General features: G+C 41.7%; 37 protein-coding genes, 1 tRNA gene and 1 other annotated feature (1 of these 39 cut by a window edge). Of the genes, 28 read left to right on the top strand and 10 right to left on the bottom strand.

Going from position 1 to position 57671, the window contains the following annotated elements:
* Positions 1-326, top strand: partial view of an autonomous glycyl radical cofactor GrcA gene (gene grcA, locus BTN98_RS00690; RefSeq protein WP_060997628.1) — the 3' portion only. 52 nt of this gene lie to the left of the window's left edge; only the last 326 of its 378 coding nucleotides appear in the window; its start codon lies beyond the left edge, outside the window; it ends in the stop codon at positions 324-326.
* Positions 327-422: 96 nt separating this feature from the next.
* Here grcA and thrC read toward each other — a convergent pair whose 3' ends face one another.
* Genes thrC through thrA form a run of 3 tightly spaced genes read right to left on the bottom strand, consistent with a single transcriptional unit; the run spans position 423 to position 5138 of the window.
* The gene (thrC, locus tag BTN98_RS00685) at positions 423-1718 is read right to left on the bottom strand and encodes a threonine synthase (protein WP_060997627.1); all 1296 of its coding nucleotides are present in this window, start codon (positions 1716-1718) and stop codon (positions 423-425) included.
* 2 nt (positions 1719-1720) lie between these two features.
* On the bottom strand, positions 1721-2677 hold the full coding sequence (thrB, locus tag BTN98_RS00680) for a homoserine kinase (RefSeq protein WP_060997626.1): 957 nt from the start codon (positions 2675-2677) through the stop codon (positions 1721-1723).
* Between the two features lies 1 nt (position 2678).
* The gene (gene thrA / locus BTN98_RS00675; protein WP_060997625.1) at positions 2679-5138 is read right to left on the bottom strand and encodes a bifunctional aspartate kinase/homoserine dehydrogenase I; all 2460 of its coding nucleotides are present in this window, start codon (positions 5136-5138) and stop codon (positions 2679-2681) included.
* A gap of 74 nt (positions 5139-5212) precedes the next feature.
* Positions 5213-5336, bottom strand: a sequence feature (Thr leader region).
* Positions 5337-5568: 232 nt separating this feature from the next.
* Between thrA and aceK the strand changes: the two genes are divergently transcribed.
* Positions 5569-7296 (top strand): bifunctional isocitrate dehydrogenase kinase/phosphatase, encoded by a 1728-nt coding sequence (gene aceK, locus BTN98_RS00670; RefSeq protein WP_060997624.1) that lies wholly within the window; start codon positions 5569-5571, stop codon positions 7294-7296.
* A 156-nt stretch (positions 7297-7452) separates the two neighbouring features.
* The gene (locus tag BTN98_RS00665) at positions 7453-7932 is read left to right on the top strand and encodes a hypothetical protein (protein WP_082732127.1); all 480 of its coding nucleotides are present in this window, start codon (positions 7453-7455) and stop codon (positions 7930-7932) included.
* Here the strand turns inward: BTN98_RS00665 and BTN98_RS00660 are convergent.
* The gene (locus BTN98_RS00660; protein ID WP_060997622.1) at positions 7915-8418 is read right to left on the bottom strand and encodes a putative 4-hydroxy-4-methyl-2-oxoglutarate aldolase; all 504 of its coding nucleotides are present in this window, start codon (positions 8416-8418) and stop codon (positions 7915-7917) included. The genes BTN98_RS00665 and BTN98_RS00660 overlap by 18 nt on opposite strands.
* A gap of 608 nt (positions 8419-9026) precedes the next feature.
* Between BTN98_RS00660 and arcA the strand changes: the two genes are divergently transcribed.
* A complete protein-coding gene (gene arcA / locus BTN98_RS00655; protein WP_060997621.1) occupies positions 9027-9746 on the top strand; it encodes a two-component system response regulator ArcA in 720 nt (239 codons plus the stop codon).
* A 62-nt stretch (positions 9747-9808) separates the two neighbouring features.
* On the opposite strand, the gene arcB is transcribed toward arcA, so the two are convergent.
* Both arcB and mnmL read right to left on the bottom strand, forming a co-directional pair.
* Entirely contained in the window at positions 9809-12172 is a 2364-nt protein-coding gene (gene arcB, locus BTN98_RS00650; protein WP_060997620.1) for an aerobic respiration two-component sensor histidine kinase ArcB, read from the bottom strand.
* A 142-nt stretch (positions 12173-12314) separates the two neighbouring features.
* Positions 12315-13262, bottom strand: a complete 948-nt coding sequence (gene mnmL, locus BTN98_RS00645; RefSeq protein ID WP_060997619.1) for a tRNA modification radical SAM protein MnmL/YtqA — start codon at positions 13260-13262, stop codon at positions 12315-12317.
* A gap of 484 nt (positions 13263-13746) precedes the next feature.
* Here mnmL and gltB (BTN98_RS00640) point away from each other — a divergent pair, with 484 nt between their 5' ends.
* From gltB (BTN98_RS00640) to BTN98_RS00605, 8 genes are all read left to right on the top strand, one after another.
* Positions 13747-18294 carry a glutamate synthase large subunit gene (gltB, locus tag BTN98_RS00640; RefSeq protein WP_060997618.1) on the top strand — a complete coding sequence of 1516 codons (4548 nt, stop codon included), beginning with the start codon at positions 13747-13749 and terminating at the stop codon, positions 18292-18294.
* Entirely contained in the window at positions 18287-19753 is a 1467-nt protein-coding gene (locus BTN98_RS00635; RefSeq protein ID WP_060997617.1) for a glutamate synthase subunit beta, read from the top strand. The genes gltB (BTN98_RS00640) and BTN98_RS00635 overlap by 8 nt, the downstream gene beginning before the upstream one ends.
* A 397-nt stretch (positions 19754-20150) precedes the next feature.
* Positions 20151-24614: a glutamate synthase large subunit gene (gene gltB, locus BTN98_RS00630; protein WP_065190229.1), complete on the top strand. Its 4464-nt coding sequence runs from the start codon at positions 20151-20153 to the stop codon at positions 24612-24614.
* Between the two features lie 14 nt (positions 24615-24628).
* A complete protein-coding gene (locus BTN98_RS00625; protein WP_060997615.1) occupies positions 24629-26038 on the top strand; it encodes an FAD-dependent oxidoreductase in 1410 nt (469 codons plus the stop codon).
* Between the two features lie 175 nt (positions 26039-26213).
* Positions 26214-26912 carry a 5'-methylthioadenosine/S-adenosylhomocysteine nucleosidase gene (mtnN, locus tag BTN98_RS00620; RefSeq protein WP_060997701.1) on the top strand — a complete coding sequence of 233 codons (699 nt, stop codon included), beginning with the start codon at positions 26214-26216 and terminating at the stop codon, positions 26910-26912.
* Between the two features lie 26 nt (positions 26913-26938).
* The gene (locus tag BTN98_RS00615) at positions 26939-27901 is read left to right on the top strand and encodes a cobalamin biosynthesis family protein (RefSeq protein WP_060997614.1); all 963 of its coding nucleotides are present in this window, start codon (positions 26939-26941) and stop codon (positions 27899-27901) included.
* Positions 27901-28737 carry a vitamin B12 ABC transporter substrate-binding protein BtuF gene (btuF, locus tag BTN98_RS00610; protein ID WP_328585768.1) on the top strand — a complete coding sequence of 279 codons (837 nt, stop codon included), beginning with the start codon at positions 27901-27903 and terminating at the stop codon, positions 28735-28737. Before BTN98_RS00615 ends, btuF begins: the two co-directional genes overlap by 1 nt.
* Before the next feature lie 125 nt (positions 28738-28862).
* Positions 28863-29474, top strand: a complete 612-nt coding sequence (locus BTN98_RS00605; protein WP_060997613.1) for a TRIC cation channel family protein — start codon at positions 28863-28865, stop codon at positions 29472-29474.
* A 92-nt stretch (positions 29475-29566) separates the two neighbouring features.
* Here the strand turns inward: BTN98_RS00605 and BTN98_RS00600 are convergent, their stop codons facing one another.
* On the bottom strand, positions 29567-30187 hold the full coding sequence (locus tag BTN98_RS00600; RefSeq protein WP_060997612.1) for a DedA family protein: 621 nt from the start codon (positions 30185-30187) through the stop codon (positions 29567-29569).
* A gap of 301 nt (positions 30188-30488) precedes the next feature.
* Here BTN98_RS00600 and BTN98_RS00595 point away from each other — a divergent pair, with 301 nt between their 5' ends.
* Complete coding sequence (locus tag BTN98_RS00595) at positions 30489-31808, top strand: peptidoglycan DD-metalloendopeptidase family protein (protein ID WP_060997611.1); 1320 nt, start codon at positions 30489-30491, stop codon at positions 31806-31808.
* A gap of 73 nt (positions 31809-31881) precedes the next feature.
* Here the strand turns inward: BTN98_RS00595 and erpA are convergent, their stop codons facing one another.
* Entirely contained in the window at positions 31882-32223 is a 342-nt protein-coding gene (gene erpA, locus BTN98_RS00590; protein ID WP_060997610.1) for an iron-sulfur cluster insertion protein ErpA, read from the bottom strand.
* A 63-nt stretch (positions 32224-32286) separates the two neighbouring features.
* Positions 32287-33675 (bottom strand): H(+)/Cl(-) exchange transporter ClcA, encoded by a 1389-nt coding sequence (gene clcA / locus BTN98_RS00585; protein WP_412779399.1) that lies wholly within the window; start codon positions 33673-33675, stop codon positions 32287-32289.
* 346 nt (positions 33676-34021) lie between these two features.
* Between clcA and hemL the strand changes: the two genes are divergently transcribed.
* The 15 genes from hemL to BTN98_RS00510 all read left to right on the top strand — a co-directional run bounded on the left by hemL (position 34022) and on the right by BTN98_RS00510 (position 57500).
* Positions 34022-35326: a glutamate-1-semialdehyde 2,1-aminomutase gene (gene hemL / locus BTN98_RS00580; RefSeq protein WP_060997608.1), complete on the top strand. Its 1305-nt coding sequence runs from the start codon at positions 34022-34024 to the stop codon at positions 35324-35326.
* A gap of 381 nt (positions 35327-35707) precedes the next feature.
* Positions 35708-36793, top strand: a complete 1086-nt coding sequence (locus BTN98_RS00575) for an AI-2E family transporter (RefSeq protein WP_060997607.1) — start codon at positions 35708-35710, stop codon at positions 36791-36793.
* Positions 36794-36951: 158 nt separating this feature from the next.
* On the top strand, positions 36952-37971 hold the full coding sequence (gene rsmC, locus BTN98_RS00570) for a 16S rRNA (guanine(1207)-N(2))-methyltransferase RsmC (protein WP_060997606.1): 1020 nt from the start codon (positions 36952-36954) through the stop codon (positions 37969-37971).
* Positions 37972-38240: 269 nt separating this feature from the next.
* Positions 38241-41618 carry a response regulator gene (locus tag BTN98_RS00565; protein WP_060997605.1) on the top strand — a complete coding sequence of 1126 codons (3378 nt, stop codon included), beginning with the start codon at positions 38241-38243 and terminating at the stop codon, positions 41616-41618.
* Positions 41619-42357: 739 nt separating this feature from the next.
* Complete coding sequence (locus tag BTN98_RS00560; RefSeq protein WP_060997604.1) at positions 42358-44034, top strand: ABC transporter substrate-binding protein; 1677 nt, start codon at positions 42358-42360, stop codon at positions 44032-44034.
* Positions 44035-44180: 146 nt separating this feature from the next.
* On the top strand, positions 44181-45167 hold the full coding sequence (locus BTN98_RS00555; protein WP_060997603.1) for an ABC transporter permease: 987 nt from the start codon (positions 44181-44183) through the stop codon (positions 45165-45167).
* 2 nt (positions 45168-45169) lie between these two features.
* Positions 45170-46198, top strand: coding sequence for an ABC transporter permease (locus tag BTN98_RS00550; RefSeq protein WP_060997602.1), 1029 nt, complete (start codon positions 45170-45172; stop codon positions 46196-46198).
* Positions 46198-47172, top strand: a complete 975-nt coding sequence (locus BTN98_RS00545; RefSeq protein WP_060997601.1) for an ABC transporter ATP-binding protein — start codon at positions 46198-46200, stop codon at positions 47170-47172. Before BTN98_RS00550 ends, BTN98_RS00545 begins: the two co-directional genes overlap by 1 nt.
* Positions 47173-47214: 42 nt before the next feature.
* Entirely contained in the window at positions 47215-48210 is a 996-nt protein-coding gene (locus tag BTN98_RS00540; RefSeq protein ID WP_060997600.1) for an ABC transporter ATP-binding protein, read from the top strand.
* 133 nt (positions 48211-48343) lie between these two features.
* A complete protein-coding gene (locus BTN98_RS00535; protein WP_060997599.1) occupies positions 48344-50080 on the top strand; it encodes a glycoside hydrolase family 9 protein in 1737 nt (578 codons plus the stop codon).
* On the top strand, positions 50073-50963 hold the full coding sequence (locus BTN98_RS00530; RefSeq protein ID WP_060997598.1) for a glucosamine kinase nucleotide-binding domain-containing protein: 891 nt from the start codon (positions 50073-50075) through the stop codon (positions 50961-50963). Before BTN98_RS00535 ends, BTN98_RS00530 begins: the two co-directional genes overlap by 8 nt.
* A gap of 10 nt (positions 50964-50973) precedes the next feature.
* Positions 50974-52902 carry a beta-N-acetylhexosaminidase gene (locus tag BTN98_RS00525; protein WP_060997597.1) on the top strand — a complete coding sequence of 643 codons (1929 nt, stop codon included), beginning with the start codon at positions 50974-50976 and terminating at the stop codon, positions 52900-52902.
* Positions 52903-52943: 41 nt separating this feature from the next.
* Positions 52944-55349 carry a glycoside hydrolase family 94 protein gene (locus BTN98_RS00520; protein ID WP_060997596.1) on the top strand — a complete coding sequence of 802 codons (2406 nt, stop codon included), beginning with the start codon at positions 52944-52946 and terminating at the stop codon, positions 55347-55349.
* Positions 55350-55411: 62 nt separating this feature from the next.
* The gene (locus BTN98_RS00515; protein ID WP_060997595.1) at positions 55412-56824 is read left to right on the top strand and encodes a phosphoglucomutase/phosphomannomutase family protein; all 1413 of its coding nucleotides are present in this window, start codon (positions 55412-55414) and stop codon (positions 56822-56824) included.
* Positions 56825-57110: 286 nt separating this feature from the next.
* Positions 57111-57500 (top strand): hypothetical protein, encoded by a 390-nt coding sequence (locus BTN98_RS00510; protein ID WP_060997594.1) that lies wholly within the window; start codon positions 57111-57113, stop codon positions 57498-57500.
* A 53-nt stretch (positions 57501-57553) separates the two neighbouring features.
* Here the strand turns inward: BTN98_RS00510 and BTN98_RS00505 are convergent.
* A tRNA-Asp gene (locus BTN98_RS00505) sits at positions 57554-57630 on the bottom strand.
* Between the last annotated feature and the right edge of the window lie 41 nt (positions 57631-57671).

Genomic DNA, 57671 nt, shown 5'->3' with positions numbered 1-57671 from the left:
CAATCTGGATCCTAGATAGCGAGTCTAACGAAGCGCGTTGTGTTTGTGCGTCTGGCAACTACGAAGCTGACCAAGTTATCGCACAAGCAGATCTTGGTGACATTGAGTACCGTGAACTAGCTATCGAAGCTCCAGCAAAAATCGAAGGTGGTCAACACTTGAACGTTAACGTTCTTAAGCGTGAAACACTAGTAGATGCTGCTGCACACCCAGAGAAATACCCACAGCTAACGATTCGTGTATCAGGTTATGCTGTACGCTTTAACTCACTAACAACAGAACAGCAGCAAGACGTTATCGCTCGTACTTTCACTAACAGCCTATAATTTAGGCCTTAGTGCAAGTGTCTTGATTAGAGCAAGATGCTGCAATAAAAAAGGAGCCTTATGGCTCCTTTTTGTCATTCATGCTACGAGCAGACCTTATTTAGTCGGTTGTACCGAATATAAAATGTCCTTAATCGCAGTAAAATCATTATTAGCCTCTAATGAAAGTAACGGCATCGCATTATGTTTTGCGAGTGGCGCTGGTAACTCAATATCAGTCGCTAAAATATCATCAACCACATCTTTAAACTTCGCAGGATGTGCTGTACACAAGAACAGGCCTGTTTCATCCGCTGCTAATTGTTGCTCAAGTACATTGTAAGCAATCGCACCATGTGGCTCACACAAATAACCATCAGCATACATTTGCTTTAATGTTACCGCAGTTTGCTGATCATCAACCGCACCATAGCCCAATTGGTTTAATCCCCATCCTTTGAGCTGGCATAATTCTTCGATACGTGGCCAGTTATTAGGTTGACTAACATCCATTGCATTTGAAATCGTGGCAACGGTCGCTTTAGGGGCCCAGTCACCGGTTTTTAAATAACGCGGAACGGTATCATTAACATTGGTTGCAGCAATAAAACGTTTTACGGGTAAACCTAATGATTTAGCCAATAAACCCGCGGTTAAATTACCAAAGTTACCACTAGGTACTGAAATGACTAATTGTTCACGTTCCGCTTTAGGTAGTTGAGCAACGGCTTCAAAGTAGTAACAAATCTGCGCCATTAAGCGGCTAATATTAATTGAGTTTGCTGAATTTAAGCCAATATCTTCACGTAATTTAGCATCATCAAATGCTTGCTTGACTAACGCCTGACAGTCATCAAAAGTACCATTAATCGCAACCGTGGTAATGTTATTACCTAGTGTACAGAACATCTTTTCCTGTAATGGACTGATCTTACCTTTAGGATATAAAATCACGACCTTGATATTATCCATACCATAAAAAGCATGGGCAACCGCAGCTCCTGTATCACCAGAGGTGGCGGTTAAAATCGTGATATCAGTTTCACTATCTGCTGTTACTGCAGCTAGTGATTGCGCCATAAAACGGCCACCAAAATCTTTAAACGCCAATGTAGGGCCATGAAACAACTCTAACGCATACACACCGTCTTTTACTTTATTGATAGGTGCTGGGAATTGAAAAGCACTATCAACCATTTGACTAACGGTTTCTTCACTTAATTCATCACCGATAAAAGCAGAAAGGATCTTGCTACTACGAGTGACAAAATCCATCTCTAACAATGCATCAATATCGCTAAATTGAGGGAGTTCTGCTGGAAAGAATAGTCCTTGATTACGTCCTAGTCCTTGACGTACAGCCTGACCAAATGAAACCTGCTGTTGATGTTGTTTTAGATTATACAATTTCATGGTTATAACTCACTCCCTGTGACTTTTGCGCCTTGTTTATCAAGCTGACAAACATGAACAAAACCTTCATCATTTTGGACATAATTAGTGGTTAGCCACTTTGCTAACCGTTGTGCAACCTCAAGATTGGTACAGATGCTAAACATCGTCGGTCCAGAACCAGAAATACCGCTCGCAATAGCCCCAGCTTCAAGGGCATATTTTCGCGCTTGATTAAATTTAGGTAATAACTTTTCACGGTAAGGTTCAGCAACAACATCATGGATCATTTTTGCGGCAAGTAATGGCTGCTGAGAATGGCAAGCATGAATAAAACCTCCCAGATAACGTCCATGAGCAATCACATCTTGACGCCGATATTGCGCCGGTAAAATCGCGCGCGCTTCTGCTGTTGGCACTTTAATGCCTGGATAAGCCATTACCCAATACCAATCATCAAAACAAGGTACTGGTTGGCTAATAATGTCCATTTCTTGCACCATAAATTGCAGCCCGCCTAAGAAACAAGGGGCGACATTATCGTAATGAACACTACCAGACACTTCACCTTCCATCTCTCCCATTAAGGCCAATAATTCATTACTGGTTAACGGCTGTTGATGGTATTGGTTCAAAGCATCAAGCGCCGCCACAATCGAACAGGCACTTGAACCTAAACCAGAGCCAATCGGCATGTTTTTTTCTAGCGTTATGGCAACTGGTAGTAAAGTGATCCCCTTACGGTCAAGCTCACGTGCAAACACCTGCCAACAGCGATAAACAATATTTTGTTCAGCTTGTTGGGGTAACTTATCAACAAAAGCACCAACACATTGCAAACTAAATGCAGCCTTACCAGCGGCAACCTCAACTCGATCGCCCAGTAATGAACCATCAATAGGAGACACTGCGGCGCCTAAAACATCAAAGCCAACACTGACATTACCAATCGAGGCAGGAGCATAAACAACAACACTCATGTTAGATACCTCGCTTCCAGCCTAATGTACGCATCAGATCAGCAAACACACCTGCAGCAGTTACTTCAGTACCTGCACCATAACCACGTAACACTAATGGAAGCGGCTGGTAATAACGGCTGTAGAAAGCCAATGCATTTTCACCATCTTTAATTTTAAACATTGGATCATCAGGGTTAACCGCCACAATTTTGACATTGCAATTACCGTTATCAATTTCACCAACATAACGTAAGACTTTATCTTCTTTAGCCGCTTCAGCCGCTAATTCAGCAAAATAAGCATCTGCTTGTGGCAGTCGTGCCATAAATTCATCCACCGAACCAGAAGCATCAAAACCAGGCGGTAGCGCTTGTTCTACAACCACATCTTCAAGTTCTAATTCTAATCCGGCTTCACGGGCTAAGATCAGAAGTTTACGGGCAACGTCCATTCCAGACAGATCATCACGCGCATCAGGTTCAGTAAAGCCATTATTACGTGCAACTGTTGTCGCCTCACTAAAGCTCATACCTTCATCTAACTTACCAAAAATATAAGAAAGAGAGCCTGATAAAATACCTGAGAACCGCACTAATTCATCACCGGCTGCAAGTAAATTCTGCAGGTTTTCAATAACTGGTAGACCAGCACCGACGGTAGTGTCATACATAAACTTACGGTGACCAACACGCGCTGCTTGGCGTAATTGTTGGTAGTACGCCATGCTAGCAGTATTGGCTTTCTTATTTGGGGTAATGACATGGAAGCCCGCAGCTAAATAATCAGCATATTGTTCTGCAATGGTTTGATCAGAGGTACAATCAATAATAACCGGATTAATGATATGGTTATTTCGCACTAACTCAACCATACGCTGAAGCTGTAACGGCTCACTTACAGATCCCATCAGATCGCGCCAGCTATCAAGAACAAAGCCATTACTATCAAGCAATAAACCTTTACTGTTCGCCATACCACAGACGCGAATCACTATCCCTTTTTGAGACAGTTTTGGTTGTTGACGGTGAATTTGATCAATTAGCTCACCGCCAACGCCACCGACACCGACCACAAATACATCCAGTGTATGCTGGCTATTAAATAAGTTTTCATGACAGGCTTTAACCGCCTCTGAGACTTTATTTTGTGGAATAACCGCTGAAATAGCACGCTCAGAAGAGCCTTGAGCAATCGCCACAATATTGACATCAACTTCAGCTAGCGCAGTAAAGAAACGCGATGCTACGCCATGTGAGGTACGCATACCGTCACCGACTAAAGTTACAATCGATAAATCATCACTAAATTCTACTGGCTCTAATAAACCTTCTTTTAGTTCCAGTTCAAAACTAGCAATTAATGCTTTCTTAGCTGCAAGCTTATCGGCGGTTTCAATACAGAAACTAATGCTGTATTCAGAAGATGATTGCGTAATTAATACTACCGATACTCCAGCGGTAGACATTGCACCAAATACGCGTGCCGCCATACCGACCATGCCTTTCATTCCTGGACCAGAAACGTTAACCATGGTTAAATCTTTTAAGGTTGTAATTCCTTTGATATCCAGCTGATCTTCACCCGTATCTTGGCCAATCAGAGTGCCCGCACCTTGCGGATTAAAGCTATTTTTGATTAAGCAAGGAATATGGAATTGAGCAATCGGAGCAATGGTTTTGGGGTGCAATACTGATGCGCCAAAATAAGACAATTCCATCGCTTCTTGATAGCTTAATGATTTCAATAAACGCGCATCGGGAACTAAACGCGGATCACAGCTATAAACACCATCAACATCTGTCCAGATTTCACAACAATCAGCCCGTAAACAAGCCGCTAATACTGCAGCTGAATAATCTGAGCCATTACGACCTAATGTGACTAATTCGCCTTGACGATTACCAGCAGTAAAGCCAGGCATAATACAAACATGGTTAGCAGGTAAAGGGTTATTGCGGAAATTTTGAGTTGAAATTTCAATATCAACATGTGCTTCAAGGTAATCGCCTTCAGCATATAAATACTGAACCGGATCAATCAAACTTGCTGGTTGGCCTTTGGCTTCTAATAATGACTTCATTGCCAAAATCGATAACCGCTCACCTTTACTGATCACCTTAGCGTAAACATTATCAGGACATAATCCTAATAATTGAATGCCATGGACATATTGTTGTAATTGCTTGATCGTTGCAGCTAATTTGGTGGTTAATAGTTGTTGTTCAAAATGAGGTTCAAGAGCTTTAAGGCCATCAAAAAGATCATTAAAAACTGTTTCTAATGTCGTGATTTGTTGCGTCGCACTTCCTGTCTTTACCGCACTGTCAATCACCGCAACTAAGTTATTAGTGATTTTACCGGGTGCCGATAACACCACTGCAACTTCACCTTGTTTGGCATTACTGGCAATAATATCTGCCGCTCTTAAAAACCGTTCTGCATTTGCTAATGACGAACCGCCAAATTTAAATACTCGCATTCCCTAACTCCCGAGTGACTATCCTGAACTACTTGCTGTAAACAAGCATTACTCAATACTGATGAATTTAAATTGAAAAAAAAGCCCGCAGCTCTTTTATGAGTTGCGGGCTTGTTGTAATTCTTGCGCATATCAGCCCGCACCAACACCGTTAATGGTAATGGTCATAATAATGGTGATGATAGTAATACGGGATATATTTGCCATCGTTGCAATTTCTCTTTCACACGCTGTTACCTTACGATTACATGAATCGTAATATAGAGTCAATAAAGTTTTTACAATTATCACACCATAGCTACTTTTGAATTGTGCGTAACAGAGTGAATTAATCGTTTAAAAAAACAACAATAATATTTGCAGTCCGTTAACGAGCATTGCATAGTAATAAACAATAGAAGATAAAATTATCATTATTAAGGACGCGTCGATGAGTGCAGCCATGGAGTCACTGATAGCACATACTATTTTACAAGGCTCTGATGCAATGTTTGGCCGCTTTCTTGACGTCACAGCCGAAGCACAACAACGGTTTGAACATCAACAATGGGCACAGGTCCATCAAGCATTAAAAAAGCGAATAAGTTTTTATGATCATCATGTTGAATTAGTTACTAACCAAATTCAGATCATGCTTGGCGGGCAATATGCCAATCAAATCTGCCTTACTGCGGTTAAACATGCTTATCAAAATTTATTGGTTGACTACCCACGCTATGATATTGCAGAAAGTTTTTTTAACTCGGTATACTGCCGTATTTTCAAACATCGCAATATTAACCGTGATAATATCTTTGTTCATAGCTCGCAACAGCACCGAATTCCTACCTATCCCTGTACCTTAACCCGTCACTATCGCGTCCAAACAACTATTGCGGCGATGCTTGAAAGAATGTTGGATGATCAACCATTTACACTTGATTGGAGTGATAAAAAAGGCGATATTCAATTGTTGGTTTCTCACTTACAAACAGAGCTTAGTAATAAACTCGATCAACAACTCACCTTAGAGCAAATTCGTGAACCTTTTTATCGAAATAAAGCGGCTTATTTGGTTGGAAAACTGACACTTTCAAACGGTGAATCATTTCCTTTAGTACTACCTGTACTCAATCATGATGGGCTATTAGTGTTAGATGCGGGTATTTGTAACGTTAATGATGTCAGTGTTATTTTTGGATTTGCTCGCTCATATTTCATGGTTTACAGCCCCGCTCCTGCTTCCTTAGTGCGCTTTTTAGCCCAGCTATTACCCAATAAAAACTTAGCTGAACTCTACACCGCTATTGGTTGCCAAAAGCACGGTAAGACTGAATTTTATCGTCAATTTCTCGATCATTTAGAGCACTCAAACGATAAGTTTATTATTGCTCCAGGTATCAAAGGTATGGTGATGTCAGTTTTCACCCTGCCATCCTATGATTTTGTTTTTAAAATAATTAAAGATAAATTTGCGCCACAAAAAGACATTAGTCATCAAGCGGTAAAACAAAAATATCAATTAGTAAAAGAGCATGATCGTGTTGGTAGAATGGCTGATACGCAAGAATACCGTCATTTTAGTTTTCCACGGCAACGATTTAGTGACGAGTTAATTAATGAGCTACTCACAATTGCACCTTCGATTGTTACGGTCACTGACGATAACGTTATTATTGAACATTTGTATATGGAACGACGAATGATTCCATTTAACATTTATATTGAAACCGCTAACGATACTGACTTACGTCACGCAGTCAATGAGTATGGTTACGCTATTAAGCAGTTAGCTGCCGCCAATATATTTCCAGGAGATATGCTATTTAAAAACTTTGGTGTGACACGTCACAAACGAGTGGTTTTTTATGATTATGATGAAATTACTTATATGACTGAAATGAATTTTCGTACCATTCCAGCAGCGCGTTATCCTGAAGATGAAATGGCAGCAGAGCCTTGGTATAGCGTTGGCATCAATGATGTATTTCCTGAAGAGTTTCGTACTTTCTTACTTATTAATCCCAAAGTAAGAGCATTGTTTAATGAATTACATCAAGACCTTTTTGAGGCAAGTTATTGGCAGCATTTACAAGCCAATATCAAACAAGAGTTATACCCAGATGTTTTCCCTTATCAAAACAGTCATCGATTACACCTAACAATGGCTAAAGAATAATTTTATCGCTATTGCAATGGCTGATCATATTACGCTTAAATTGTATCAATCATCACATAATAAGCATCATCGCTCATATTTATCACTTATAACACTTTCTATTAGTACAGCATCACCTACTATTTAAAATAACGTCGTTATTAAAAAGGAGTAGGTATGACTAAATATTATTTAAGGATGATCGGCTTACTTACTTTTTTAGCTTTTTCTACCACGGTACAAGCAACGACCGCCATCAAGACCAGTCTAACTTATAATGGCGGTCAAAAATTAACATCCGGGTGGTTTCTATCATCACAATCACGCCAGCAACAAAGTTTTGATGTTTGGCAAATCGACAGTGGTTATGCTTATTCTGTCACTGACAATACCCAACTTTATGTCAGCACTCACCTAACAACCAGTACCGATTATCGACCAACATCAAGTGGCTTGACCTCTGGGGTTAAATATACCGTCTCACCACGCATCAGCATAAACAGTGCTATTACCTCAGAAACAATGAATAATAAAACCACATTAGGGTTAGAATTCGGCAGTCAATATGATGTATCCCAAAAGGTCAATGTACGTGCAACCGTCGACTATGCAGAACTGGAGCAAATTATTGAACTCGGATTAGGGTTCAGTTTTTAATACATTCAAGTCTAATGCCGCACTCGCTAAGATAACGCCATTCAAATCAGCATAAAGATAATCATTAGGATAAATTAGCGTTTCAGCAATATTTAATACTACATTGATCTCACCCATTTGACGCTTATCGGTTTTTATTGGACACGCAGCTAATGCTTTAACCCCAAGAGGTAATTGTGCCAACGTTGCTACATCGCGAATAGCACCATTAACAATAATACCTTGCCAGTTATTTTTTACTGCTAATAATGCCAATTGATCACCCAGTAATGCGCGACGACAACTACCATGACCATCAATAAACAAAACCCTACCATCACCTGCTGTTGATAATATATCGCGTACCAAACTATTATCTTCAAAACAGCGAAGTGTAACGATTCGCCCTCCAAATGGAGTATGACAACCATAATCAAGTAAGGTTAGCGGTAAAAAACGAATATCTTGTGGATAGTAATCACATAGATCAGGTAATAAATCCTTCATTAGCTTTTCCTCTATCACGAAAAAAATCAAAAAACAGACATATTTGACCGTATTTCTTAACAACAATAATAATATTGATTATTAGCTCTTTTTTATAAAAATCCATTTGCCTTAATCAGTGCCAACCTCAATTGATACTGTTACAATATTTAGATAAAGATGAACTATATGTTGTGTTTTTTATTATCATTAAGCTTAAATATTAGCCGCAGGTATCGAGTTTTGTATATTCTTATTACTATCACGACACTTTTTGTCTACTCTGATATAAAGGTTAACTAAACTTAGAAACATAACAACTGTTCTTCTCACTGTTTGATATAAATCAAAAAACATCCAACTAATAGGCATCAACTAAGCTCTCCACATTGTTAGCGAGCTGTTAAGTGAATACAATTGTCGCATTATCAGGGAGATTGTAGCCAGCACCCCAAGTTTTATGGGGGATTTCAACATCATTACGTTGTTGAATGAAAGGATGGTGTACCACATAGGTTGTAACAATAAAGTGTTTATTTAAAACATTTGTCCTATATGTGAATTTTTTTATAGAATTTAACTATTCTGTGGTTAACCAGATTTAGTTTCTGATATTAGGTACTGCCAAAATGCAAACCCCTCACATTCTGATTGTAGAAGACGAGCACGTAACGCGTAACACCCTAAAAAGTATTTTTGAAGCAGAGGGTTATACTGTTTTTGAAGCAAATGATGGCGCAGAAATGCACCAAATGCTTTCTGAAAACCCTGTGCATCTTGTTATCATGGATATCAATCTTCCTGGCAAGAACGGCCTTCTACTTGCACGTGAACTTCGCGAACAAGGTGATATGGCATTAATGTTCCTAACCGGTCGTGATAACGAAGTTGATAAGATTTTAGGTCTTGAGATTGGTGCTGATGATTACATCACAAAACCATTCAACCCACGTGAATTAACAATTCGTGCACGTAATCTATTAACTCGTGCAATGAACCAAGGTCTTCCAACTGAAGATAAAAAACTGGTTGAGCGTTATGAGTTCAATGATTGGTCATTAGAAATCAATAGCCGTTCTTTAGTAAGCCCTAGTGGTGAGCAATTTAAATTACCTCGTTCTGAATTCCGTGCATTACTGCACTTCTGTGAGAACCCAGGTAAGATTCAAACTCGTGCTGATTTACTAAAGAAAATGACTGGCCGTGAATTAAAACCACATGATCGTACTGTAGATGTAACTATTCGTCGCATTCGTAAGCACTTTGAATCAGTTGCAGATACACCAGAAATCATCGCTACTATCCATGGTGAAGGTTACCGCTTTTGTGGTGATTTAGGCGAAGAATAATTTCTTCTCCAATCAAACAGTGAAATAAAAGGCGACCATCAGGTCGCCTTTTTTATTATTCATTACTGTTGCTTTAACCACGTTTTTAGCACGTTAATATCATCTTGATAGCTGTATTTAATTTCATCAACCCAATCATTAATATTTTCCCACCACGCAGGTAATTCTGGTGATTGTGCTTTTTGGGCGACTTGCTGAATATGTTTAAGGCCAATAGAGCCTGCTGCCCCTTTTATTTTATGTGCTTCAAACTTAATCCCATCTTGATCCTTAGCCGTCATATTTGAATCTAAAATAGCAAGGTAATCAGGCATCATTTTTTCAAACATCTCAATACTGGTATAAACAGGTTCAGTTCCAACAATTTCAACGTACGAGGTTAGCATTTCCAAATCTAATAATGTATCAATCATGCTAACACTGGTGGTATCAACCTGATCGGTTTCATTATCAATTAAACCATCATCATCAAGCTCATGGCTGCAACTTAAAACCAAATTATCAATCACACTGGTAATCGCTTTTACCGTCAATGGTTTATTTAATACTTCATCCATGCCTTTATCGAAGTATTCTGTTTTGTCATTAACCAGATTGGCAGTTAATGCCACTAAAGCAGGAAGATCTTGATATTTTTTACGTAGTTGTTGAGCAATATCAAATCCTGTCATATCAGGCAATTGAATATCCAATAACACTAAATCGTAATCTTCTGGTCTAAACATTGCTAGCGCCTCATCACCACGCATAGCCACCGTCACTTCATGGCCTAATCGCTCAAGCAATGATTTCGCGACAACAATATTAAGTTCAATATCTTCTACCATGAAAATACTAAGTCCTGTCATTTCAGGACGCACTTCAGTAACTATGTGCTCTTCAACAACGGCATCAACCAAGGGCACGCGAATTTTAATAGTAAAGGTACTGCCGATGCCTATTTCAGAATGTACCGTGATATTACCGCCCATCAGCTGAATTAATTGTTGTGAAACAGCTAAACCAATCCCAGTACCAACTGCATGTAAATTATCATCCCCTTGTTGAACCTGATAATACATCGCAAAAATATTCTCAATTTCAGCCTTAGGAATACCAATACCGCTGTCTTCGACTTCAAAAATGATTTCAGCATCATGCTGATGAATTTCACTACTGACCGATAATATCACTCCACCCTGCTTAGTGAACTTGGTCGCGTTACCAATTAAATTCCACAACACTTGGCGTAGACGAGTACTATCGACCTCAATATTTTTTGGTAATGCCGTTAAATATTCCAGGTCAAATCGTAGCCCTTTTTGCTCAGCCATTAATTGTGAAATATTGCCAATATCTTCAATAAACTCATGGAAATCTAATGGCTGAGGCAATAGCTCTAACCGACGACGATCTGATTTATCTAAATCAATAATATCGTTGAAAATATTACCTAAAGTGATCGCACTAACATGGACAGTACGTAAATAACCACGCTGCTCATCAGTCAGTTCTGTTTCTAATAGCATTCGGCTTAAGCCAACAATACCATTAAGTGGTGTACGTAATTCATGACTAATGGTTGAAATAAATGCCGTTTTATCACTGCTGGCTTTTTCTAGCGCGTCTTCATATTTTTTACGCTCAGTAATATCACGCCCAAAGCCCATCAATCCTAAACGTTTGCCATTGCGGTCATAAAGAGGCACTTTACGAAGTTCAAATAATGCTTTTTTACCATTGGGATAATCAAGCCACTGCTCATCAGTCATCGCAGTATTAATATCAAATAATTCTTGGTCAGTTTGAATAATACGTTTAGCAACTTCCGCAGGATAAACATCCCATGGTGTTAGTCCAACCAACTGTTGTTCACTTTTACCCACCAACTCTGCCATCGCGCGGTTACAGCCTGAAAATTGATTCTTTTCATTACGATAATAAATTAAATCAGGCGACGCATCTAAGAACGACTTCAATAAAGCACTTTTTTCAGCAACCGCAACTTGCGCATTTTCACGGTGATAAACTTCATTTTCTAAATCTTGTATTGCTTCTTCAAGCGCTTCTTCCGCTTTTTCGCGTTCTTCAATCTCAGAGTTTAAGCGAGCAATATTGGCTTGTAACTGTTGATTGAGTTCCATGTCGCGGGCGCGCATTTGTTCTAATTTAGTCACTAACTTAGCTAAGCGTTGGCGCGAGTCTTCTAATTGATCAACGACTACCGACAGAAAATAAACTGCCCAAGGAGTAATAAATAAACCAAAGGTTACTGAGCGAATAATTTCAACATCGCGCATACTGCCTTGCAGCAAAAAGGTGACACCAATCTGTACCACCATAGCTAGCGCAACTAACGCAGCTGCTAATAATAAACTAAAACGAAAAATACCTAATTTGACTAAAAGATCGACATAAAACTGGGCTAAAATTTTGACTTGTTTCATCAATGAATACCAATAAAAAAACCACCTCGCCACTATGGCGAACACTACTGCTTATCATAATCTCTCTCACGGCTTGTGCCTAAACTAAAGCTGTAAAGTTTTATTGCGGCGCACAAAAAAGCCTACTTCACGTAGGCTTCATTTAAGCATGACTATTTAATATCGGTAATTGATAAATAAATGGATTACCTAAGGCACTGCCTTGCGCACCTTGTTTATCTAAAATTCGTCCAATTTCAGTCATCGCTAACCAGCGATTTTCACACCACATCGGTGCCAATAACGTTGGTCGGCGAGCACTTGCAGCAACGCGATGATAAACTACCTCAGGCGGTGTTAATTGAATCATTTCACTAGCGATATCCGCATAATTTTCCAGACTAATAGCCTCTAATCTTCCAGCTTTAAATGCCTGTCCCATTTTGCTGCCTTCAACAATATGCAACGGATGCAATTTAATTCCATCAACACCGACTGCGACCACTTTATTTAATGTTTGTAGATTATCAGCCTTAGTATCGCCTGGCAGTCCTACTATTAAGTGGGTACAAATCTTAATGCCTAATGCTCGAGCACGTTGGGTAATCTCAGCATAACACGCAAAATCATGACCACGATTAATACGCTTGAGGGTTTTATCATTAGCCGTTTGTAAGCCTAATTCTAACCAAATCTCATAGCCTTGCTCAACATATCCAGCCAGTAAATCTAATACTGCATCTGGTACACAATCAGGGCGAGTACCAACACAAAGACCAACAATATCAGCCGTTGTCAGTGCTTGCTCGTACATTTTTTTTAGCGTTTGAACTTCAGCATAAGTACTAGTATATGCCTGAAAGTAGGCAAAATAACGCTTAGCGCGATGCACCTCTCCAGCACGAGCAGCTAATTGTTGTTGAATCGGCACGAACTGATTCTTTTCGTCAGCAAATGAAGCAACATTACAAAATGTACAGCCACCACGGCCAATAGTGCCATCTCGATTGGGACAACTAAAGCCACCGTGTAAGGTAAGTTTATGGACTTTTTCACCATAACGGTGTTGTAAATCTTGCCCAAAAGTATTGACGAGTTGATGCAATTGCATGGTATTACCTAGCGTTTAAAACAATGAATAATCTACGTCAGCGCAGATCAATGTGACAAAGGAGCCGCAACATAGCATTAATCATCATTATGAAGGTTGTGCTAAAACAAAAACCCATAATTAACCGTAATCTTAGTCGTTAAATATGCTTCATTTATGCACCATAATTGTTAATTTTTATTGGTAATTAATGTATCAAAATTGTAGGATGGTTACACTTGTGTGCAATTTATAAACAAAAAAAGCCCTGTAATTACGTTGTTTTGCGGTGATTTCTATGGCTTTTACATCATTAATAATGTGTTTTGTAACTATTAATCGTAATACAACAGAATTAAGTTTGTGAATGGCGGGTGTCATTATCATAAACACACCATCAGTGATGCAGGACAGGAGTCCATCTCAATGCTAATTGGTAGTGATAATAAATTAGGGATAACCAAGTCTTAGGAATATGGCTTGATGTAACTGGAAGGATGTATCTATGACAGCTCAAGAGCTTAATGCTCAGGGACTTTATGTGCCTGAATTAGAGCACGATGCCTGTGGTATCGGCTTTGTTGCCCACCTTAAAAACCGTAAATCTCACCAAATTGTCACTCAGGCTCTCGATATGCTGGCACGTATGGAGCACCGAGGTGGTCAAGGCTGTGATCCTAGCAGTGGCGATGGTGCCGGTATTTTACTGCAAAAACCCCACGAATTTTTATTAGAAGAAACCGTTAAACTTGGCATTAAATTGCCTACGTTTACCCAATACGGTGTTGGAGTAGTATTATTTCCAAAAGATGAACACAAACGTCAACAATGTCGCGATATTCTCGAGCGTAATGCTAAACGCCTCGATCTAGACGTTATTGGCTACCGTGTATTGCCCGTTGATAATTCAATGATTGGCGAAGATCCTCTTAGCACCGAACCTCAGTTTGAGCATGTTTTCATTACCGGTGGTGCCAACTTAGATCCTGCTGTATTAGAACGTAAACTGTATGTATTACGTAATTATACTGTGCGCGTTTGTTTAGAAAGCGTGTCGAATATTGGTGATGATTTCTACATCAACTCATTATCATATAAAACCTTAGTCTATAAAGGTCAGTTAACCACAGCGCAAGTACCACAGTACTTTCTTGATTTACAAAACCCAGCAATGGTAACTGCGTTAGCATTAGTCCATTCACGTTTTTCGACCAATACCTTTCCACGCTGGCGCTTAGCGCAACCTTTCCGTTATATCGCCCATAATGGTGAAATTAATACCGTTCGTGGCAACCTTAATTGGATGAAAGCTCGCGAAGCTATTCTTGAATCTGATTTATTCAGCCAACAAGAGCTCGATATGCTACTGCCTATTTGTCAGGAAGGCAGTTCAGATTCTTCTAATTTTGATATGGCACTAGAGTTATTGGTACTTTCAGGACGTAGCTTACCGCATGCACTAATGATGTTGATCCCTGAAGCATGGCAAGAAAATACCAGCATGGATCCTAAGCGTCGTGCTTTCTACCAATATCATGCCAATATTATGGAGCCGTGGGATGGCCCAGCATCCGTCTGTTTTACTGATGGTGTGCAAGTCGGTGCTACCCTTGACCGTAATGGTCTCCGCCCATCGCGCTATACGGTAACTAAAGATGATTTTCTGATCATGGCATCAGAATCAGGGGTGGTAAAAATTGAACCTGAAAATGTTCAGTTCCGTGGTCGTTTGCAACCGGGACGTATTTTTGTCGCCGACCTTGAGCAAGGGCGTATTATTTCAGATGAAGAAGTCAAAGATAGCATTGCGACCTCACAACCTTATGAGCAATGGATCAAAGACAACCTACTGACGCTTAAAACACTGCCTGACGCTGATAACATGTACCACCAGCCAACGCCAGAACGTTTATTGCATCATCAACAAGCCTTTGGTGTCAGCTCAGAAGAAGTCAACGATATTATTGTGCCATTAGCCAATACTGGTTATGAACCACTAAGTGCAATGGGTGCCGATTGGCCATTAGCCGTGTTGTCACACCAATCACAGCATCTATCTAATTACTTTAAGCAGCTTTTTGCGCAGGTGACCAATCCACCAATCGATCCTATTCGTGAACGGATGGTGATGTCACTTAATACCTACTTAGGTAAAGATCAAAACCTGCTCACAGAAACGCCAGAGCACTGTCATAAAGTAGAGCTTGAATCACCTGTTCTTTCCAATGCTGAATTAGAAAAAATTCGCGCGATCGATAATGAACATCTGCAATCAAAAACATTGGATATTGTGTTTCGAGCCAGTGGCGAACAAGGCAAACTTGATCGGGCGCTAAAACGTATTTGTCAGTATTCAGAAGATGCGGTTATTGATGGCTACTCGATCATTATTTTGACTGATCGCGCGGTTAACTCTAACCATGCAGCTATTCCTGCAATGCTTGCTGTCGGCGCGGTTCATCACCATTTGATCCGTAAAGGTCTACGTGCCAAGTGTGACATCGTGGTTGAAACTGGTGACGCACGTGAAACTCATCACTTTGCTACCCTTATCGGTTATGGTGCTAACGCCATCAACCCTTATTTGGTCACTGAAACACTGGTTGATCTGCAACATAAACGTAAGCTTGATCCACAACTACCGACTGATACCTTATTTGATAACTACCGCAAAGGGGTTAACGGTGGACTGCTGAAAATATTCTCTAAGATGGGTATTTCAACACTGCAGTCTTACCATGGTGCGCAAATTTTTGAAGCACTTGGTATCAGTAAAGCGGTGGTTGATAAATACTTCACAGGTACTGTGACTCGAATTCAAGGTCTGACTATCGATGATATTGCTCAAGAAGTGTTAGTCCGTCACCGTGTCGGTTACCCTACTCGTGAAATTCCAGTACAAATCCTCGATGTCGGTGGGGTTTATCAGTGGAAACAACGTGGTGAAAAACACCTGTTTAACCCTGAAACGATCTCATTACTACAACAATCAACCCGTGAAAAAGATTACGCGCAGTTTAAGCAATACGCTAAAGCGGTTGATGATCAAGGTGACAACGCCGCCACGCTTCGTAGTCAATTAGATTTTGTCAGTAATCCAGCAGGTGCAATTACACTTGATGAAGTAGAGCCGATTGAAAATATTCTAAAACGTTTCGCAACTGGAGCCATGAGCTTTGGTTCGATTTCTTATGAAGCTCACTCTACCCTCGCGGTTGCCATGAACCGAATTGGCGCTAAATCTAACTCCGGCGAAGGCGGTGAAGATCCAATTCGTTTTGATAAAAAAGACAACGGTGATTGGGAACGCTCGGCAATCAAACAAGTTGCATCTGGTCGTTTTGGGGTTACCTCTTACTACCTTACCAATGCGGCTGAACTGCAAATTAAAATGGCCCAAGGCGCAAAACCCGGTGAAGGTGGTCAGCTACCCGGTGATAAAGTTGATGATTGGATCGGTGCGACCCGTCACTCAACCCCTGGCGTTGGTTTAATTTCACCGCCGCCTCACCACGACATTTATTCCATCGAAGATTTAGCCCAGCTAATCTATGATTTAAAAAATGCTAACCGTGCTGGCCGTGTTAACGTCAAACTCGTTTCAGAAGCAGGTGTCGGTACCATTGCTTCAGGTGTTGCCAAAGCCAAAGCCGATGTGGTGCTAATTGCAGGCTTTGATGGCGGTACAGGTGCATCACCAATGTCATCGATTCGTCATACTGGTTTACCATGGGAACTTGGCTTAGCCGAAACTCACCAGACGCTACTAAAAAATGGTTTACGTAACCGAATTGTGGTGCAGTCTGACGGCCAGATGAAAACACCACGCGATCTTGCGATTGCAACCTTACTCGGTGCAGAAGAATGGGGTGTCGCTACCGCGGCATTGGTTGTTGAAGGCTGCATCATGATGCGTAAGTGTCATAAAAATACCTGTCCTGTTGGTATCGCAACTCAAAACAAAACTCTACGTGAGCGTTTTGATGGTCGCGTAGAAGACGTAGTAACTTTCTTCCAATACATGGCACAAGGTTTACGTGAAGTGATGGCTGAGCTTGGTTTCCGTACCATTGATGAAATGGTTGGCCAAGCGCAGAAACTAAAACTACGTGATGATATCGGTCACTGGAAATACAAAAATCTCGATCTTAGCCCGGTACTACACATTCAACCGCCACGTGCTGAAGATGGTATTTATAACCAGCGTCAGCAAGATCACGGTCTAGAGCAGGTGCTTGATCGCACCCTGATCCAACTGGCGCAACCAGCACTCACCAAAGGTGAAGCAATTACAGCACAACTACCGATCATCAACACTGATCGTAGTGTCGGTACCATGTTATCCAATGAAATATCTAAAGTGTATAAAGATCAAGGCTTACCACTGCCAATGACGGTTAAGTTTAACGGCTCTGCAGGTCAAAGCTTTGGCGCATTCTTAGCTAAAGGGGTGCAATTTACCGTTGAAGGCGATGCTAATGACTACTGGGGTAAAGGACTTTCAGGTGGAACATTAGTGCTTTACCCTGATAGCCACTCAGACATTATTGCCGAAGATAATATTGTGGTTGGTAATGTGTGTTTCTATGGTGCAACCTCGGGTGAGTCTTATATTCGCGGCCTTGCTGGTGAGCGTTTCTGTGTCCGTAACTCTGGTGCTAAAGTGGTTGTCGAAGGTGTTGGCGATCATGGCTGTGAATACATGACCGGCGGTATCGCAATCATTCTCGGTCAAACTGGACGTAACTTTGCAGCTGGTATGAGTGGTGGTGTTGCCTACGTGTGGGATCAATTTGGTGACTTTGAAACCAAACTCAATGCTGAATTAGTCGACCTCGACCCTATCGAAACTGAAGATAAAGCACTGCTACTTGATATGTTAACCAAACATATTGAATTAACGGGTAGTACGGTTGCAGAGCTGTTCTTATCTAACTTTGAGTCTAACCTCAGTCAGATGAGAAAAGTGATGCCAAGGGATTACAAAGCCGTATTACAACAGCGTCAAGCTGCCGCTCAAAACAAGGAAACGTTGGAGGCCATCAATGGGTAAGCCTACGGGATTTTTAGAATTTGGCCGCGAACTGCCAAGTAAGTTAGATCCAAGTGTTCGTATTCAGGATAACAAAGAGTTTGTTCTTAACGAGGAATTTGGTGAAAAAATCCAAGAACAATCATCACGTTGTATGGATTGTGGTGTACCGTTTTGTCATAACGCTTGTCCAATCGGTAACATCATTCCTGAATTTAATGATGCGGTTTACCGTGATAGCTGGGAAGAAGCGTGGAACATTTTAAGTTCAACCAATAACTTTCCAGAATTTACCGGTCGTGTGTGTCCTGCCCCTTGTGAAAGTGGCTGTGTACTTGGCATCAATCAAGATCCAATTACTATCTGTAATATTGAAAAAACTATTGTTGAAACCGCTTATCGTGAAGGTTATGCCAAACCGAAGATCCCTCGTTCACGAACCGGTAAAACCATTGCCATTATTGGTTCTGGACCTGCTGGCTTATCTGCTGCTGAACAGCTAAACAGCGCCGGTCATAGCGTGACAGTGTTTGAGCGCGATGAAAAAGTCGGTGGCTTACTGCGATTTGGTATTCCCGACTTTAAGCTCGGTATGGATATCATTGATCGTAAAATCGATCTAATGGCGCAAGCTGGGGTCAAATTTGAAGTCAATGCCCATATCGGGGTCGATATTAATGCTCAACAATTACGCCAAGAATTTGATGTAATTTTGCTAACCGGTGGCTCGACCGTACCGCGCAATTTACCGATTCCGGGGCGCGAGCTTAATGGGGTTCATTTTGCAATGGAGTTTTTAGCGCAAAATAACCGTCGTGCCAATGATATGGATCTCAAAACCGCAGAAATTTATGCGCAAGATAAGCATGTAGTCGTCATTGGTGGTGGTGATACTGGTTCTGACTGTGTTGGGACCTCTAACCGTCATGGTGCAGCAAGCATCACCCAAGTTGAGATCATGCCATTACCGCCAGAAAAGCGCCCAGCTAATCAGCCATGGCCATCATACCCAATGATCATGAAAACATCGACTTCGCATGAGGAAGGCTGTGATCGTTATTGGAATATTCTCACCAAAGAGTTTATTGATGATGGTAACGGCAATGTCAAAGGGCTACGGATTGCAGATATTGCTTGGCAAGACGCCAAACCTGGTGAAAGACCTAGCTTTGAAGAAGTGGCAGGGACTGAGCGAGTGATCGCTTGTGATATGGCATTTTTAGCGATGGGCTTTCTTCACCCCGAACCAACGGGTGTGTTAGCGCAATTGAATATTCAACTCGACGAGCGCGGTAATGTTGCCACGGACGATTTTGCCACTAGCCAAGCAGGCGTATTTGCCGCTGGCGATATGCGAACAGGACAATCACTGGTAGTGCGCTGTATTAACGAAGGTCGCGAATCAGCACGTGCCATTGATAGTTACCTGATGGGCAACTCAAATCTCGAAGCAAAAGCGGATTCACTGATGCTTTCGTAAATTTTATTGTTACGAGATTCTACTAAAATAAATAGCCAGCTTATCAACGCTGGCTTTTTTATTGCTTACAGTGCAGAAGATTTTTCCCCGCCATGCTTTATCACATTAACCGCGACTGACAACCAAATTTACTGCTATTTTAACCTTAACAACCAGTCATTATGGCTTTATTTTACCAACGAAAAACTTACAACAGTAATGAATATAATTTTATTTCAGACAGTTAAAGTTAATAAAACTCACTTAGCAGTGATAAATATCATTTGTTAGCAATATTTGACCTTTTTGTAAATTATCGTTAGTTTGAAATATCGTAGGAAGTAAAATGTGTGATCTCACTTAATTACCATTTTACAGTAAAACTGTTTGTAACAAGCAGGCGCAACGGAGAATTGCAATGTCACTGTATAACCCATCACTAGAAAAAGATAACTGTGGTTTCGGTCTTATCGCCCACATTGAAGGTGAAACCAGCCATAAACTTGTTCGGACCGCGATATCAGCCCTCGATCGCATGACCCACCGAGGAGGTATCGCCGCCGATGGAAAAACTGGCGATGGTTGTGGCTTATTAATCAAAAAACCTGATAATTTTTATCGTATTATCGCCGCAGAAAAACAGTGGAATTTATCACGCGAATTTGCAGTAGGCATGATCTTTCTGAGCCAAGATCCAGTGCTCGCACAACAAGCTCGCGAAATTATCAATCAAGAGTTAATCACTGAAACCTTGTCGATTGCTGGTTGGCGTGAAGTACCAATTAATCCAAATGTGCTTGGCCCTATCGCGCAACAATCTCTGCCAACCATTGAGCAAGTATTTATTAATGCCCCCGCAGGTTGGAAGCCACGTGATATTGAACGTCGACTTTATATTGCTCGACGTCGCATTGAAAAACGTATTACTGCTGATAAAGATTTCTATATTTGTAGCCTTTCAACTCAAGTTACGGTCTACAAAGGGTTATTTATGCCCGCTGATCTGCCTAAATTTTATCAAGATTTAGGGGATATTCGTTTAGAGTCATCGATCTGTTTATTTCACCAACGTTTTTCAACTAACACTCAGCCACGGTGGCCATTAGCACAACCTTTCCGTTATTTAGCCCACAATGGTGAAATTAATACTATTACTGGTAACCGCCAATGGGCGCGAGCACGAGCGTATAAATTTAGCTCGCCACTGTTACCAGATTTAAAAACAGCCGCGCCATTTGTTAATGAAACTGGCTCTGATTCATCTAGCCTTGATAATATGCTGGAACTATTTTTAGCTGGCGGCATGGATTTGTTCCGCGCGATGCGCATGTTAGTGCCACCTGCATGGCAAAATCACCCCGATATGGATCCAGCACTACGGGCTTTCTATGATTTTAACTCCAAGCACATGGAGCCTTGGGATGGCCCGGCGGGCATTGTGATGTCAGACGGTCGCTATGCGGCATGTAACCTTGATCGTAATGGCTTACGCCCAGCACGTTATGTGATCACCAAAGATAAACTGATCACTATCGCCTCTGAAGTCGGCATTTGGGATTACACTCCCGATGAAGTAGCAGAAAAAGGTCGGGTTGGCCCTGGTGAACTGTTAGTTATTGATACTAAATTTGCTAAAATCTGGCACTCACAAGATATCGATAACGAGCTCATGAGCCGCCATCCCTATAAGCAATGGATGGACACCCATGTTCAACACTTAACCCCATTTGAAGAGTTAGATGATGACCACATCGGTCAACGTAGCTTGGATGATAATCAGTTAAATACCTATCACAAACAATTTAACGTCAGCCGCGAAGAGCTCGATCAAGTGCTACGAGTGGTGGGTGAAAATGGTCAAGAAGCTACCGGTTCTATGGGTGATGACGCGCCAATGGCAATATTGTCATCACAACAGCGACCAATCACTGATTACTTTCGACAAATGTTTGCGCAAGTTACCAATCCACCTATCGATCCTTTACGTGAAAAGCATGTAATGTCACTTGCCAGCTGTATTGGTCGTGAAATTAATGTGTTCTGCGAAACCGATAGTCATGCTCAGAGAGTGGCATTTAAGTCGCCAGTATTACTCCATTCCGACTTTAAACAATTACTCGATCTTGATCAGCAATACTACACCAGCAACCAGCTTGATATTAATTTTGATCCTCAACATACCGATCTTGAACAAGCGATTGTAAGTCTGTGTGATAAAGCTCAACAGCTAGTTGAGCAAGGCGCGGTACTAATCGTGTTATCCGATCGCGCAATTCGTCCAGACACGTTACCGATTCCAGCAGCAATGGCTGTCGGTGCAGTACAGCGTCGCTTGGTTGATAACAATTTGCGTTGTGATACCAATATTGTGGTAGAGACAGCCACAGCTCGCGACCCACATCAATTTGCAGTGTTATTTGGCTTTGGTGCAACCGCGGTTTACCCTTACCTTGCTTACGAATCACTAGCAAAAATGATTGATACTAAGGTAATTGATAAGTCATACCGCGACGTAATGACCAATTATCGTAATGGTATCGATAAAGGCCTATTTAAGATCATGTCAAAAATGGGCATCTCAACCATCTCTTCTTATCGTTGTTCAATGTTATTTGAAGCGGTTGGCTTGGGTAATGAGATTATTGAATTGTGCTTTAAAGGTGTCGCAAGTCGCATTGCCGGCGCCGACTTTAGTGACATTCAACAAGACTTACATAACCTGGCTCGTAAGGCGTGGCTAAAACGTAAACCGATTGATCACGGTGGCTTACTGAAATATGTTCATGGCGGTGAGTTCCATGCTTATAACCCCGATGTAGTTTCGACGTTACAAAAAGCGGTTAAATCTGGCGATTATCAAGATTATCTCGCCTTTGCAGAACAAGTGAACCATCGCCCAGTAGCGGCTATTCGTGATTTATTAGCCTTAACACATACCGACAGTCCCATTGCGCTTGAGAAAGTTGAAGCGGCCACTGAGTTGTATAAGCGTTTTGACTCAGCAGCAATGTCAATTGGTGCCCTTAGCCCAGAAGCCCACGAAGCATTAGCGATTGCGATGAACCGTTTAGGCGGCTGCTCTAACTCTGGTGAAGGTGGCGAAGATCCACGCCGTTTTGGTAATGAGCGTAATTCTCGTATTAAGCAAGTCGCTTCAGGCCGCTTTGGGGTTACGCCGCATTACTTAGTCAATGCCGATGTAATCCAAATTAAAGTCGCTCAAGGCGCAAAACCCGGTGAAGGTGGTCAGCTTCCAGGCCATAAAGTCACTACTGAAATTGCCAAGTTACGCTTTGCAGTACCGGGGGTGACATTAATTTCACCACCACCGCATCACGATATTTATTCGATTGAAGATCTGGCGCAACTGATCTTCGATCTCAAACAAGTCAATCCCAAAGCGTTAGTGTCAGTCAAACTGGTGTCTGAACCTGGGGTCGGCACTATCGCGACCGGTGTTGCCAAAGCTTATGCCGATTTAATCACCATTTCAGGTTATGACGGCGGTACTGGTGCAAGCCCGCTGACATCGGTCAAATATGCAGGTAGCCCGTGGGAACTAGGATTAGCCGAAACTCAACAAGCATTGGTTACCAATGGTCTGCGTCATAAGATCCGTCTGCAAGTTGATGGCGGCTTAAAAACGGGACTTGATGTTGTTAAGGCAACCATTTTAGGTGCCGAAAGCTTTGGTTTTGGTACCGCACCTATGGTCGCCCTTGGGTGTAAGTATCTGCGTATTTGTCACCTCAACAACTGTGCCACTGGTGTTGCGACTCAAGATGAAAAACTGCGTCGTGATTTCTTTAAAGGATTACCAGAACAAGTAATGAACTACTTTATTGGTGTCGGTGAAGAAGTACGACAATTATTAGCCCAACTTGGGGTTAAGCAGTTAACCGATTTAATTGGCCGTACAGATCTGTTACAACAACTTGCTGGCTTTACCGCCAAACAGTCAAAGTTAGATTTAAGCCCATTACTGGTGGCACCAACACCGCTGGCAGGTAAAACCTTGTATTGCAGTGAAGCCAACACGCCCTTTGATGACGCGCAATTAAGCCAACAATTGTTAGAGCAGACGTTAAGTGCTATTGAAAACCGCAGTGGTGGTGATTATCACTTCCCTATTTGCAATACTGACCGTTCTATTGGTGCCCGTTTATCGGGTGAAATAGCTAACCGTTACGGTAACCAAGGCATGGCATCAGCACCGATCACGCTGCACTTTATCGGTACTGCTGGACAATCATTTGGGGTTTGGAATGCTGGCGGACTTAACCTTAATCTCACAGGTGATGCTAACGACTATGTCGGTAAAGGCATGACTGGCGGTGTTATTTCAATTCGTCCACCGCAAGGTTCAGCATTTAAATCTAGTGATGCAACGATCATCGGTAACACCTGTTTGTATGGTGCGACAGGCGGCAAACTGTTTGCTGCAGGTAAAGCGGGTGAGCGTTTTGCAGTACGTAACTCAGGCACAATTGCTGTCGTAGAAGGTGCTGGCGACAACGCCTGTGAGTATATGACTGGCGGTATCGTGGCTATTTTAGGTAAAACAGGGGTTAACTTCGGTGCAGGTATGACGGGTGGTTTTGCTTATATTCTTGATGAAGATGGTGATTTTGCTGGGCGTGTAAATCCAGAATTAATTGAAGCTATCTCTCTCGATAAATTAAAGATCCACCAAGAACACTTACGTGGTTTGATTGACCGCCACTGGCAAGAAACAGCATCAGCACATGCAAATGATATTCTGACCCACTTTGAACAATGGATTCCAAAGTTCTATCTTGCCAAACCAAAATCAGCAGATATCAATACTCTGCTAGGTCATCAAAGTCGTTCAGAATCTGAACTGCGTCTTCAGGCACAATAAGGAAGGGATAACCAATGAGCCAGAATGTTTACCAATTTATTGATGTCGAACGTATCGACCCACCTAAAAAAGCGATCCAAATTCGTAAAATCGAGTTTGTCGAAATTTATGAGCCGTTTACCGAGCAACAAGCAGGCGCACAGGCTGATCGTTGCCTCGATTGTGGTAACCCTTATTGTGAATGGAAATGTCCAGTACATAACTATATTCCACAATGGCTAAAGCTTGCCAATGAAGGTCGTATTATTGAAGCGGTCGAGTTATCACACCAGACCAACACCCTGCCAGAAGTGTGTGGTCGTGTCTGTCCGCAAGATCGTTTATGTGAAGGTGCTTGTACCCTTAATGAGGATTTTGGTGCCGTCACTATTGGTAACGTTGAAAAATACATTACTGATAAAGCATTTGAAATGGGCTGGAAGCCTGACATGTCCAATGTCGAATTGACGGATAAAAAAGTCGCCATCATTGGCGCCGGCCCTGCTGGACTTTCTTGTGCTGATGTTCTAGTTCGTAATGGCGTAAAACCGGTGGTGTTTGACCGCTACCCTGAAATTGGTGGTCTACTCACATTTGGTATTCCATCATTTAAATTAGAAAAAGACATTATGGTCAATCGCCGCCGTGTCTTTACTGAAATGGGGGTTGAATTCCACCTCAATACTGAAGTAGGTAAAGATATCAGTATTGAAACACTACTGGCTGATTATGATGCGGTTTTCTTAGGGGTCGGTACCTACAAAAACATGCGCGCAGGGCTGGAAAATGAAAATGCCACAGGTGTGTATGATGCACTGCCATTTTTAATTTCTAACACTTACCGAGTGATGGAGTTGGAGCAGCAACAACCGTTTATCGATATGAAGAATAAGCATGTGGTTGTGCTTGGTGGTGGTGATACCGCCATGGACTGTGTCCGTACCTCAATTCGTCAAGGGGCAACAACCGTTACTTGTGCTTACCGCCGTGATGAAGCCAATATGCCGGGTTCAAAACGCGAAGTAAAAAATGCCCGTGAAGAAGGGGTTAACTTTGCTTTTAATCTACAACCATTAGCAATTGCCGTTGACGATAACGGTAATGTGATTGGCGTTGATGTGGTGAAGACTGCATTAGGCGCTGCAGATGCTGCTGGTCGTCGTCGTCCAGAACCTGTTGCTGGTAGTGAACATCGACTCGCAGCAGATGCGGTGATCATGGCGTTTGGTTTTCAGCCTCATGCAATGCCTTGGCTGGCACCTTATGATGTTGAACTTGATCAATGGGGGCGTATTAAAGCCACAGACACTGAATTTGCGTTTCAAACCACCAACCCTAAAATCTTTGCTGGCGGTGACGCGGTACGTGGCTCTGATCTCGTCGTTACAGCCATTGATGAAGGCCGCAAAGCCGCTGATGGGATCCTTGATTATTTAGATCTATAAAACACTTTAGTCATTACCCATCACAATCAACACAGCAGTTGCAGTTTGCATCTGCTGTGTATTTACAACGATTAAAGCCGTTGACACGAGAGTTTTGGAATAATGATTATCGCTCATGCTACAATCTTGGTCATATCAGCACTATTCGTGCCCTCATCAACAAGAGATACCATTCATGAAAATCGGCATTATTGGCGCGATGGAACAAGAAGTTGCCATCCTTAAAGATCAACTGACTGACTGCGAAACACATAACAAAGCAGGTTGTACAATCTATACAGGTAAACTAAACGGCGCAGACGTTGCTTTACTACAATCAGGTATTGGTAAAGTATCAGCAGCTGTAGGTACTGCGGTTTTACTTGAAACTTTTCAGCCAGATGTAGTGATTAACACCGGCTCTGCAGGCGGTTTTGAATCAAGCTTAAATGTTGGTGATGTGGTTATTTCTACCGAAGTACGTTACCACGATGCTGACGTAACGGCATTTGGTTACGAAATCGGTCAAATGGCGCAGCAACCAGCAGCATTCCTTTCTGATGAAAAATTAATGTCTGTTGCCGAGCAAGCACTTGCGGCATTGCCGCAACCACCACATGCGGTACGTGGCTTAATTTGTACTGGCGATGCATTTGTATGTTCAGCAGAAAAACAAAACTTTATTCGTACTCATTTCCCAACCGTCGTTGCAGTTGAAATGGAAGCAGCGGCGATTGCTCAAGCTTGTCACCAATTTAAAGTGCCATTTGTGGTTGTGCGCGCAATTTCTGATGTTGCCGATAAAGAATCACCAATGAGCTTTGATGAGTTCCTACCACTGGCAGCACAAAGCTCTTCTGTAATGGTTGCTAAAATGGTTGAATTGTTAAACTAATAATATCAATGAGATGATAACTACTGATGACAACTTCGGCATTTATCGCCTCATTGACAACCAATAGCTCCCTGCTAGCTTTGTGGGGAGCATTATTATTACATTGGTTATTACCGATTCCACACCAGCTCCACCCTTTACGTATTTGGCAGCGCTTAGCATTACTGATTGCCACTCGCGTCAACCATCCTCATGAACGTTATTCACAACGACTCTTAGCCGGTTATTTAGCATGGGCACTAATGTGGGTCACTACCTTAGTCTTGTTAGTCGCCATCAACCAATTAGTTTGGTATTCAACCCTTTTTCAATTGACACTATTATGGCTTGCGCTTGATTGGCATCATACCGCTGATCTTAGCCGTCAATTTAATCATGCCTATAATCGTCACGATAAAGATCACTGCCGCCAATTGCTCGCACCCCATATTAATCGTAATACTGCTGTACTTTCACTGCTTGGTTTAGGTAAAGCTGGCGCTGAAACCATTATTTTAAGCTACGGTCGACATGTGGTTGGGGTGTTATTTTGGTATGCTATTGGTGGTGGTATTGGGGCTATTTTATATCGATTAGCCATCAGTCTTGCTCGCGCATGGTCACCAACACGAACTCAATATGCCGTGTTTGGATACCCTGCGATTCGCATTGTAGCAATCATTGATATCGTTCCATTACGGCTATTGGCGTTATTGATCAGTGTCGGTCATAATAGCCGCGCTGTAATACAAGGCTTACGTCAGCAAGGTGAACATTGGCATTTACCCGGTCCTGGTTGGCTTTTAGTTGCCATAGGACACAAACTGACGTTATCACTGGGAGGTCCTGCTATTTATAACAATATAAAAATGCAACGGCCACGTCTGGGTGGAAGTATCACCCCTGCTGCGCTACATATTGCGCAAATACAACATCTCATCACGCAACGCCTGTATGTATGGATTGTCGTTGAAAGCTTATTGTTATACTTTTTCTGTGGAGTTTTATAGTGCGGTTATTGGTTTTATTAATGCTGGCGATCTGTGTCAGTTTTTCAAGTGCCGCCACCACTCTCGCGCAACAAACTCAACGTATTATCAGTTTATCACCCCATACCACCGAAATGGCTTATGCAGCAGGTTTAGGTAATAAACTTATTGCGGCCAGTGCCTATAGCGATTACCCACCAGCAGCAAAAGAACTAGAACGGGTTGCCAATTACCGTGGCCTTAAGATGGAACGGATCTTAACCTTAAAACCCGATTTGATTTTAGCTTGGCAAGGTGGAAATTCCAGTCGTGAACTTACTCGTTTACAACAATTGGGAATGAAGATCATTTACTCAAACCCAAAAACATTGACAGATATCCCTAAAACATTAGAACAATTAAGCCAATATGCAGATTCTCCACAAGTCGCACTTCAAGCTGCGGCAGCATTTAACCAACAATTACAGCAACTAAAAACCGCTAATCTCAATAAATCTAAAGTGCGTTATTTTTATCAATTAGGTACAACACCTTTAATGACCGTGGCCGATAGTAGCTGGCCAAGTCAAATATTTCATTTTTGTGGTGGAGAAAACATTTTTACTAATAGTCGTGTCGCCTACCCTCAGGTTAATCAGGAACACGTCATCGTTGGTCAACCTCAAGTAATATTTAGCCCACAGCCAATAAAGACGACGCTGCAATTATGGGCACCATGGCAACAGCAATTAGCAGCAGTTAAGCAACATCATATTTATCAGTTAAACGCTAATTGGTTAAGCCGACCAACACCACGAACATTACTGGCGATAAAACAAGTCTGCTCGTTACTCAATCAAGTACGAGACGATCACTAATCACATTATTGTTATAATCCCTGTGAATAACTTCACAAAGCATTTAATTGCTGTTGTGCGTTGCGAATTAATTCGTACAATCTCAGCCGCTTTACTCAACTTCATTTATTCTTGTAGGTACAGAGATGCTCATTTATTTTCTCGATATGTTTGGCACCGCAATTTTTGCCGCATCGGGTGTGCTCATGGCTGGGCGGTTACGTATGGATCCGTTTGGCGTCGTCGTACTTGCAAGTGTGACTGCCATTGGTGGTGGTACTATTCGAGATATGGCATTAGGGGCAACACCGGTATTTTGGATTCACGATACTAACTATTTATGGGTGATTTTTATTACCTGTATTATCACTATGCTTGCCACTCAACGTCCACGACGAATGCCATGGTATTTTCTGCCCGTTGCTGATGCGATTGGACTAGCCGTGTTCGTTGCTATCGGGGTCGAAAAATCATTACGTTATGGTGCATCACCATTAGTCGCAGTGATTATGGGCGTGATTACAGGTTGTGGTGGCGGCGTTATTCGTGATGTATTAGGTCGCGAAGTACCGATGATCTTTCGTACCGAAGTATATGCAACAGCATGTATTATTGGTGGTATTGTCCATACGCTAAGCTTAACACTCGGTGTATTACCTTCAATGGCAGCCATTATGGGGATTATCACCACCTTATCGATTCGTTTAGCCGCTATTCGTTGGAACCTTTCACTACCAACTTTTGCACTGCGTAATTAAATCAATAGCCTAACCAGTTGATAATAAAAAACCGCCATCGCAGCACTTTCATGTGCAAGCATGGCGGTTTTTTATTACAGTCAATTCAAGTGCTATTTTTCAATCACCACTCGACTACGCTGAAAACGACGGTAAACCAGCCATATAATTGCAACAACGATCACCGCGACCACCACCCAGCATTGCGTCTGATACTTATGGTAAAACGCTAGCATAGGCGCAACTTCATCGCGTAAATAAGCTGGAGCAACACCAAAAACAAGTAGCCATACTGTCACCGCTAAAAAGTTACCAGTAAAAAACAATTTTGCTGGCATCGCGGCAATACCACAGCCAATACACATAAATTGTTTAATCCCTTCAACAAAACGACTAATGATCAACCCTAACATGCCATAACGATCAATAAAGCCATGCAGCTTGGTTAATGTTTTAGGTTTGATCCATTGTTTACGGGTAAGCACATGCCCAAATTGACGTCCAATAAAGTAGCCAATGCTATTACCAATAAAGCTTGCGCTCCAGCCGACCATAAGCACTGCTGGTAATGACATTTTACCCGATGCTGCTAATAAGCTCGCAACCACTAATAATGACTGTCCTGGCGCGGGAATCCCCATGCCTTCAACTGCAATTGCGAGTGCTAAAATATAATAGCCATATTGCTGCAGCAATGGCGTGAGTTCAGTAATAATATGTTGAATCGATTCCATGGCCAGTCTATGTCAGAAAAATGAACATTAATTTGTGATGATAGACTGAATTTAGCAGAGACCCTAACGATCAAAGATAAAAATTAAGCTTACCAAAATGAACTTATTAAAAAAAGCTGGCTCTCAGTAGATAAGAATTGTGATTTTAAGACGATAACATTACATAAGTTCTGTTGTAAAAATGGCTTTTTTGCTTGCTTCGACAAATTTATAAAAAACAATCTTGAATCTTTGGGCTTCAATAGCCGCTTATATTAAAACCCGTTACACTTAATATTATTTATTTTTTTTTAATACTGTTATGAATGGAAGCTCCTTACCCCGTATGCCAAGAATAAATAAAGCACTGATCGGAGTAATCGCTAGTGCGATTATTGCCTTAATTATGGCACCTGATATTTATGCAGAGCCACCGACAACAATCGAGCCTACATATCAATTAGGCCAACATTATCCGTTGGTTTTACCCTCAACATCCATAGCAGCAGTAGCAACAAAGCCAGCACCCTATTCAGCATTAGCATGGAAAACTCACACTATCAAAAATGGTGAAAGCTTAGCCGTCGCATTTGATAATGTCGGCTTAGACAGTGTGTTATTACATCAAGTTGTTGCAACCTGTGATAATACTAAAAAGCTAGCCTCGTTACGCCCAGGGGATAATCTCAATTTTGGTTTTGATGATGCTGGTAAGCTTATTGAATTACACCAACCATTAAACAACATTGAAACCTTAGTGGTAAAACGCACGTCTGATGGTAATGATTTTACGGCCTCAATTGATAAGCAACAGATCGAAACCCAAACCAACTATGCTCAAGCAACAATTGATTCTAGTTTTTGGAATGCCGCCGATAAAGCAGGCTTAACCGCTAATCAAATCATGGAAATAGCAGCACTGTTTGGCTGGGATATTGATTTTGCGCTTGATATTAGAGCTGGCGATAAATTTGAAGTGCTGTTTGAGCAACATTACCTCAACGGTGCAGCGATTGATCATGGTCATATACTGGCTGCGACATTCACTAATATGGGGCAAACATTTACAGCTATACGTCATCAAGACGGCAAATATTACGACAAAGATGGCCAAGCGATGCGTAAAGCATTTTTACGATCACCAATTAACTTTCGCTATGTGAGTTCAAATTTTAACCCGCGCCGTCTGCACCCAGTGACTAGACAAGTCAAAGCTCACCGTGGTACTGATTATGTTGCTCCTGTTGGTACCCCAATTTGGGCGGCAGGTGATGGAGTGGTGATGCAGTCGGGTTATAACAAATTTAACGGTAACTACGTATTCATTCGTCATAATAGTAACTATGTAACTAAATATCTTCATATGGCCAAACGCATGGTAAAAAACGGTCAACGAGTAAAGCAAGGACAAACCATCGGTACTCTCGGTGGTACAGGCCGCGTAACGGGTCCGCATTTACATTATGAGTTCTTAGTTAATGGCAAACATCAAAACCCACGCACGGTCAATTTACCCCAAGCTCATTCGTTATCAGGATCAGCGCAAACAGTATTTAAACGCCAAGCGCAACAACAACTTGGACAAGTAGCAAGTTACAGTACCTTGCTTGCTCAAAATGCGATTTTATTACCTCAGCACTAATTTTTCCTGATGTGACAACCAAAAAAAGCCGTCAATTTGACGGCTTTTTTAATGGCAGTGATAAATCATCGCGTTAAACGCTAAATGATGCTCCACAACCACAAGTTGTTGTTGCATTTGGGTTATTAACAAAGAAGCGTGAGCCTTCTAAGCCTTCAGTATAATCAACAACACCGCCGATTAAATACTGCAAACTCATGGGATCAACCACTAACGTTACACCACTATTTTCAATGGTCATATCACCGTCATTGACTTTCTCGTCAAAGGTAAAGCCATATTGAAACCCACTACAACCACCACCAGTAATATATACTCGTAGTTTTAATTCTGGGTTCTCTTCTTCAGCGATAAGCGTTTTTACTTTATTCGCAGCCACATCAGAAAAAGTCAGCGGCAAATTAACATCGCTCATTTACAAAACCTCTCAAACACTTCCATTAATTAAAGCTGATTATCTAATACCTGACTATTGTGTTCAAGTATTAGCCGTCTCAACTGGCGTATCATGTGGTGAATCGTGGCCTAATTTTTCTTTTTTAATGGTACGGTGAAGCAATTGCGAGTAAATCGGTTGACCACCAAGCATTTGAGCCATCATGGTTGCACCCAATGTTGTTACTACTAATGGCAAAATAAGGTGGTAGTTATTGGTCATCTCGATAACTAATAAAATACCAGTAATAGGAGCACGCACGGTAGCTGCAAATAATGCTCCCATACCAGCAATAGCAAATAAGCCCGGTGCAATCCCTAAATGAGGATACATTTCAAGTGCTACGGTGCCAAAAAACGTACCAAATAGCGTACCTAATGCCAACATTGGCGCAAAAATACCACCAGGAGCACCCGAGCCAAAACATAATAATGTTGTCACAATCCGCGCAAAAAACAACAGCAACAGCATATTTAAGCTGTAATCACCGTTGGTCGCAGGTGGAATAAGAAATACACCACCGCCAGTCAGCTCTGGAAAATAAAGTAATAATAGACCAAAACAGCCACCCAACAATCCACCAGTAATTAAATAACGGGTGCGATTATTATGGTGAATGTTAACAAACCAATCTAAGGTGAAAATAATTAAACGGTTAAAAACAACCCCAAAACCACCAAATAGTAATCCCAATACCAAGAATAACCACAACGACGTTAGTGCCGGAGCATCATATTGCGGCATGGTAATAACCGCGCTTTGACCCGAGATAAATCGAAATACGATCGTCGACATCATTGCTGAAATCATGACGCATTTAACCGAAATTAAACTGTAACGAAATTGCGGCCGCATCTCTTCGATAACAAACATAATACCCGCCATAGGGGCATTAAATGCAGCAGCTAAACCACCAGCAGCACCCGCCGCAAGTAATGAATGGCGACCTTCTTTATCTTTTAAACGGAAAATATCGGAAATCATACGTCCAATATTACCGCCCATCTGTACTGTCGGACCTTCACGGCCTAAAACCATGCCTGAGCCCAACGCGCCTAAACCACCAAAGAATTTCACCGGAATAACCCGCCACCAGCGAACAGGGCGCATTTCATCCATCGCACCTTCAATCTCAGGAATACCAGACCCCCCCGCCTCAGGGGCAAAGCGACACACTAAAAAATAACCAATAAACGCTAAAATACCACTAACAAGAAAGGCGGCTAACCATAATGGCAGCACGCTAGTGATTTCATCTCGTAGCCAAACAGTACGTTGCTCACTAACCCATCGCACACCAATTTCAAATAGCGTACCGACCAAACCGGCAAGAGTACCGACGAGAGCAGAAAGAAACAGAACAGAAACAGGTGTTTTATCTTGGGTCAAAAAACGCCTCACTAACCCACTGGGTTGAAGGTGGAAAGGCATATGAAGACCGCGCGATTTTTCAGTCATTAGAGAGCCGTATTATATAAAGATAACGCCATTACAGCGCAGAAGATAAGGATGGATGAGTATTATAGCCTAATCCAATGTGGTTATGATTTACACTGCTAATGTTGAAAAATAGCTTTGCAACTGTGACTTGTTCCGCAAATTGTAATCATATCACTTTAGATTCGGCTTCATTTTAAACCGTAAAATGACTCTCTCTTCAGCGTCACTTTAGGTACAATAAGACAATTTCACTCCCCACACTTCTCTCGCCTATGCTTGATTAGGACAGAGAATTCTGTGGATTGGATCAACGCCTTACTTTTTTATAGGATGTCATATGAGCAAAACGAGCAAGTCAGCTGATTTATTTGCTAAAGCACAACAAAAAATTCCAGGTGGTGTCAATTCACCCGTTCGTGCCTTTGCCGGCGTTGGTGATACACCATTATTTATTGAACGTGCCGATGGTGCCTATATCTTTGATGCTGATGGCAATGCCTATATCGATTACGTCGGCTCATGGGGCCCAATGATTTTGGGACATAATCATGCCGCTATTCGTGATGCTGTTATTGACGCAGCCCAGCAAGGTTTAAGTTTTGGTGCGCCAACAGCGATGGAAATTACCATGGCTGAATTAGTATCAACACTAGTACCATCAATGGAAATGGTACGCATGGTAAGCTCAGGTACTGAAGCAACCATGAGTGCTATTCGTCTTGCACGTGGTTTCACTGGGCGTGACAAAATTCTTAAATTTGAAGGTTGTTACCATGGCCACGCTGATTGCCTATTAGTAAAAGCGGGCTCTGGTGCATTAACACTAGGTCAGCCAAGCTCTCCAGGTGTTCCCGCTGATTTTGCCAAGCATACTTTGACTGCGACCTACAATGATTTGAATTCTGTTCGCGAAGCATTCATGGCTCAACCGGATCAAATCGCATGTATTATCGTTGAACCAGTTGCGGGTAACATGAACTGTATTCCACCAGTACCGGGCTTCCTTGAAGGCTTACGTGACATTTGTGATGAATTTGGTGCGTTATTAATTCTAGATGAAGTAATGACAGGCTTCCGTGTTTCACAAGGCGGCGCTCAAGGTTATTACAATATCAAACCTGACATCACAACCTTAGGTAAAATTATTGGTGGTGGCATGCCTGTTGGTGCCTTTGGTGGTCGTCGTGATGTAATGGAATTTGTTGCGCCTACAGGCCCGGTTTATCAAGCAGGTACACTATCAGGTAACCCTGTCGCTATGGCAGCTGGACATGCTTGTTTAACTGTATTAACTGAAGACGGTAATGAAAAACGCCTCGCAAATACCACTAAGCGTTTAGCTGATGGCTTTAAAGCATTAGCTGAAAAACATGGTATTCCATTAGCAGTCAACCAAGTTGGCGCAATGTTTGGCTTCTTCTTTATTGATCAAGATAGTGTGACTTGCTATGAAGATGTGACCAAGTGTGACGTTGAGCGCTTCAAGCGTTTCTTTAATTTAATGTTAGATAACGGTGTTTATCTTGCACCTTCGGCTTATGAGGCTTGCTTTACCTCACTTGCACATAACGATAAAGAAATTAACGCTACTCTAGAAGCCGCTGATTTTGCCTTTGCAACCCTTGCTGCTGAAGCGAAATAGCACCATTTAGAATAAATAATACAATGTAGTTAAAAACATTATTTTATTAATGCTATGATGCAAAAAGGTCACTGATTGTGGCCTTTTTTATGATAGCTATTTATTATTAGGTTAATCATAGAACCAATAAATAATGCACTCTATATCGAGAAAGTTTACTGCCAAAAATAGACCGCAAGTCCAGCAACCAGTACTAATACAATTAGCACTAACGACAGCTTAGGTTTTTTTTTGTCATCACAACCACAATTACAACATCCCATAAGTTATCTCCTCGATAAGGGCTATAATCATCAAACCAACTATGGTGATTATAATGATAATCTTTATCAATCAAAGTGAGAGTGACTGTTAGCGGTCGATTTTAAAAGGATAAATACCGTGTCTAAACCCTTTAAGGTAGAACCACGTCACTGGATGCTGATTGCAGCACTCATTGTCGCAGCTTATGCCAGTTATAAATTAATCGAACCTTATCTTGGCCCGATTGTACTAGCATTTATCATTTCGCTGTTATTTTCACCATTGCATAAACGACTATTAGCTAAAATGCCAACACGTGAAAATACCGCTGCAATGCTGTCATGTCTGATTATGACCGTTATTATTGTTATTCCTCTTTTAGTGGTGTTTTCATCAATTGTACATCAAGGTACAACGGTATCTAAAGAAAGTTATGAGTGGTTAACCAGCGGCGGTCCTAAAGCACTCTTTGCCCATCCAGATGCTCAAAGGGCGTTGGCATTTATTGATAAGTACTCACCATTCCATGATTTTGACCCACAAGTCATTATTCAAAAAATAGCAACAACAGCATCACAAGTAGGCTCTCAAGCATTCAATATCAGCGCTAAAATATTAGGTGATGCAACCAGTATCCTAGTTAATTTTATGATGATGCTATTTGTCTTATTCTTCTTATTACGTGATAACGATAAAATGATCTCGGCCATTCGTCATGTGATCCCACTATCACGTAGTCAAGAAGATGAAATAATGAACGAAGTAGAACAAGTCGCAAAGTCAGCGGTCCTTGGTTCATTTTTAACGGCCGTCGCTCAAGGCGTTGCTGGCGGATTTGCAATGTGGCTCTGTGGTTTTCCAGGTCTATTCTGGGGCTCAATGATGGCTTTTGCCTCATTAATTCCTGTCGTCGGTACCGCCTTAATTTGGCTACCAGCCTCACTGTATTTACTGCTAATTGGTGATTGGCAATGGGCACTGTTCCTTGCTTGTTGGGGGGTGATTGTTGTCGGCTCTATCGATAACATCGTCCGCCCATTACTGATGCAAGGCAGTTCAAGTATGAACACTCTGTTGATCTTCTTTTCAATCATCGGTGGTATTCAACTATTTGGCTTAATTGGTATGATCTATGGCCCTATCATTTTTGGGGTTACTTTAGTTTTATTTAAAATGTATGAGGTTGAATTCCAATCCTTCCTTGAACAACAAGATAATAACTAACCCTCAGTAATCGCAGCCTAATATGCCGTTATTATTAGCGATAATAATAACGGTCTATAAGGATTATTACTGTTCTACAGCCAGTGACTTTCTATCTGTCACTATTTATGGAACAATCCGCGTTCCTGAACCATGATATCTATTTTGAGGCCAGTTACATGTCTTATTCCCCTGCGAGCCAAGTGGTTGCTCGTCAATCTGCGTTTTTTGAAAATCGTAAAGTCCTTATTGCTGGTGAACTAAACGATACTTTTGCCTCAGAATTACTTCCAATAGCACAATCGGTAACAGTATTTACCACCAATTATGGTTACGTCGGTGATATTGAACACCATCAAGCAATTGACTGTCATTTTGGCGCTGAGCTTAATGCAGAATTAGATATTGATATGATTTTGCTTTTTTGGCCTAAAGCAAAAGCAGAAGCAGACTATTTATTATCGATGCTACTGAGCAAATTTGCCGCCGGCGTCGAAGTCTGTATTGTGGGTGAAAACCGCAGTGGTGTTCGCAGTGCGGAAAAAATGTTTGCTCAATACGGCCCATTAACCAAATATGACTCAGCCCGTCGTTGTAGTTTTTACTGGGGACGTTGCGATACACCTGCTGCTGCATTTGATATCAATAAATGGTTCCGTAGTTACCCTATCAGTATTGCAGGCGTCAATCTTACGGTGCGTTCACTGCCCGGCGTATTTAGCCATGGTGAGTTTGATAAAGGCTCAGAACTACTGCTAAATAACTTACCGCCACTTAATGGTCGCGTACTTGATTTTGGTTGTGGTGCCGGTGTTATTGGTGCGGTAATGAAAGCCAAATACCCACAGATCGAACTTGATGTATGTGATATCAGCGCACTTGCGATTGAATCAGCCAAAGAAACCTTTAAAGTTAATCAGCTCAAAGCTAACTTTATCGCTACTGACGTCTATAAAAACATTAATGGTCCTTACCAATATTTAATCAGTAACCCACCTTTTCATGCTGGTCTAAAAACATTTTATACCGCGACTGAAACGTTTATTAATCAAGCGCCTAATTATTTAAATCAGGGTGGTGAATTAGTAATTGTAGCTAACTGCTTTCTGCAATATCCACCCTTAATTGAAGCCTGTCTTGGCCAGTGCGACATTAGTTCTCACACTAACAAATTCAATGTTTATAGCGCAAAAAAATAATAAACAATAACTTATAAGCAATATTTGAATTTTATAAAGGGCAGTCAATACTGCCCTTTTTGATGACGTTAAATTTGTTAATTATGTGCCTTTTGACACGATTCTATTTCTAGTAACTTGATTCATAATAAAAATATAGTATAAACGCTGTAATCCATCACATTAAGTTAATACGATAAAGGACCATCGTTAAAATCTTAATGGTTATTTTAACGTGGCATTTATTGCCGTTAAAACCGTAAATACATCTCTTTTATTCAGGCACCGGAATGCAGAATACTCAACGCTTCAAACGTCTTCAGCACACACTCATGCTGGCTTTTTTAGTTCTCAGTATCACCCCATTGATATTGTCAGCACTCTATTTTCTAAATTCACACACTAAAGATTTAGCCGAACAAAGCATTAATCATCTTGCTTCATTACGTGACAATAAACAAAAGCAACTTCAAAGCTTCTTTGCCGCCAAAGAGTCTGAAGTTAAGAGTTTTGCCCGCTCAGAACTATCCAATAATAGTGGTGGTCGTTTTTATGGCTTAGTAGGCGCATTCCACCAACTGGGCAATATTGACTCCCAACTCGATGCACAAGGTCGAGCTAATTATTTTAATTTAACCTTAACCACTAAAAGCGATCAAACAGCTGACAGTGGTTATATTGGCCATGAACGCTATCGGTTAATGTTTAAACGTTATAACGCTGTTTATAATGAATATCTTAAACGATCTGATTTCAAAGATATTATGTTGGTCGATATTTCAGGTGATGTGGTTTATTCAGTAAAAAACCACCAGCTTTTTGGCATCAATTTATTAGCCAAAGACAACGCCAACCTTGCATTACAGCAAACATTTAAAGCTATCAAAGCGAAAACAGAACAAACACAACATAGCCCGGAACAAGTACCGGTAGTGTTTACTGACTTCAGTAGCAATAGCCATAATAGCGATACTACTGCTTGGTTTGCAGCTCCGATTATTCAGCAAGGTTATCTTCACAGCTATGTGTTTATGGAGCTAAGTAATAAAAAAGTCACTGAGCTGATTCAAGATAATACCAAGCATATTCAAACGCTATTGGTGGGTAGTGATCACCAACTTCGATTTGAGTCTAATGCAAAATTACCGTCTCAACTTCAAAGCCAAAGTATTGATCAAGCCTTAGCAGGACAATCTGGTATTGGTAGTTTTATCAACTACGATAATATTCCTGTATTAGGTGCTTTTTCACCGCTAAATATTCTCGGTAATCACTGGGCATTGGTGGTTGAATTGCCAGAAAAAGAAGCCTTTGCACGTATCTTTGAACTTGAGAAAATCTTTGTCGCAGCAATGGTAACCGCAATCATTTTGGTGATCATTACCTCACATTGGCTGTCCAACTCCATCACTGCACCATTGTTACGCTTAACTTGGGCGGCTGAAAAAGCATCGGGCGGTGATTTAGAACAAAAAATTGATGGCACTGAACGCCAAGATGAAATTGGACGCTTAGCGATCAGTTTTGCGCGTATGCAGCGCTCTATTCGTGAAAAAATCGGTCTGATCCGTCAACAAAATAAAGAGTTAGAGCATAATCTCACTATTATTCGTCAACAAAATAATGAGCTTCAAACCGCGGATAAGATGAAAGATGAGTTTTTAGCCACAACATCACATGAATTACGTACGCCACTGCATGGTATGGTTGGTATTGCTGAATCTTTATTAGCAGGAGCTAATGGCGCCTTACATGAGCCGCAACGACGTCAGTTAGAAATGATCATTAACAGTGGTCAGCGCTTAACAACCTTGGTCGATGATTTGCTTGATTACCATAAAATGCGTTATGGCGATCTAGACATCAATCATCAAGCGGTTGATATGTCAGTTGCGATTCGATTGGTGCTAGAGTTATCAAGCCATTTATTGGGCAATAAACCAATACGCATTATTAATCAAATTCCAGCGGATCTGCCTTTAGTTGATGCCGATGAACAACGACTAGAGCAGGTGCTATATAATCTGGTCGGCAATGCGATCAAATATACCTCAGAAGGTAAAATTATTTTATCGGCAACAGTATTGGAGCATCAATTACGCATTCAAGTGGTTGATACAGGACAAGGTATTCCAAGCGAACAACTGGAACATATTTTTGAACCGTTAATTCAAGCTAACACCGGATCGGCGAATTATCGTCAAGGAGCGGGGCTTGGACTCTCTATTAGCCGCCAGTTAATCGAGTTAATGGGCGGGCGTTTGTATGTCAGTAGCCAAACAATGGTCGGAACAACCTTTAGTTTCACGCTTAACTTAGCCAATGCCAATCAAATTGCAGCAATGGCGGCAAACCCTAATAATAATCATTTTAAAGCGCCCTTATTAAATGCCGCCAATTATGATCCGTCTGATTTACCTGAAAATTCAGACGGTGAACTGCTATTGGTGGTTGATGACGAACCGGTCAACCTCCAAATATTGACTAACTTCTTACGCCTTGCTGGTTATCGCGTCCAAACTGCAGAAAGCGGATCTCAAGCACTGACTTTGATTGCTGAACAACAACCTGATCTGGTTTTGCTTGATATTATGATGCCAGAAATGAGTGGTTATGAAGTGTGTTCGACACTGCGCAAAGATTACTCACTATTAGCCTTGCCGATCATTATGTTATCGGCGCTTGGACAAGTACAAGATCGCTTAAAAGGCTTTGAGTGTGGTGCCAATGACTATTTAACCAAACCGTTTAATAAAGAAGAACTTATTGCTCGTATTCGCGCTTACCTTCAAGCTGGTAAAACAGAGATTGAACGCCAGAAAAATCACGAATTAGAGCAAGAAATCCATCGACGTGAACAAGTTGAAATGGGCTTGATTGAAACTCAAAGTCGCTTGCTTGGATTATTAGATTCAACCAATGAAGCGATTATATGCGTTCAAAATGAAGGTCGAATTAGATATGCCAACGGTGCTGCTGGCAAACTATTTAAACGAGCACCAGAGCTACTTGAGCGTTATACCATTGACGATATACTGGTAACGCCACTACCGATTACGGCCACTGATAACCACCACTTCAATGGCCAGTTGAATTATTATATTGGTGATCAGCAGCAACAATTAATGACCGCTGTTATTAATTTACCCGTTGAATCTGGACTCAAACAAATGTTTGTCTTTGATAGTCAAGGGCCCTCTGCTGATCATCGTATTAATCTGCTTGAAAATGCGATTGATGTACTGTCTGAATTTGCCTTTAATGGTGACAAAAACAATCTTCAACAGTTACGCGAACTCGGTGGTGAGTTTACTCGCTTAGCCGATAAGTTAGGTGATGGTGAACACAATAAAACCGAAATAATTCGCCAGCTATTAGTCGATTCAATGAAAGCAACGCTGCTCTTTTGGGAAGCAGAATCTCATAAAAGTAAGTTTGAATTAGCTGAAGAAAGTGGTTTATGGCGCGTTTATTTAGATCGTAGCACCCTTCAAACACGGACATTAGATAAATACCTTCAGCTTGAAACGTTGCCTAAAACACCGCGCTGGCGCACAGTCATAAACACCATTGATTATGTGTTGGAGCGCTGTCCAGAATCAAACACAGCCCGTCAAGAACTGGTGATGATGCGTGACAAATTACACCACATTATTAGCCATGGTTAACTCGGCATATTAAATAGTGATACAAAAAAGGTCCTTATAGGGCCTTTTTTATGGGCTGTGGTTATCTTATTCTCCATGACCATCGATTTAATCAATAGCTATGGCAGTCGATAATGGCCTCTCGTCGACTCGCTGATACGTCACGACAATCACGCTCAAGCACTTTTTTAATGCTCGAAATAATCACCTTTAAATCCGTATCGCTGATCAAGATCACACTATTATTATGGTCAAAATTAAACCACATCTATCAAAAAATAGCGTTTAAACTGTGTCAAAATAATTTCTTTTAGTTTATGAGAACCGAATCACAACAAACTGACACGGTAAATTTTCCGTATAAAAATAACAACAAAAATTCGCATGCGTTACATCACACACGCAAAAAACACAAAATAAACACTTATTAAACAACAGCTAAAGAGAAAATCACGCTAACGTAACCAATGTAACAGCACAACCTGTTTGTGACGTTAACCACGCTATTTACTGAATGCTCAATCAAGTAAAACAGTGAAATTAACGTTTTTAACGACAGCCTTAATCATTTTGACGTTTTTAACGGGCGACCACATTGACGATTGAGCCAATCCAGCCAATATTGAAACCACTGAGAACCTACAAGGCCATTCAACGGTTCAGCGTTACTCAGTTCCAATGAAGTAGGTTTGAGGCGCTCCAATGACGGAGCCAATTTTTATTTCCATTAGTGAAACAGAGCTAAGAGTAAGGAACAGCTATGCTTGCCAATATTAACAAAACTAAGTTAGCACTTGCAGTTGTTGCTGCAGCAACCGCTTTTACAGCACCCGTTGCAACAGCATCAGAAAAAAGCCAGCTAACAATCGTACCCGATTTTTACCCTACAATGGTACGTAACTTTAACCCGTTTTTAGCAACAAACCTTCGTACTACAACTGAATTCGTTTATGAGCCATTGGTTATCTTTAACCAAATGCACGGTAATGAGCCAGTTATGCGTTTGGCAAAAGACTACTACATGTCTGACGACCTAATGAACGTTACGTTTGAAATTCGTGATGGCGTGAAATGGTCTGACGGTAAACCTTTTACAGCTGCTGATGTTGTTTACTCTTTTGAGCTAGTAAAAGACAAGCCAGAACTTGACCAAATCGGTATCAACAAGTGGGTTAAATCAGTTAAGCAAGACGGTAACAAGGTTATCTTTGCATTAACAGCTGCTAACTCAAACGTACCGTTTGAAATATCTAAAGTGCCAGTTATTCCTAAGCACATTTGGAGCAAAGTGAAGAACCCAACAACCTTCACTAACGAAAACCCAGTAGGTACTGGTCCATTTACAGAGATCGAGACATTTACTCCTCAACTTTACGTTCAATGTCGTAACCCTAATTACTGGGATAACGCGAACCTAGAAGTTGATTGTTTACGTGTTCCTCAAATCGCTAACAATGACCAACTACTAACTAAGATCATCAACTCTGAGTTAGATTGGACGTCATCGTTCATTCCTGACATCGACAGTACTTATGCTGCAGCAAATCCTAATCACAAATACTGGTACCCTGCTGCTGGTACGATGGCATTCATGCTGAACTATAAGTCGCCAAAAGCGGGTAACAACGAAGCAATCAACAATGTTGACTTCCGTCGTGCATTCTCTATGGCAATTGACCGTCAAACTATCATCGACATCGCGTTCTACGGTGCGGGTACTCCGAACGATTACGCATCAGGCCTAGGTGATAGCTTCAAGTCATGGTCTGACGAAGCAGTTCATAACAAATACAAGCCTTACAACACTTACAACATCAAAGGTGCTAAAGACCTTCTTGCTAAAGCTGGCTTTAAAGACCTAGATGGTGACGGATTTGTTGAATCTCCAAAAGGTGAGAAGATCGAGCTTGAAGTTCAATCTCCAAACGGTTGGACTGACTTCAACAACACAGTACAGCTAGGTGTTGAGCAGCTTCAAGAAGCAGGTATCAATGCGAAAGCACGTACTCCTGATTTCGCTGTTTACAACCAAGCAATGCTAGAAGGCACTTACGATGTAGCGTTTACTAACTACTTCCACGGTGCAGATCCACACCTATACTGGGACAGTGCGTACAACTCACGTCTACAGCAAGGTGATGGTATGCCACGTTTCGCTATGCATTACTTCAAAAATGCACAGTTAGATGCGTTGCTAGACAGCTTCTACAAGACTGCTGATAAGGGTGAGCAAATGAAGATTGCTCATAGCATTCAGAATATCATTGCTGAAAACCAAATTACAATTCCAGTAATTTCTGGTGCTAACAACTTCCAATACAATGAAGGTCGCTTCACTGGTTGGTGGAACGAGAAGAACCCTAAAGGCCGTCCAATGGTATGGGCTGGCGTTCAAGAGCGTCTACTTCAAGTACTGGATCTAAAACCAAAAGCGTAATTTCTGCTTAAATTTGCGGTGCACGCCTTGTGCACCGCCTCTTCCCTCTAATCCTTTTTGCAATCAAAGGTATGACGCTTGCGTCAGGGGGTTTTACGTCCTGAATTCAGCTCAGGAAGGCAAGCTGGATGTGTAAGGTGTGAGTTATGGGATTCTTTTTACGTCGTTTATCGTTTTATTTTATCGCGCTAATTTTCGCGGCAACGCTAAACTTTATTCTTCCGCGTGCAATGCCTGGTGACCCAGTTACCATGATGTTCGCAAACGCAACTGCCCAGGTAACCCCTGAGCGTATTGAAGCTATGAAAAAGCTACTTGGCTTTGTTGATGGTCCACTTTATGAGCAATACTTTTCGTATTTAGCTAACGTATTTACGTGGAACCTCGGTACTTCAATTAAATTTTACCCATTATCGGTGAATGATTTATTAGCAGGCGCAATTGGCTGGTCACTATTCCTAGCTGGTTCTGCTGTAATTCTTTCATTCTGTGTCGGTTCAGTATTTGGTATTTTCGCAGCATGGAAACGTGGCAGTAGCTACGATACCTTCATCTCTCCAGGGATGTTAGTTATTCAAGCGGTTCCACCGGTTGTAATCGCGATGCTCGTAATGTTTACCTTTGCTATCGGTTTAAAGTGGTTCCCAACAGGTAATGCCTACACTGCAGGTGTTGTCCCTGATTGGAGCAGCTTTGCATTCTATAAAGATGTGCTTTACCACGCCGCCCTACCTCTCTTCTGTGCCACTATTATTCAGATTGGCGGCTTTCTAATTGGTATGCGTAACAACATGATTAACCTGCTAAATGAAGACTACATCACCATGGCAAAAGGAAAAGGCCTAAGTGAAAACCGAGTAGTGTTCAACTATGCAGCACGTAATGCGATGCTACCAAGTGTAACTGCATTATCAATGGCGCTAGGTATGGCTATCGGTGGTCAGCTTATTATCGAAATGATTTTCAACTACCCAGGTCTGGGAACGGTAATGCTAAACGCAATCCATGCGCGTGATTACCAAGTACTACAAGGTCAGTTATTAATTATGACTATGTTTATGTTGTTCTTTAACTTTATGGCCGACATCCTAATCGTTGCGCTAGACCCTCGTCTACGTAAAGGAGGCAAGTAATTATGAAAGCCTTATTTAAATTGCTATCTAGCAACCCTAAAGCAATGTTTGGTCTCAGCATTATTGTTGTCTTTATTCTGGCGGCAGTGTTTGCACCATTAATTACCCAATACTCACCGGATAAAAGAACCGGTAATCCACATGAGTATCCAGCTTTTGTTGTAAAAGCAGCACAAGATAATCCCGATGGTTGGATTGCGAAAAACCTAGCGACTAACAAGCGTACGTTATTAATGTCAAAAGATGCTGATCACGTTTTAGGTACATCGCGTATGGGACGTGATATCTGGTCACAACTTGTTTATGGCGCACGTACTTCATTAGCGGTTGGTTTTGGTGCTGGTCTATTGGTGTGTTTCTTAGCAACCATCATTGGTATCTCAGCGGGTTACTTCGGCGGTAAAGTCGATGAAATTCTCACCGCATGTATGAACATCATGCTGGTAATGCCACAACTCCCAATATTGTTTGTTATCGCAGCCTTTGTAGGTCAAGCAGGCCCTCTCACAATAGCCATCGTTATTGCGGTTACCTCCTGGGCATGGGGCGCACGTGTAGTACGCGCACAAACATTATCAATTAGAGAAAAAGAGTTTGTAAAAGCGGCTGAAGTATTAGGTGAATCATCTCCTCGTATCATTTTCGTTGAGATTCTTCCTAACCTTATCTCTATCGTAGGTGCGAGCTTCATTGGTTCAGTAATGTATGCGATTAACGTTGAAGCGACATTATCTTTCTTAGGTCTAGGCGATCCAAACGGCATTAGCTGGGGTGTGATGCTTTACAACGTACAAACCTCATCTTCAATGTTAATTGGCGCATGGTGGGAAGTACTAGCTCCATGTTTTGCATTGATATTTATCGCTATTGGCCTTGCTATGCTTAACTTCGCTGTTGATGAGATTGCTAACCCGCAGTTACGTTCTCATAAAGGCATGCGTCGTTGGAAAAACCTTGCAAAAGAAAACGCTAAACAAGCACAACCGGTTGAAGCGATGCCTCAACCAGCACTAGAAGGCGGGACTAAATAATGACTGATCCACAAATCTCAATTCGTAATTTATGTGTTGATTATATTACTGATTCTGGCGATGTCCGTGCCGTAAATAATGTCAGCTTTGACATTGGTAAAGGTGAAGTTTTTGGTCTAGCTGGTGAATCCGGTTGCGGTAAATCAACGGTTGCTTTCTCACTAATGCGTCTGCACAAGCCGCCTGCATTTATTACCGGTGGTGAAGTGTTCTTTGATGGTCACGGTGACATTTTAAAGAAAACGGATATGGCGATGTCAGCTTTCCGTTGGAGTGAAATGTCAATGGTATTCCAAAGTGCGATGAACGCTTTGAACCCGGTGTTAACCATGGAAGAGCAATTTTGTGATGTGATCATGCGCCACACTAATATGACCCGTAAGCAAGCGATTCGTCGTGCTGAAGGTTTATTGGAAATTGTTGATATTCACCCAAGCCGTTTACGTGATTACCCACACCAATTCTCTGGTGGTATGCGTCAACGTTTAGTTATCGCGATTGCGTTAGCGCTAAATCCAAAGATGATCATCATGGATGAACCAACAACAGCACTTGATGTAGTGGTTCAACGTGAAATCCTACAAAAGATTTATGCACTAAAAGAAGAATTTGGCTTCTCAATTTTATTTATCACTCATGATTTATCACTGATGGTCGAGTTCTCAGATCGTATCGGCATCATGTATTCAGGTGAGCTAATTGAAGTTGCACCATCAAAGCAAATTCTTGAAACACCGTACCACCCATATACAGAAGGTTTGGGAAGTTCATTCCCACCGCTGACAGGCCCTAAAACACGCTTAACCGGTATTCCAGGTAACCCATTAAACTTACTTGAAATACCACAAGGTTGTCGCTTCCAAGCTCGCTGTGGAAAAACCCATCCAGCATGCTTTAGCACTCCAACTCAGTTAAGCCAAATTGAACCAGGACGTTTATCAAACTGCCACCTATTTACCAATACCGGTAACTAGTAGCAACACACCGCATTCTATAGGCAGTATTTAGGAGACACTATGAGCAAGCCTGTTGGAACACCGATTATCGAAGGTAAAAATCTAATTAAAGATTTCTCGGTAAACAGTAACTCACTTAAAAAATCAAAGATGCGTGCGATTAACGATGTGTCTTTCAAAATGTACAAAAGCCGCGGCTTAGCTGTAGTTGGCGAATCAGGCTCAGGTAAATCAACCACCGCTAAAATGATTGCCAAAATGTACGCACCAAGTGGCGGTCATATCGAATATTACGGACGTGATATTCAAACCATAAGCAGCCGTGATGATGTAATGAAATACCGTCAAGGTGTACAAATGGTATGGCAAGATCCGTTTGGATCATTAAACCCTACTCATACTATTTTTCACCATATTGCGCGCCCATTACTGATCCACAACAAAGTATCATCTGGTAATAAAAAAGAGCTTGAAGAGACTGTTTACAGCCTACTTGAGCAAGTAGGTTTGATTCCACCCAAAGCCACTGCGGCAAAATTCCCGCACCAGCTTTCAGGTGGCCAACGTCAGCGTGTCAACTTAGCCCGTAACATTGCGGTTGGCGCTGAAGTGGTACTGGCAGATGAACCAACGTCAATGCTTGATGTATCGATTCGTGCAGGTGTTCTTAACTTAATGGAAGAGATGAAGTTTGAGCGTGAAATGGCGCTGCTTTACATCACTCACGATATCGCAACAGCTCGTTATATTGCTGAAGATCTTGCGGTTATGTATGTCGGCCATATGGTTGAGTGGGGCGATACGGAAGAGATCATTCATAATCCGCAGCACCCATACACCCAACTCTTAGTGTCAGCGGTACCGGATCCAAGCAAATCGATCCATACCAAACTAAAAGGTAATAAAGGTGAAATTCCGTTATGGACGCCTGAAAGTTTTGGCTGTCCATTTGCTGGTCGTTGTATGCAAGCAACAGATAAATGTCGTGAAAAATTGCCAGCCGTTACTCAATTATCTGACAACCACTTTGTGCGTTGTTACTTATACGAAAACTAAGTAATAAAGCCAACGTTATAAAAATTTAGCATCAATAACACGTTTACTTTTATTTCCATGTTATTTGTCGCTCAAGCAATTCAGTGGTGGTTCCCATAAGGAGCCATCACTTATTAGCGACATTGGAGGCCCTATGCAGCTGTTAATTAATCACCTTGGTTATGAGCGCTTTAATACAAAGCAGGCTTTATTACAAACAACATCTCAAACACTGTCAGGCCATGCCGAATTAGTGTGCAATCAAACTAACCAAACTATTATGCAGCTGCCATTAGTTGCGTGTGGTACCACCGCACAATGGCATACGGGCAATATTTATAAGATAGATTTTTCGACTTTCCAAAATAACGGCGAATACCGTATTCGCTATGCCAACATCGAATCTTCTGTTTTCAGTATTGCTGAAGGCATACTAATGCAACGTACTTTCAGTGATGTTTTGCACTATTTCAAATCACAACGTTGCAGTGGTATTTACGATCAAGCTGATAGCCAAGCACAATTACTCAACAGCGATATCAGCGTTGATGTTCACGGCGGTTGGTATGACGCATCAGGTGATGTCAGTAAATATTTAAGTCACCTTTCTTACGCTAACTTCCTCAATCCTCAACAAACACCGATGATTGTTTGGAACATGCTAAAAGCATATGAAATCGCAGAAGATCAAACTGATGTAGCTAATTTCACGCGTGTACGTTTATTAGAAGAAGCGTTATTTGGCGCCGATTTTTTAGTACGAATGCAAAGTGATGACGGCTTCTTTTTCATGACCGTGTTTGATAAATGGAGCAAGTCACCAGCACAACGTGATATCTGTGCTTATGCTACCCAAGACGGTATTAAAACTGATGATTATCAAGCAGGTTTCCGTCAAGGTGGTGGCGTCGCAATAGCAGCACTCGCGGCAGCGGCACGGATCACAACCTTACCTTCTTGCTCACGTATTCCTCATTGTGACGCCTACCAAAGCGAGCACTATTTGCATGCCGCAGAGCGTGGCTATTGGCATTTAAAACAACACAATATCAATTATCTTAACGATAATGCTGAAAATATTATTGATGAATACTGCGCCTTATTAGCTGCGGTAGAGCTTTATCGCGCCACCCATCAACAGCGTTATTTAACTGAAATGCGTGATTGGGCCCAACGCCTAAGTCAACGTCAAATGTCAGATGAAAACGTTAACCATTACTGGTCAGCAACCACGGATGGCAGTCGTCCTTATTACCATGCAGCAGAAGCAGGCTTACCTGCGATTGCACTGATGCAGTATTTAGCTGCCGAACCTGAAACCAAACACCAGCAACAATTACACCCAGTACTGGTAAATGCCCTTAATTTTGAATTGACGTTAACAGCTGAAGTTAATAACCCGTTTGGCTATCCACGTCAGTACACTAAAGCCGTTGATGGTGATAAAAAAACCGCTTTCTTTGTTGCCCATAACAATGAATCTGGTTATTGGTGGCAAGGTGAAAATGCCCGTATAGCTTCCCTTGCGAGCATGGCATTTATGGCACAAGCCCACCTCACTGATGACGCATTAAAGCAACAATTAATGCAATATGGTCAACAACTTATGAATTGGATTTTAGGCCTAAATCCTTTTGACATGTGCATGTTAGACGGCCATGGCCACAATAACCCTGATTACCTTCCTGAGCTTGGTTTTAGCAATGCGAAAGGTGGCGTTTGTAATGGCATCACTTCAGGTTTTGAAAATGAACAAGACATTGCCTTTAACCCTGTAGGGCAAAAAGATGACATGCTACAAAACTGGCGTTGGGGCGAGCAATGGATCCCTCATGGCGGTTGGTATTTATTAGCCACAACCTTGCAATTTAAGGAGCGTCACCATGGCTGATTTTCCATTTTCTTACCTTGTGGGCGTAGATGGTGGCGGCACCTCGTGTCGCGCCCGGATCTGTGATATCGCAGGTAACGTAATCGGTGAAGCGAAAACTGGTAGCGCTAATATTCTACTCGGTGGTGAAATTGCGATGGCATCAATTCAACAAGCCATTGCCCTTGCTACTCAACAAGCACAATTAACACCAGCTAATTACCCTAAGATGGCGATCGGATTAGCACTGGCAGGAGCAGAGCAGCAACAAGCGTGGTATGCATTCATGCAACAACCTCACCCATACGGTGCCATTACGCTAAATACTGATGCATATGGCGCTTGTTTAGGTGCTTGGGGGGGGCAAGATGGCGCGATCCTCATTGCAGGCACTGGATCTTGCGGCATTTTATTGCAAGACGGTAAGCAGCATGTGGTCGGTGGACGTGAGTTTCCGATCTCAGATCAAGGCAGCGGCGCCATTATGGGACTGCGCCTGATCCAACAAGTCTTACTCAGTGTTGATGGCATCGTGCCAACAACTGAGTTAGCCCAGCATGTATTAAGTCATTTTGAGCATGATATTGATGCGATTGTTAGTTGGTCAAAAACGGCACGTCCTTGCGATTATGGTCAATTCTCTCCGGCAATCTTTAGCTTTGCTGCCCAAAACGATTCACTCGCAGTATCATTGTTACAACAAACGGCTGCAGATATTGAAATGTGGATGCAAGCGTTAATTGTGCGTGGCGCAAGCCGTATTTGCTTAATGGGCGGTATTGGTGAACGCATTCAAACATGGCTAACTCCACCAATGCAGCAACGACTAGCAACGCCGCAAGGTGATGCAATGGACGGCGCTATTGCTATGGCGCGCGGCAATCACAACTTATTTGTACGTTAAGGAAGTAAAAATGACTTATCGTCTTGATTTTACAGTAATAGAGAAAGCTGAAAGCCATTGCCGCTATGCGTTAAGTTTACATAACTTAACTGACCAAGCGTTGCATGGATGGTCGCTGTATTTCTTTATAAGCCGCTGCATTGATCCAACTTCAGTATCCGTGGGTACGATTAGCCAAATTGGCAGCTACAGCCAATTATCTCAATTACCACCATTAATGGCTAATGGACACTTTTATACTGAATTCACCATGAAGACGATGCCATTCAATTTACATGATGATGGCATCAATGAAGCATTTATTACGTTGGATAACGATAGTGATCTTATCCAACCGCTAAAAGTACACACTACCACCATCAATTTAGATCAAGATTCGATCGAGCGTTACTGTACACCATTACCAAGTATTGGTTGTGATATTGCGCTAATTCCACAACCCAATCACTTAACTCGACTTCAAGGTGAGTTTGTTTTTAACCAATTTACCGCTCTTGAAACTCCACCAATCTTAGCGCAAGGGGCGATAAACTGGTTAAGCGCTGAATATAAAAAGCATTTTAACGAAGCAATGCCAATTAGCCCTCAGGGCAATATCCATTATCACGTTAATAATGACATTATTGAGCATGGCTACCAATTACTGATCGAAACTGACAATATTTGGATCCATGCCAGTTCAGCCACCGGCTTTGTCCATGCAACATCAACTTTATTGCAATTGCTGCCTACGCGTCCAAGCCATGTTGTCGATGCAGCTTACTGCTTACCAATGGTAGAAATTAACGATCAACCTCATTATAGCTACCGTGGCATGATGCTTGACTGCGGGCGTCACTTTCATCCCGTAGATCGTATTAAGCATCTTCTGGATCAGTTAGCGCGCTATAAATTTAATACATTCCATTGGCACCTAACCGACGATGAAGGCTGGCGAATTGAAATTGATGCCTACCCTCAATTAACCGAGATTGGTGCATGGCGCGGCCCAAATGAAATTATTGCGCCACAATTTAGTCATATTGATCAACGTTATGGCGGTTTTTATACCAAACAAGAAATTCGTGATGTGATTGCTTATGCCAGCGATCGCGGCATTAGTATCATTCCTGAAATTGATATTCCGGGTCATTGTCGTGCGGCAATTTTGTCGCTCCCAGAATTGTTACAAGATCCAACCGATCATTCGGTATATCGCAGTATTCAGAACTACCCTGACAATATTTTATCGCCAGCATTAGCGGGAACTTACACCTTTATTCAAACCGTACTTGAAGAAGTGTGTGAGCTATTCCCTGCACCTTTTGTACATATTGGTGCCGATGAAGTGCCTAAAGGCGTATGGACCGACAGTGCTGCGTGCCAACAATTAATGGCTGATAACAACTACCGCGACCCGATGGAGTTACAAGGCCATCTATTGCGCTTTGCCGAACAAGTATTACAAGCCCAAGGCAAACGTATGATGGGCTGGGAAGAAGCAACCCATGGTAATAAAGTCAGTAAAAACACCGTAATTTATTCATGGACCAATGAAGAAGCTGGCCTTGAATGCGTAAAAAATGGCTTTGATGTGGTAATGCAACCCGCACAAGCCACCTATCTCGATTTGGCTCAAGGTTACTCAGCTGATGAAGCTGGCGTCGACTGGGCAGGTAAATTAACACTGGATAATGTTTACAATTATCATCCACTTAGCACTCTGTCAGAGCGAAATTCTGCGCGGCAGCACATTTTAGGCATTCAAACTGCACTTTGGTCAGAATTAATTAATAACCAAAGCCGATTTGAATATATGATTTATCCGCGCTTACTGGCGGTATCGGAGATCTGCTGGAGTAAACCACAACATCGTAACTGGGATGACTTTAAAGCACGCTTAAAAGGTCAACTTAACTATCTAGATAAGGCGGGCATTAATTACCGCCACTGTGAATAACCACGTACACAGAACAGTAAATATTTTAAGGATTAGAAATAATGAAATACGGTTATTTTGACAACGGCAATAAAGAGTATGTTATCACTCGACCTGATGTCCCTGCACCATGGACCAACTACCTTGGTACTGAAAAGTTCTGTACAGTGATTTCACAAAATGCCGGTGGTTACTCTTTCTATAAGTCACCAGAATACAATCGCGTTACGAAATTCCGTCCCAATGCGACATTTGATCGTCCAGGGCATTATGTTTACCTACGCGATGATGCGACAGGTGATTACTGGTCAATCTCATGGCAACCAGTAGCTAAAAGTCTTGATGAAGCAAAGTATGAAGTTCGTCATGGCCTGTCATACTCAAAATTTGCTTGTGAATACAATGGTATTTCAGCACAGAAAACATTATTCGTACCGATTGGTGAAGATGCTGAAATTTGGGATGTAGTTCTGAAAAACACCACAGATGAAGTACGAACTATTAGTGCGTTCTCATTTGTTGAATTCTCATTTAGCCACATTCAATCTGATAACCAAAACCATCAGATGAGTCTTTACTCTGCAGGTACATCTTATGAAGATGGCGTGATTGAATACGACTTGTATTACAACACCAAAGAGAAAGAAGGTTACTACTACCTAGCATCAAGCTTTGCACCTGATAGCTATGATGGTCAACGTGATACTTTCATCGGTGCATACCGTGATGAGTCTAATCCAATTGCAGTTGAGAAAGGTCGTTGTTCTAACCATGTGCAAACTTGTTACAACCATTGTGGTTCACTACACAAGCAATTTACGCTTCAACCAGGTGAAGAAATTCGCTTTAACTACATTCTAGGTATTGGTAAAAACGAAGGCCAACGTCTACGTCAAAAGTACCAAGACAATGCTGTGGTTGATGCTGCATTTGCTGAAATTAAGCATCACTGGGAAAGCCGCTGCAACAAGTTTAAAGTAACATCGCCAAATGAAGGCCTTGATACCATGATCAACGCTTGGACACTATACCAAGCAGAAACTTGTGTTGTATGGTCACGCTTTGCTTCATTTATCGAAGTCGGTGGCCGTACTGGTCTTGGTTACCGTGATACCGCACAAGACGCCATCTCTGTGCCACACTCTAACCCAACGATGACACGTAAGCGTTTAGTTGATTTACTTCGTGGCCAAGTGAAAGCGGGTTATGGTTTACACCTGTTTGATCCTGATTGGTTCGATCCTGACATGGCTGATGTTGAGCCATCAAAATCACCAACAGTAGTACCAACACCAAGTGATGCTGATAAGATCCACGGCATTGATGATACTTGTTCAGATGACCATCTATGGTTAGTCCCTACTATCTGTAAGTACGTTACAGAAACTGGCGAAGAAAGCTTCCTCAACGAAGTGATCCCATACGCTGACGGCGGTGATGCAACTGTTTATGATCACATGAAGGCTGCGCTTGATTTCTCTGCCGAATATGTAGGCCAAACCGGTATCTGTAAAGGTCTACGTGCCGATTGGAATGACTGCCTAAACTTAGGTGGCGGTGAATCAGCAATGGTATCGTTCCTTCACTTCTGGGCACTACAAGAATTTATTCAACTCGCTAAATACCAAGGTAAAACAGCAGATGTTGAAAAATACACAGAAATGGCAGCCAATGTACGTGAAGCATGTGAAACCCATTTATGGGATGATGAAGGCGGCTGGTACATTCGTGGTTTGACCAAAAATGGCGACAAGATTGGTACAGCACAGCAAACAGAAGGCCGTATTCACCTAGAGTCAAACACCCTTGCTGTTCTGTCTGGCATGGCATCACAAGATCGTGGTGAGCAAGCGATGGATGCTGTAGATGAAAATCTTTACTCAGACTATGGTTTACATCTTAATGCACCATCGTTCTCCACCCCTAACGATGACATTGGTTTCGTAACTCGTGTATATCAAGGCGTGAAAGAAAATGGCGCGATCTTCTCGCATCCAAACCCATGGGCATGGGTAGCTGAAGCGAAACTAGGTCGTGGCGACCGTGCAATGAAATTCTATGATGCACTGAACCCATACAACCAAAACGACATGATTGAAACACGTATGGCTGAACCTTATTCTTACGTGCAATTTATCATGGGCCGCGATCACCAAGATCATGGTCGTGCTAACCACCCATGGTTAACAGGTACTTCTGGTTGGGCTTACTTTGCTGTCACTAACTTTATTCTTGGAGTTCAGACAGGTTTTGATGGCCTAACTATTAATCCATGTATTCCAACTGAATGGCCTGGATTTGAAGTAACGCGTGAATGGCGTGGTGCGACGTACAATATTAACGTAACCAATCCAAATCATGTTAGCAAAGGCATTAAGTCTATTACCCTTAATGGTCTACCTGTTGATGGTGCAATTGCACCTCAAGCTGAAGGTTCTGTGAATACCGTTACAGTTGTAATGGGCTAATCACTTTTAGGGGAGTAGCTTTACTCCCCATTTTATTTTGCGAGAGAAATAGGAGTTCCTCCATGATTCAATTTGGAACCGGTGGTTGGCGTGCCTTTATTGGTGAAGAGTTTACCCAAGCGAATGTACGTTTAGTTGCACAAGCAATTGCTAACATCATGATCACGGAGTCAGTAACTGATAAAGGATTCATCATCGGTTATGACCGTCGCTTTTTATCAGATAAAGCTGCAACTTGGTTTGCTGAAGTATTAGCAGGAAATAATATCAAATGTAGTTTTATCAATCGCTTTGTACCAACACCGATCGTGATGTTTAAAGCTAAACAAACTGGTGCAATTTACTCAGCATGTATTACTGCATCGCATAACCCAGCAGATTACAACGGTATTAAAGTGTTCATCGAAGGCGGTCGTGATGCTGATGAGATCATTACGCAAAAGATTGAACAACAAATTGCAGTACTGACGGATGCTGATATTAAACTGGTTGATTTTGAGCAAGCACAACGCGATAAATTAATTGAAATCATCAATCCAATGAACGAATTTGTTGATTCTGTGATTGATTTACTTGATTTAGAAGCGATCAAACAAGCTAACCTACGAGTACTTATCGACCCAATGTTCGGCGTTGCTAAAAATGCATTACAAACGGTGTTGATCACCGGTCGTTGTGATGTTGATGTTATCAACGATGGTGAAAACCCAGGTTTTGGCGGCTTAATGCCATCACCAAGTGCTGCAACTCTTTATCGTCTTAAACATTTAGTCGCTCAAGAAGGCTATGACATTGGTATTGGTACCGATGGCGATGCTGACCGTTTAGGTATTATTGATGAAAAAGGTAACTTCATTCATCCTAATGAAGTGTTACTACTACTGTATTACTACCTATTAGAATACAAAGGCTGGAAAGGCTCTGTTGTGCGTAATATAGCCACAACCCATTTACTTGATAAAGTCGCAGCAGCCTATGGTGAAAAATCATTTGAAGTACCGGTTGGTTTTAAGCATATCAGCTCACAAATGGAAGCCGATGACTCATTACTGGGTGGTGAAAGCTCAGGTGGCCTGACTATTCGTGGCCATATTAAGGGTAAAGATGGAATTTTCGCATCAAGTTTATTAGTTGAAATGATCAGTTCAACGGGTAAAAAATTATCTGAATTATTAGATGAAATTTATACTCGCTTTGGCTATGCCTATACAGCAGAAGGCGATTGCACCTTTAAAGCTGCTGAGCGTGATCGTCTTTATAATAAAATTTATATTGAAAAATCATTACCTGCATTTGATTACGAAATCGAAAAAGTCAGCTATGCCGATGGTGCGAAAGTTTACTTTACAAATGGTGGCTGGGCGATTGCACGTTTCTCAGGTACAGAACCATTACTACGTTTGTTTGTAGAAATGGAAGATCAAACCCAAGCTGAAGCCGTTTTACTACAATTTAAACAATTTCTTGCCGTATAAACAGTTAGATATTTTCATTGCTAAGTCCTAGTAACACGCCCTATAGCTGTTACATTGTGCAGATCAATTACTTTGATCTTTGCCACTGGGTAGTCGATTGACTACCCTTTTCTTTATTATTTAATTGCTATTAACATAATTAATAATAACCCAATCTTGCTCACAAACTGTGTTTTTTCGCTTTCAAACTACTAAAAAACGTATGACTTCACATACAATTGCTCGCTTTAGGTCCATGCTTATTCCGTTGAACAAAACTTTCTACGTCATGTAATAAGGGGTTGTTATGAAAAAGGCCATCATTGCTATCACTATGATCGCGCTCACGGTATTGTTTAGCGAACATTTTCATTCATTCTCAGTCGGTTTTAGCTTAGCGATTGTCGCTGTTAGCTGTGGCTACCTAATCGCCTATCAAGCTATCCTACGACCACAATATGCGATGAGTTTTTTAGTTACAGCAGTATTAGTTAAACTCGCGATCACTGTTATTGGTGTAATTTGGGTATTTGCAGCCGATATTATTCATTCACCACTTACATTTCTTATCGCTTACACCTTGTTCTCTGTCATTATTACTTATGCTGTTTCCCGCTACCGCGCCCATCGTCGTGATATTAGTGACCAACAACAACGTGAAATTTTCCACACCGGTCTCTATGAGGAATTAAAGTAGTTTTCTACAGATGAAAAAAAACCTGAATCTTTCGATTCAGGTTTCTTCAATAATGGCGGAGTGGACGGGACTCGAACCCGCGACCCCCGGCGTGACAGGCCGGTATTCTAACCAACTGAACTACCACTCCGCAGTGTCTATTCAGCATTTAAGCAATTTGAAACTTAGCAA

Source organism: Photobacterium aquimaris (assembly GCF_002954455.1).
GTDB lineage: Bacteria > Pseudomonadota > Gammaproteobacteria > Enterobacterales > Vibrionaceae > Photobacterium > Photobacterium aquimaris.
Note: the sequence above shows the minus strand (reverse complement) of the source record. Positions and strands in the feature narration are given on the sequence as shown.

Coding starts and splice junctions, on each gene's coding strand:
- BTN98_RS00665 (WP_082732127.1), top strand. CDS start 7,453: ATGACTAAATATTATTTAAGGATGATCGGCTTACTTACTTTTTTAGCT.
- BTN98_RS00515 (WP_060997595.1), top strand. CDS start 55,412: ATGATTCAATTTGGAACCGGTGGTTGGCGTGCCTTTATTGGTGAAGAG.
- arcB (WP_060997620.1), bottom strand. CDS start 12,172: ATGAAACAAGTCAAAATTTTAGCCCAGTTTTATGTCGATCTTTTAGTC.
- gltB (WP_060997618.1), top strand. CDS start 13,747: ATGACAGCTCAAGAGCTTAATGCTCAGGGACTTTATGTGCCTGAATTA.
- thrC (WP_060997627.1), bottom strand. CDS start 1,718: ATGAAATTGTATAATCTAAAACAACATCAACAGCAGGTTTCATTTGGT.
- BTN98_RS00530 (WP_060997598.1), top strand. CDS start 50,073: ATGGCTGATTTTCCATTTTCTTACCTTGTGGGCGTAGATGGTGGCGGC.
- BTN98_RS00600 (WP_060997612.1), bottom strand. CDS start 30,187: ATGGAATCGATTCAACATATTATTACTGAACTCACGCCATTGCTGCAG.
- arcA (WP_060997621.1), top strand. CDS start 9,027: ATGCAAACCCCTCACATTCTGATTGTAGAAGACGAGCACGTAACGCGT.
- erpA (WP_060997610.1), bottom strand. CDS start 32,223: ATGAGCGATGTTAATTTGCCGCTGACTTTTTCTGATGTGGCTGCGAAT.
- BTN98_RS00555 (WP_060997603.1), top strand. CDS start 44,181: ATGGGATTCTTTTTACGTCGTTTATCGTTTTATTTTATCGCGCTAATT.
- BTN98_RS00615 (WP_060997614.1), top strand. CDS start 26,939: ATGACAACTTCGGCATTTATCGCCTCATTGACAACCAATAGCTCCCTG.
- mnmL (WP_060997619.1), bottom strand. CDS start 13,262: ATGCAATTGCATCAACTCGTCAATACTTTTGGGCAAGATTTACAACAC.
- BTN98_RS00660 (WP_060997622.1), bottom strand. CDS start 8,418: ATGAAGGATTTATTACCTGATCTATGTGATTACTATCCACAAGATATT.
- mtnN (WP_060997701.1), top strand. CDS start 26,214: ATGAAAATCGGCATTATTGGCGCGATGGAACAAGAAGTTGCCATCCTT.
- BTN98_RS00565 (WP_060997605.1), top strand. CDS start 38,241: ATGCAGAATACTCAACGCTTCAAACGTCTTCAGCACACACTCATGCTG.
- hemL (WP_060997608.1), top strand. CDS start 34,022: ATGAGCAAAACGAGCAAGTCAGCTGATTTATTTGCTAAAGCACAACAA.
- gltB (WP_065190229.1), top strand. CDS start 20,151: ATGTCACTGTATAACCCATCACTAGAAAAAGATAACTGTGGTTTCGGT.
- BTN98_RS00510 (WP_060997594.1), top strand. CDS start 57,111: ATGAAAAAGGCCATCATTGCTATCACTATGATCGCGCTCACGGTATTG.
- BTN98_RS00525 (WP_060997597.1), top strand. CDS start 50,974: ATGACTTATCGTCTTGATTTTACAGTAATAGAGAAAGCTGAAAGCCAT.
- BTN98_RS00625 (WP_060997615.1), top strand. CDS start 24,629: ATGAGCCAGAATGTTTACCAATTTATTGATGTCGAACGTATCGACCCA.
- BTN98_RS00520 (WP_060997596.1), top strand. CDS start 52,944: ATGAAATACGGTTATTTTGACAACGGCAATAAAGAGTATGTTATCACT.
- rsmC (WP_060997606.1), top strand. CDS start 36,952: ATGTCTTATTCCCCTGCGAGCCAAGTGGTTGCTCGTCAATCTGCGTTT.
- BTN98_RS00605 (WP_060997613.1), top strand. CDS start 28,863: ATGCTCATTTATTTTCTCGATATGTTTGGCACCGCAATTTTTGCCGCA.
- BTN98_RS00595 (WP_060997611.1), top strand. CDS start 30,489: ATGAATGGAAGCTCCTTACCCCGTATGCCAAGAATAAATAAAGCACTG.
- BTN98_RS00540 (WP_060997600.1), top strand. CDS start 47,215: ATGAGCAAGCCTGTTGGAACACCGATTATCGAAGGTAAAAATCTAATT.
- BTN98_RS00635 (WP_060997617.1), top strand. CDS start 18,287: ATGGGTAAGCCTACGGGATTTTTAGAATTTGGCCGCGAACTGCCAAGT.
- thrA (WP_060997625.1), bottom strand. CDS start 5,138: ATGCGAGTATTTAAATTTGGCGGTTCGTCATTAGCAAATGCAGAACGG.
- BTN98_RS00550 (WP_060997602.1), top strand. CDS start 45,170: ATGAAAGCCTTATTTAAATTGCTATCTAGCAACCCTAAAGCAATGTTT.
- BTN98_RS00560 (WP_060997604.1), top strand. CDS start 42,358: ATGCTTGCCAATATTAACAAAACTAAGTTAGCACTTGCAGTTGTTGCT.
- thrB (WP_060997626.1), bottom strand. CDS start 2,677: ATGAGTGTTGTTGTTTATGCTCCTGCCTCGATTGGTAATGTCAGTGTT.
- aceK (WP_060997624.1), top strand. CDS start 5,569: ATGAGTGCAGCCATGGAGTCACTGATAGCACATACTATTTTACAAGGC.
- clcA (WP_412779399.1), bottom strand. CDS start 33,675: ATGCCTTTCCACCTTCAACCCAGTGGGTTAGTGAGGCGTTTTTTGACC.
- BTN98_RS00545 (WP_060997601.1), top strand. CDS start 46,198: ATGACTGATCCACAAATCTCAATTCGTAATTTATGTGTTGATTATATT.
- BTN98_RS00535 (WP_060997599.1), top strand. CDS start 48,344: ATGCAGCTGTTAATTAATCACCTTGGTTATGAGCGCTTTAATACAAAG.